At 31.5% G+C, this 57,671-nt stretch carries 49 protein-coding genes (2 of these 49 running past the window's edge); 31 read left to right on the top strand and 18 right to left on the bottom strand.

The genetic code is table 11. The annotated features are described in order from the left end of the window. Window positions 1–130: the final stretch of a DUF6359 domain-containing protein gene (locus tag EOV51_RS14540; RefSeq protein ID WP_164875326.1), read on the top strand. 1,283 nt of this gene lie to the left of the window's left edge; the window shows 130 of its 1,413 coding nt (coding positions 1,284–1,413); its start codon lies off the left edge, out of view; it ends in the stop codon at window positions 128–130. A 150-nt stretch (window positions 131–280) separates the two neighbouring features. Here the strand turns inward: EOV51_RS14540 and lipB are convergent, their stop codons facing one another. After that, a complete protein-coding gene (lipB, locus tag EOV51_RS14535; RefSeq protein WP_128153250.1) occupies window positions 281–991 on the bottom strand; it encodes a lipoyl(octanoyl) transferase LipB in 711 nt (236 codons plus the stop codon). 545 nt (window positions 992–1,536) lie between these two features. Here lipB and trxA point away from each other — a divergent pair. Beyond that, the gene (trxA, locus tag EOV51_RS14530) at window positions 1,537–1,860 is read left to right on the top strand and encodes a thioredoxin (protein ID WP_128153249.1); all 324 of its coding nucleotides are present in this window, start codon (window positions 1,537–1,539) and stop codon (window positions 1,858–1,860) included. A 171-nt stretch (window positions 1,861–2,031) separates the two neighbouring features. On the opposite strand, the gene typA is transcribed toward trxA, so the two are convergent. Beyond that, window positions 2,032–3,792, bottom strand: coding sequence for a translational GTPase TypA (gene typA, locus EOV51_RS14525; RefSeq protein ID WP_128153248.1), 1,761 nt, complete (start codon window positions 3,790–3,792; stop codon window positions 2,032–2,034). Between the two features lie 100 nt (window positions 3,793–3,892). Beyond that, window positions 3,893–4,315, bottom strand: a complete 423-nt coding sequence (locus tag EOV51_RS14520) for a hypothetical protein (RefSeq protein ID WP_128153247.1) — start codon at window positions 4,313–4,315, stop codon at window positions 3,893–3,895. 356 nt (window positions 4,316–4,671) lie between these two features. Here EOV51_RS14520 and EOV51_RS14515 point away from each other — a divergent pair, with 356 nt between their 5' ends. The 5 genes from EOV51_RS14515 (at window position 4,672) to EOV51_RS14495 (ending at window position 8,166) form a co-directional block, all read left to right on the top strand. After that, the gene (locus EOV51_RS14515; protein ID WP_128153246.1) at window positions 4,672–5,082 is read left to right on the top strand and encodes a hypothetical protein; all 411 of its coding nucleotides are present in this window, start codon (window positions 4,672–4,674) and stop codon (window positions 5,080–5,082) included. Window positions 5,083–5,251: 169 nt separating this feature from the next. Then, on the top strand, window positions 5,252–6,787 hold the full coding sequence (locus EOV51_RS14510) for a YifB family Mg chelatase-like AAA ATPase (protein ID WP_128153245.1): 1,536 nt from the start codon (window positions 5,252–5,254) through the stop codon (window positions 6,785–6,787). 57 nt (window positions 6,788–6,844) lie between these two features. Continuing rightward, window positions 6,845–7,333 carry a GNAT family N-acetyltransferase gene (locus tag EOV51_RS14505; protein ID WP_128153244.1) on the top strand — a complete coding sequence of 163 codons (489 nt, stop codon included), beginning with the start codon at window positions 6,845–6,847 and terminating at the stop codon, window positions 7,331–7,333. A 5-nt stretch (window positions 7,334–7,338) separates the two neighbouring features. Further along, a complete protein-coding gene (locus EOV51_RS14500) occupies window positions 7,339–7,839 on the top strand; it encodes an endonuclease V (protein WP_128153243.1) in 501 nt (166 codons plus the stop codon). Window positions 7,840–7,872: 33 nt separating this feature from the next. Further along, window positions 7,873–8,166 (top strand): Dabb family protein, encoded by a 294-nt coding sequence (locus EOV51_RS14495; RefSeq protein WP_128153242.1) that lies wholly within the window; start codon window positions 7,873–7,875, stop codon window positions 8,164–8,166. A gap of 47 nt (window positions 8,167–8,213) precedes the next feature. Here EOV51_RS14495 and EOV51_RS14490 read toward each other — a convergent pair whose 3' ends face one another. After that, complete coding sequence (locus EOV51_RS14490) at window positions 8,214–9,047, bottom strand: TerC family protein (RefSeq protein WP_128153241.1); 834 nt, start codon at window positions 9,045–9,047, stop codon at window positions 8,214–8,216. Between the two features lie 73 nt (window positions 9,048–9,120). On the opposite strand from EOV51_RS14490, the gene EOV51_RS14485 reads away from it, so the two are divergent. Then, window positions 9,121–10,002 (top strand): DMT family transporter, encoded by an 882-nt coding sequence (locus EOV51_RS14485; protein WP_128153240.1) that lies wholly within the window; start codon window positions 9,121–9,123, stop codon window positions 10,000–10,002. 54 nt (window positions 10,003–10,056) lie between these two features. Further along, complete coding sequence (locus EOV51_RS14480) at window positions 10,057–10,656, top strand: CDP-alcohol phosphatidyltransferase family protein (protein WP_128153239.1); 600 nt, start codon at window positions 10,057–10,059, stop codon at window positions 10,654–10,656. Here the strand turns inward: EOV51_RS14480 and EOV51_RS14475 are convergent. Beyond that, window positions 10,653–11,177 carry a methylated-DNA--[protein]-cysteine S-methyltransferase gene (locus EOV51_RS14475; RefSeq protein WP_128153238.1) on the bottom strand — a complete coding sequence of 175 codons (525 nt, stop codon included), beginning with the start codon at window positions 11,175–11,177 and terminating at the stop codon, window positions 10,653–10,655. The genes EOV51_RS14480 and EOV51_RS14475 overlap by 4 nt on opposite strands. Before the next feature lie 212 nt (window positions 11,178–11,389). Between EOV51_RS14475 and EOV51_RS14470 the strand changes: the two genes are divergently transcribed. Continuing rightward, window positions 11,390–12,379: an FUSC family protein gene (locus EOV51_RS14470; protein WP_164875325.1), complete on the top strand. Its 990-nt coding sequence runs from the start codon at window positions 11,390–11,392 to the stop codon at window positions 12,377–12,379. A gap of 409 nt (window positions 12,380–12,788) precedes the next feature. Here the strand turns inward: EOV51_RS14470 and EOV51_RS14465 are convergent, their stop codons facing one another. The 3 genes from EOV51_RS14465 to EOV51_RS14455 form a co-directional block, all read right to left on the bottom strand. After that, window positions 12,789–14,618 (bottom strand): hypothetical protein, encoded by a 1,830-nt coding sequence (locus EOV51_RS14465; RefSeq protein WP_128153236.1) that lies wholly within the window; start codon window positions 14,616–14,618, stop codon window positions 12,789–12,791. A gap of 343 nt (window positions 14,619–14,961) precedes the next feature. Then, the gene (locus EOV51_RS14460; RefSeq protein WP_128153235.1) at window positions 14,962–15,600 is read right to left on the bottom strand and encodes a hypothetical protein; all 639 of its coding nucleotides are present in this window, start codon (window positions 15,598–15,600) and stop codon (window positions 14,962–14,964) included. A 174-nt stretch (window positions 15,601–15,774) separates the two neighbouring features. Beyond that, window positions 15,775–16,110 (bottom strand): winged helix-turn-helix transcriptional regulator, encoded by a 336-nt coding sequence (locus EOV51_RS14455; protein WP_128153234.1) that lies wholly within the window; start codon window positions 16,108–16,110, stop codon window positions 15,775–15,777. Window positions 16,111–16,317: 207 nt separating this feature from the next. On the opposite strand from EOV51_RS14455, the gene EOV51_RS14450 reads away from it, so the two are divergent. The 3 genes from EOV51_RS14450 to EOV51_RS14440 all read left to right on the top strand — a co-directional run bounded on the left by EOV51_RS14450 (window position 16,318) and on the right by EOV51_RS14440 (window position 19,037). Continuing rightward, window positions 16,318–16,965 (top strand): NADPH-dependent F420 reductase, encoded by a 648-nt coding sequence (locus EOV51_RS14450; RefSeq protein WP_128153233.1) that lies wholly within the window; start codon window positions 16,318–16,320, stop codon window positions 16,963–16,965. A gap of 39 nt (window positions 16,966–17,004) precedes the next feature. After that, window positions 17,005–17,679 (top strand): hypothetical protein, encoded by a 675-nt coding sequence (locus EOV51_RS14445; RefSeq protein WP_228427646.1) that lies wholly within the window; start codon window positions 17,005–17,007, stop codon window positions 17,677–17,679. Between the two features lie 134 nt (window positions 17,680–17,813). Beyond that, complete coding sequence (locus tag EOV51_RS14440; protein ID WP_128153232.1) at window positions 17,814–19,037, top strand: hypothetical protein; 1,224 nt, start codon at window positions 17,814–17,816, stop codon at window positions 19,035–19,037. A gap of 214 nt (window positions 19,038–19,251) precedes the next feature. Here EOV51_RS14440 and dnaE read toward each other — a convergent pair whose 3' ends face one another. Next, complete coding sequence (dnaE, locus tag EOV51_RS14435; RefSeq protein ID WP_128153231.1) at window positions 19,252–23,622, bottom strand: DNA polymerase III subunit alpha; 4,371 nt, start codon at window positions 23,620–23,622, stop codon at window positions 19,252–19,254. Between the two features lie 292 nt (window positions 23,623–23,914). Between dnaE and EOV51_RS14430 the strand changes: the two genes are divergently transcribed. Beyond that, entirely contained in the window at window positions 23,915–25,318 is a 1,404-nt protein-coding gene (locus tag EOV51_RS14430) for a cation:dicarboxylate symporter family transporter (RefSeq protein WP_128153230.1), read from the top strand. A gap of 43 nt (window positions 25,319–25,361) precedes the next feature. On the opposite strand, the gene EOV51_RS14425 is transcribed toward EOV51_RS14430, so the two are convergent. From EOV51_RS14425 to glsA, 3 genes are read right to left on the bottom strand one after another with little or no spacing between them, the layout of a single operon-like run. After that, window positions 25,362–26,711, bottom strand: coding sequence for an ankyrin repeat domain-containing protein (locus tag EOV51_RS14425; protein WP_164875324.1), 1,350 nt, complete (start codon window positions 26,709–26,711; stop codon window positions 25,362–25,364). Between the two features lie 18 nt (window positions 26,712–26,729). Further along, window positions 26,730–28,352, bottom strand: coding sequence for an ankyrin repeat domain-containing protein (locus EOV51_RS14420; RefSeq protein WP_128153228.1), 1,623 nt, complete (start codon window positions 28,350–28,352; stop codon window positions 26,730–26,732). A gap of 44 nt (window positions 28,353–28,396) precedes the next feature. Further along, entirely contained in the window at window positions 28,397–29,413 is a 1,017-nt protein-coding gene (glsA, locus tag EOV51_RS14415) for a glutaminase A (protein WP_128153227.1), read from the bottom strand. A gap of 372 nt (window positions 29,414–29,785) precedes the next feature. On the opposite strand from glsA, the gene EOV51_RS14410 reads away from it, so the two are divergent. The 4 genes from EOV51_RS14410 to EOV51_RS14395 all read left to right on the top strand — a co-directional run bounded on the left by EOV51_RS14410 (window position 29,786) and on the right by EOV51_RS14395 (window position 36,851). Next, entirely contained in the window at window positions 29,786–30,076 is a 291-nt protein-coding gene (locus tag EOV51_RS14410; protein WP_128153226.1) for a hypothetical protein, read from the top strand. Window positions 30,077–30,322: 246 nt separating this feature from the next. Then, the gene (locus tag EOV51_RS14405) at window positions 30,323–31,642 is read left to right on the top strand and encodes an aspartate kinase (protein WP_128153225.1); all 1,320 of its coding nucleotides are present in this window, start codon (window positions 30,323–30,325) and stop codon (window positions 31,640–31,642) included. Window positions 31,643–32,171: 529 nt separating this feature from the next. Next, complete coding sequence (gene acs / locus EOV51_RS14400; protein ID WP_128153224.1) at window positions 32,172–35,960, top strand: acetate--CoA ligase; 3,789 nt, start codon at window positions 32,172–32,174, stop codon at window positions 35,958–35,960. Between the two features lie 135 nt (window positions 35,961–36,095). Continuing rightward, window positions 36,096–36,851 carry a tRNA(His) guanylyltransferase Thg1 family protein gene (locus EOV51_RS14395; protein WP_128153223.1) on the top strand — a complete coding sequence of 252 codons (756 nt, stop codon included), beginning with the start codon at window positions 36,096–36,098 and terminating at the stop codon, window positions 36,849–36,851. Between the two features lie 235 nt (window positions 36,852–37,086). Here the strand turns inward: EOV51_RS14395 and EOV51_RS14390 are convergent, their stop codons facing one another. Together EOV51_RS14390 and EOV51_RS14385 are read right to left on the bottom strand one after the other, a co-directional pair. Next, complete coding sequence (locus tag EOV51_RS14390; protein WP_128153222.1) at window positions 37,087–37,398, bottom strand: hypothetical protein; 312 nt, start codon at window positions 37,396–37,398, stop codon at window positions 37,087–37,089. An 86-nt stretch (window positions 37,399–37,484) separates the two neighbouring features. Beyond that, a complete protein-coding gene (locus tag EOV51_RS14385; protein WP_128153221.1) occupies window positions 37,485–37,796 on the bottom strand; it encodes a hypothetical protein in 312 nt (103 codons plus the stop codon). 341 nt (window positions 37,797–38,137) lie between these two features. On the opposite strand from EOV51_RS14385, the gene topA reads away from it, so the two are divergent. The 9 genes from topA to EOV51_RS14340 all read left to right on the top strand — a co-directional run bounded on the left by topA (window position 38,138) and on the right by EOV51_RS14340 (window position 49,200). Further along, window positions 38,138–40,498 (top strand): type I DNA topoisomerase, encoded by a 2,361-nt coding sequence (gene topA, locus EOV51_RS14380; RefSeq protein WP_128153220.1) that lies wholly within the window; start codon window positions 38,138–38,140, stop codon window positions 40,496–40,498. Continuing rightward, a complete protein-coding gene (locus tag EOV51_RS14375) occupies window positions 40,498–41,616 on the top strand; it encodes a formimidoylglutamase (RefSeq protein ID WP_128153219.1) in 1,119 nt (372 codons plus the stop codon). The genes topA and EOV51_RS14375 overlap by 1 nt, the downstream gene beginning before the upstream one ends. Before the next feature lie 118 nt (window positions 41,617–41,734). Further along, the gene (gene porK, locus EOV51_RS14370) at window positions 41,735–43,147 is read left to right on the top strand and encodes a T9SS ring complex lipoprotein PorK/GldK (protein ID WP_128153218.1); all 1,413 of its coding nucleotides are present in this window, start codon (window positions 41,735–41,737) and stop codon (window positions 43,145–43,147) included. 51 nt (window positions 43,148–43,198) lie between these two features. Continuing rightward, entirely contained in the window at window positions 43,199–43,882 is a 684-nt protein-coding gene (gene porL, locus EOV51_RS14365; protein ID WP_128153217.1) for a type IX secretion system motor protein PorL/GldL, read from the top strand. Window positions 43,883–43,922: 40 nt separating this feature from the next. Then, complete coding sequence (gene porM / locus EOV51_RS14360; RefSeq protein ID WP_128153216.1) at window positions 43,923–45,452, top strand: type IX secretion system motor protein PorM/GldM; 1,530 nt, start codon at window positions 43,923–43,925, stop codon at window positions 45,450–45,452. Window positions 45,453–45,476: 24 nt separating this feature from the next. After that, a complete protein-coding gene (porN, locus tag EOV51_RS14355) occupies window positions 45,477–46,415 on the top strand; it encodes a type IX secretion system ring subunit PorN/GldN (RefSeq protein WP_128153215.1) in 939 nt (312 codons plus the stop codon). A 129-nt stretch (window positions 46,416–46,544) separates the two neighbouring features. Next, complete coding sequence (locus EOV51_RS14350; protein ID WP_128153214.1) at window positions 46,545–47,585, top strand: NAD(P)/FAD-dependent oxidoreductase; 1,041 nt, start codon at window positions 46,545–46,547, stop codon at window positions 47,583–47,585. Between the two features lie 3 nt (window positions 47,586–47,588). Further along, window positions 47,589–48,251, top strand: coding sequence for a rhomboid family intramembrane serine protease (locus tag EOV51_RS14345; RefSeq protein WP_128153213.1), 663 nt, complete (start codon window positions 47,589–47,591; stop codon window positions 48,249–48,251). A 7-nt stretch (window positions 48,252–48,258) separates the two neighbouring features. Further along, window positions 48,259–49,200, top strand: a complete 942-nt coding sequence (locus tag EOV51_RS14340; protein ID WP_128153212.1) for a transglutaminase domain-containing protein — start codon at window positions 48,259–48,261, stop codon at window positions 49,198–49,200. 129 nt (window positions 49,201–49,329) lie between these two features. Here the strand turns inward: EOV51_RS14340 and EOV51_RS14335 are convergent, their stop codons facing one another. The 4 genes from EOV51_RS14335 to EOV51_RS14320 all read right to left on the bottom strand — a co-directional run bounded on the left by EOV51_RS14335 (window position 49,330) and on the right by EOV51_RS14320 (window position 54,859). Then, on the bottom strand, window positions 49,330–50,598 hold the full coding sequence (locus EOV51_RS14335; RefSeq protein WP_128153211.1) for a DUF2851 family protein: 1,269 nt from the start codon (window positions 50,596–50,598) through the stop codon (window positions 49,330–49,332). Between the two features lie 140 nt (window positions 50,599–50,738). Next, window positions 50,739–52,022 (bottom strand): citrate synthase, encoded by a 1,284-nt coding sequence (locus tag EOV51_RS14330; protein ID WP_128153210.1) that lies wholly within the window; start codon window positions 52,020–52,022, stop codon window positions 50,739–50,741. A gap of 372 nt (window positions 52,023–52,394) precedes the next feature. After that, window positions 52,395–53,687, bottom strand: coding sequence for a phosphopyruvate hydratase (gene eno, locus EOV51_RS14325; RefSeq protein ID WP_128153209.1), 1,293 nt, complete (start codon window positions 53,685–53,687; stop codon window positions 52,395–52,397). Window positions 53,688–53,803: 116 nt separating this feature from the next. Beyond that, complete coding sequence (locus EOV51_RS14320; RefSeq protein ID WP_164875323.1) at window positions 53,804–54,859, bottom strand: lactonase family protein; 1,056 nt, start codon at window positions 54,857–54,859, stop codon at window positions 53,804–53,806. Between the two features lie 182 nt (window positions 54,860–55,041). On the opposite strand from EOV51_RS14320, the gene EOV51_RS14315 reads away from it, so the two are divergent. The 4 genes in view from EOV51_RS14315 to EOV51_RS14300 are tightly spaced (at most 48 nt apart) and all read left to right on the top strand, a layout consistent with a single transcriptional unit that may run on beyond the window. Next, complete coding sequence (locus EOV51_RS14315; RefSeq protein ID WP_128153207.1) at window positions 55,042–55,830, top strand: glucose 1-dehydrogenase; 789 nt, start codon at window positions 55,042–55,044, stop codon at window positions 55,828–55,830. A 48-nt stretch (window positions 55,831–55,878) separates the two neighbouring features. After that, window positions 55,879–56,658 (top strand): SDR family NAD(P)-dependent oxidoreductase, encoded by a 780-nt coding sequence (locus EOV51_RS14310; protein WP_128153206.1) that lies wholly within the window; start codon window positions 55,879–55,881, stop codon window positions 56,656–56,658. 22 nt (window positions 56,659–56,680) lie between these two features. Then, window positions 56,681–57,565: a GRP family sugar transporter gene (locus EOV51_RS14305; protein ID WP_128153205.1), complete on the top strand. Its 885-nt coding sequence runs from the start codon at window positions 56,681–56,683 to the stop codon at window positions 57,563–57,565. A 10-nt stretch (window positions 57,566–57,575) separates the two neighbouring features. Continuing rightward, window positions 57,576–57,671: the beginning of an AGE family epimerase/isomerase gene (locus EOV51_RS14300; RefSeq protein WP_128153204.1), read on the top strand. The gene runs 1,164 nt beyond the window's last position; only the first 96 of its 1,260 coding nucleotides appear in the window; it begins with the start codon at window positions 57,576–57,578; its stop codon lies beyond the right edge, outside the window.

The following is a 57,671-nucleotide window of genomic DNA, read 5'->3' as shown; positions in this document are numbered from 1 at the left end:
TAAACTTGTAAAATCAGCCGAGTTAGCTGATAAGCAGCCTTTATATGTTGCTGATTTGAATCCTGGAATATATATTGTCCGAATACTAAATGACAGGAAAGTAAAAAGTATAAAAGTTGTGAAAAAATAGTTGTAATAAACATTATAATATTTATTTAAGAAGAGCTGTGAATATAAACAGCTCTTTTTATTAATATAAACATTCTTTTAATTGATTTTAAAAAAGAGCATAAAGAAGAAAATACCGAATATATAATGTAAATAATTATTTTAACTTTTTTTAAATCCATTCAATATCGAAAACTTCAGAAAATTTTTCTTTAATAACAGTTTTTACTTTATTAATGTCTTCTTTGTATCCCAATTCTTTTTCTATAGAGGTAACTGCCTTGTTTTTAATTCCACAAGGTACAATATGTGAAAAATAATGTAAGTCTGTATTCACGTTAAGTGCAAAGCCATGCATAGTAACCCATCTGCTGGCTTTTACTCCCATTGCGCAGATTTTTCTAGCATAAGGTTTGCCGGGGTCAATCCATACACCTGTTTCTCCGGAAGAACGTTCTCCTTTAATCCCGAAGTGTTCAACTGTTTTAATAATCGTTTCTTCCAGATATCTCATATACTTATGAATATCAGTAAAAAAATTTTCTAAATCCAGGATAGGGTATCCGACAATTTGTCCGGGACCATGATAAGTTATATCACCGCCACGGTTTGTTTTTATAAATTCTGCGTTAAGGTTACGTAAAAATTGCTCATCAATGAGAAGGTTAGAAAAATCGCCATTTTTCCCCAATGTATATATGTGTGAATGAGAAACAAAAAGAAAATAGTTAGGGGTAGTTAAGTGACTGATATTTTCCTTCTTTTTTTTTAATTTAATCTGAACAATTGAGTTTAATAATTCGTCTTGAATATTCCAGGCATCTGTATAAGGCATTTCATTCAAATCCCTGTAATGTACTTTTTTGTTTAGGATTTCATTCATGTGGCAAAAATACATATTTTTGGATTATATATAAACTATATTATTAAAATTAAATAAGTTATATCTATAATAGAATAGGTAAAAAAGATGTGAAAGTATTTATAATTGACTTGGAATCTTATAAATTTGTTAAAATAAATCAATAAAAAAGAAGTTAATTTTTCAGGTTAAATAAAAACCCTTTCAAAGAGATTCTTGAAAGGGCTTAATTAACACTAAAAAACTTTATTAAAGAACAACTAATTATTGATGCAAATATACATTAATTTTTGTAAAAAAAAAACAAAAATAAATATTTGTTAAAAAAATGTTGTTGAAAAGGTGTTGAAATATAATTGTTGTGCAATGTGGTTTGTTTTTTTTTAGTTTAAATTTTTAGTATTTAAGTTTGATTTATTCTAATTTTATATTAAATATTTCATGTTTTATGGTAAGGGTATAATCGTTAAAATAATAACTTAAAATATATATTGTAAAAGAATGAAAATTTTGATTTACATTTGTTCTTATATCACAAAAAAATATAATAAAATTATATAAATATTATGGCTTTAGAAATTAGTGATCAATCATTTAAAGATGAAGTGTTAAGCTCAAACGAGCCTGTTTTGGTGGATTTTTGGGCAGAATGGTGCGGACCTTGTAGAAACTTAACCCCAATAGTAGAAGAGTTGTCTGAAGAGTTTAAAGGGAAAGTAAAAGTTGCAAAAATAGATATTGATGCAAATCAGGAAGTTCCTGTAGAGTATGGGATCCGAAATATTCCTACTCTTCTATTCTTTAAGAATGGACAGGTAGTTGATAAAGTTGTTGGAGTTCAGCCTAAAGAAAAATTGGTTGAAAGAATGCAATCTTTATTAGCTAATTAATCAAGTATTAGTAAAATAATCTATAGAGCCGTCCTGTTTTTCAGGATGGTTTTTTTTGTTTACTATGGTTAAAATATAGTTTGGATTAGTTTACATAATACATGAAACATATATAGTATTTTAAAATATGAATAAATAAAAAAGCCCAGCTGATTAGCCGGGCTTTTTTATTTATGAATTAATTTTTCTCATACGTAAACTTTTAGGGGTTATCTCAAGATATTCATCATCCTTGATGTATTCCATGGATTCCTCTAAAGAAAAATCTATTTTCGGGAAAATTTTAGCAGCCTGGTCAGTACCTGACGCTCGTACATTCGTTAATTTTTTTCCTTTGATAAGATTTACATCCAAGTCATTATCTCTGGAATGTTCACCTACGATTTGTCCTTTATAAATTTGTTCTCCGGGCTCAACGAAAAATTTGCCGCGATCCTGAAGTCTGTCAATAGCGTAAGCAAGCGCCTGGCCTGTCTCAGATGAAACCAAAGAGCCGTTCTGCCGCTGAGGAATAATATCTTTCATCGGTTGAAAATCTTTGAAACGGTGATTGATGATAGCCTCTCCGGATGTAGCCGTTAAAATAAGGTTTCTTAAACCTATCAGGCCTCTTGATGAAATTTCAAATTCAAGATGTTGTAAGTCACCCTTTGGTTCCATAACTTTTAATTCACCTTTTCTTTGAGTTACCAGCTCAATAGCTTTTCCTGAAACTTCAGAAGGCACATCAATGACAAGATTTTCAAAAGGTTCATGTTTAGCACCATCAATTTCTTTAATAGTAACCATAGGACGTCCTACTTGCAATTCATAGCCCTCTCTTCTCATGGTCTCAATTAGAACAGATAAGTGTAGTATTCCACGTCCGAATACATTAAATTTATCCTCAGAATCGGTTTCATCAACTCTTAGAGCTAAATTTATTTCGGTTTCTTTCATTAAACGGTCACGAAGGTGTCTTGAAGTAACATATTTACCTTCTTTTCCAAAAAACGGAGAAGTATTAATGGTAAATAACATACTCATGGTAGGCTCATCAATAGATATTCTTGGAAGAGCTTCAGGTTCATTTAAATCGGCGATTGTATCCCCGATATCAAAACTATCCACACCTATAATAGCACATAAATCACCACTTCTTACAGATTCAACAGCTCTTCTTCCCAAACCTTCAAACACCTGTAATTCTTTGATTCTGATTTTTTTCATTTTATCATTATCCTGACAAAGCATATAATCTTTACCAGCAAATAAATCTCCACGGTATACACGGCCAATGGCTATTTTACCAACGAAGCTAGAAAAGTCCAAAGAAGTAATCTGCATTTGTGCAGTACCTTCAACATATGGAGCTTCCGGTATTAGCTCAATAATTTTATCAAGCAGGTAGTTAATGTTATCCGTTGGATTTTTGTAATCACCGGACATCCAACCTTGTTTAGATGAACCGTATACTGTTTGGAAGTCCAGCTGCTCTTCTGTAGCATCTAAATTAAACATTAGTTCAAAAACTTGATCGTGAACATGTTCCGGCTGGCAATTTTCCTTATCTACTTTATTAATAACCACAATAGGTTTAAGCCCTAATTCAATAGCTTTACTTAAAACAAAACGTGTTTGAGGCATAGGTCCTTCAAATGCATCAACCAAAAGAAGCACGCCGTCAGCCATTTTTAATACTCTTTCAACTTCTCCCCCGAAATCCGCGTGTCCCGGAGTGTCAATAATATTGATTTTTACTCCCTGATAGTTAACAGATACGTTTTTAGATAATATGGTAATACCACGTTCACGTTCAAGGTCGTTATTATCCAGAATTAAATCTCCTTCACTCTTTTCTACTACATGACAGGCCTGGATGATTTTGTCTACTAAGGTTGTTTTACCGTGATCGACATGGGCAATAATTGCGATATTTCTGATTGATTGCATAAAAATATTTAAATTCAGGTGCAAATGTAAGATTTTTATTATGAAACTAAAGAGTAAGGTGATTTAAATTAAATCTTTTAAGTCTTTGTTAAATATGTTTTTAAGGTTTATCAACGGCTACATTTCCATCTCCTTCTAGCAGCATCCATTGGTTTAGGTGGTTAAAAGTGTCGCTGCCGAATGGATAAGAAGTTAAATATACTTTGTAAATTCCCTTAGAAGGGATTCCTTTTTTCCATGAATAATAGCTTATAGAGAGAGAATCAGTAATAGGTATGTTCGTTTGGTTACGTAATACTTTATATATTTTGATTTTAGTCCATGAATATTTGCCTCCTGGTTCTTCGTATAGATATTCAGCTAAAACAATGGCTTTTGAATTTTTTAATTTAACGGAATCCTTATCTGTATAAATGTTTTTTGTTTTATTTATACTTTTTATGGGATCTGTTTTTTTAATCTGAGATTTGTTACACATTATACATAATGCAAAAAGTAACAGAATCGGTGAAAATTTCTTCATTTTCGATTTTATATAATTAATATTCAATTGCTTTTTGAAATGTCCATCCTCCATCCTTAAAGGTCTGAGTTAGTCCATTTCCTGCTTATAATAGTTTAATGTGCCCATTTATTTCCTCTAGTGTTGCTTTTCTGGGGTTGTATTTAATATTGAGAGATAATGTCTCCAAAATTAACTTTAATTTTCTGATATTTCATTTTTGTGTTTATAAGGTATAGTAAATGTATTTATAAATCGTAATTTTTATATTAAAATGTATTCTATATTTATTTAGTGATGCGATTTTTTGTATAGGTTTGTTGATTTGATATTCTAGGATTAAAACTTTTTTATTGTAATTTTACAAAAAAATAATTATGAGAATAATTTATACAGCCATAGTTTTCTGTTTTTTACTTTTGCCTGTCACTTGTACAGATAATAAGCAGAATTCTGTGAAAAATAACAATGATGATACAGAACAAGATAGTTTAGTTATTACAAATAAAGATGAAGTCTCAAAAGATATTAGTTTGGATCCTGTAACCAAATCTGTACCTAAATTTGAGGATGCGCAAGTCAATAAATTTGTTGATGCAACTAAAAAATATTTTGAAGAGGTAGCCCGAGCTAATAAAGAAGGTAATACAGATAAAATAATTGAATTGCAATTGCGTGCAAATGATATTGATGCAGAATTGCAAAAAGTAAAAAAAAGGCTAACAGTGCAGCAGCAAAAACAATTGGAAGATTGGTATATGATGTTAGTTACTGCAGCCTCAAAATAAATAGTAAACACATCTAATAGTTTTAAAAAGCTTTATATTATAATATAAAGCTTTTTTTATATAGAGTAATTAATTTATATATATGCATTAATTGTGTCTAGTAATATAACGTCTTATTTATTAAAATGACTTATATTTATTCTTTAAAAGGATAAATTGATAATTTGTTATGTTAATAAAAACCTATGGAAGTGCTGTCTATGGAGTCAATGCACAATTAATAACAGTTGAAGTTAATATAGATAAAGGAATCGGATATCAGTTAGTCGGCCTGCCAGACAATGCAATTAAAGAAAGTGCCCATAGAATTTCTGCAGCATTAAAAAATTGCGGATACAAAATGCCAGGGAAAAAAATAACGGTAAATATGGCTCCTGCCGATTTAAGAAAAGAAGGTTCAGCTTATGATTTGACGATAGCTATGGGAATTCTGGCAGCATCGGAACAAATTAAATGTGAGCATTTACAAGAGTATTTAATTATGGGAGAATTGTCTTTAGATGGTTCACTTCAACCTATAAAAGGAGTATTACCTATAGCCATTCAGGCCAGACAGGAAGGGTATAAAGGTTTTTTTCTTCCCAAACAAAATGCAAAAGAAGCAGCAATTGTAAATGAGCTTACTGTTTATGCCATTGAAAATATTAAAGAAGTAATAGATTTTTTTGATAAGGGAAAGGCTTTGACTCCATCATATGTCAATACACGAGAAGAATTTTTTAAGAGTTATACGAATCATCCTTACGACTTTTCAGAAGTAAAAGGGCAGGAAAATGTAAAAAGAGCTTTGGAAATAGCCGCTGCGGGCGGACATAATGTTTTGTTGATAGGTCCGCCGGGTAGTGGGAAGACTATGTTGGCAAAAAGGCTTCCATCTATTTTACCACCTTTAACTCTTTCAGAGGCTCTTGAAACAACCAAGATACATTCTGTAGCCGGAAAATTGGGTAATGAGTCATCATTGATGACTGTCAGGCCCTACAGAAATCCTCATCATACCATATCTGGAGCAGCATTAGTAGGAGGAGGAACCTATCCTCAGCCGGGAGAAATTTCTTTATCACATAATGGGGTTTTGTTTTTAGATGAACTGCCTGAGTTTAACCGACAGGTATTAGAAGTATTAAGACAGCCACTCGAAGATAGAATGGTTACTATTTCACGCACAAGATTTACAGTTACATATCCTTCCAGTTTTATGCTGATAGCCTCTATGAATCCTTCTCCATCAGGATATTTTCCTGATGATCCTAAAAATACCAGTTCAATTCAGGAAATGCAGAGGTATATGAATAAAATTTCAGGGCCATTACTGGATCGTTTTGATATTCATATTGAAGTTTCTCCGGTAGCTTTTGATGATTTATCTGAAAAGAGAAAGGGAGAAAGTAGTGAAGCCATAAGAAATAGAGTGATTAAAGCAAGGGAATTGCAAACGATTCGCTATAAATCAATAGAAGAAATTCATTACAATTCCCAGATAGGGCCTAAACAATTAGATGTTTTTTGCGGTTTGAACGAAGATTCAAAAAAATTATTAAAAAAAGCTATTGACAAGTTAGGGCTATCGGCTAGGGCCTACGATCGCATATTACGTGTAGGAAGAACTATAGCCGATTTAGATGAATCTGAGGAAATAGGCTCATATCACATTGCAGAAGCTATACAATATCGTAGCTTAGACAGAAATCATTGGGGCGTATAAGATATTAACAAGTATTTAGTATCTTTACTATGCTATTAATCTGGATAAACAAAATATATGATACGAAAAGTTCGTATGTCGGATGCTAAAAGAATAGCTGAGATATATAATTACTATATTGAAGAAACAATCATAACTTTTGAAGAAGAAAAAGTGAGTGAAAAGGATATAGTTTACAGAATTGAAAAAATTCTGAAAAAGAATTATCCCTATCTGATCTATGAAGAAAATAATGATGTTATAGGTTATGCTTATGTTAATAACTGGAGAGAACGTTCCGCTTATGACATAACATTAGAGACCAGCCTGTATTTAGATCATCATATTACAGGAAAGGGTAGGGGGAATTTGTTGTTGGAAGAACTGATTGAGGAGTCTAAAAAAATAAATGTTCATTCTCTCATTGGTGTCATTTCTTTACCTAATGAACCCAGCAGGAAAATTCACAAACGATTCGGATTTGAACTGGTAGGGAATTTCAGAGAATCAGGTAAAAAATTTAACCGTTTGATTGATGTTGAATTCTGGCAGCTTATCTTGAGATAATAAATATGGTTTTAGCTATAGATGTATATTATTTTGAAGATGCAACAGCCAAATCGGTAGGAGTATTATTTAATTGGGAAGATGAGCATCCTAGGGAAATTATTATTGAAAATGTTAAGGATGTTGAAGAGTATATTCCCGGGCAATTTTATAAAAGAGAGTTACCCTGTATAATTGCCATTTTGAACAAAGTGGATACAAAACAACTGGAAGCTATAATTGTGGATGGTCATATTTATGTAGATAATAATAAAGAATATGGGTTAGGAGGATACCTTTGGAAGCATTTAAACGGAGAAATTCCGGTGATAGGCGTAGCAAAAAAAGATTTTTTTGCCAATAAAGAAACTACTTTTGCATTAGTAAGGGGAGAGAGTAAAAATCCTTTATATATTTCTTCTGTAGGAATGGAAAGAGAAAAGGCTATAGAACTGATAAAAAATATGAAAGGAAAATTCCGTAATCCTACTATATTAAAAGAATTAGATCAGATAACTAAAAGATAAAAAAAAGAGTATTAAAAATTAAAATCAATTAAGATGATACAACATATTGTTATGTGGAAGCTTAAGGAAGCTGATAAAAAAGAAAATGCACAAAGAATTAAGAAAGATCTGGAAGCCTTGAAAGATGTGATTAGTGAATTGGAATTTATTCAGGTAAGTTTTAATATGGATATTGCGTCTCAAAATAATTTTGATGTAATTTTGAATTCCCAATTTAAAAGTTTTGAAGATCTGGATATCTATGCAAAGCACCCGGAGCATGTTAAGGTTGTAGAGTTTATAAAGTCAGTAGTAGAGCAGAGGGTTGCTATAGATTATGAAATATGATTACGAATAGGTAAAATAAAAAAGGAGGTTATAACCTCCTTTTTTTATTATTTTTTATTATTCACAATTTCTGAATCGTGTAAATGTACCGGTTTACTTTTTTTCTTCCCCATTTTTAAATTTATAAATTCAACAAAAAGAGAGAAAGCTATAGCAAAATACAAATAACCTTTGGGAATAGCGCCTACCTCGCTGTCAAATATTCTCAGATGAGAAAGATGAGAAGCTTCAGTAATCAGCATTACACCAATGAGTATAAGGAAAGAAAGCCCCAATATCTGTATGGTGGGATGATTATTTACAAATTTGCTGACTGGTTCTGCAAATATCAACATAACCATTACAGCGAAAACAACAGCTGTAACCATTATAGACATAGCTCCGGCATACCCGAATTCCTTGAAGCTGACTAATCCAATAGCTGTAAGTACACTATCAAAAGAAAAAACAATATCCAGGGCTACTATCTGAACAATAGCAGAGGTAAAATTACTTTTAGCTTTTGAACCAGAATTAGCTTCATCCTCACCTTCGAGCTTATGATGAATTTCAGTAACACTTTTGTACAATAAAAATAATCCTCCAACAAAAACTATGATACTTTGTCCCGAGATACTACCATCGATCCAGGAGATATCAAAAGTAAATATAGGTTTTGTCAATTTTAAAACAAGAGATATTCCAAATAGCAAGGCTATACGAAAAACCATGGCTAGTAAAAGTCCAACTCTTCGGGCTTTGGGTTGTTGTTCTTTAGGTAATTTGGAAGTAACAATAGAGAGAAAAACAATATTATCAATTCCAAGAACAATCTCAAGAAAAGCTAAAGTAATAAGCGCAATCCAAGCGCTGGGTTGTAAAAAAACTTCAATAAATTCCACTAATATAATTTTTTAACAAATGTAAATAAAAGCTCGTTATCTTTGTAATCGATTTTTAGCTAAATATTTGTTAATGAAAATACCTGCTTTAGCTCAATTACACCTTATCGTTTTCATGTGGGGATTTACAGGTGTAATGGGGAAATTAATTACTATAGGTGCCATTCCTTTGGTTTGGTGCAGATTATTAATAGCATCAATACTTTTGTTTGCTTATTTACGGTTTTTAACAAAAGAAAGCTTTTCAATTAATAGAAAGCTATTTCTTCAACTAATAGGTTGTGGAATTATTATAGGAACTCATTGGGTTTTATTTTATGGTTCAATTAAAATATCCAACATATCAATAGCTACATCAACACTGTCAACCGGAACTTTATTTGTGGCCCTTTTAGAACCTTTATTTTTTAAGAGAAAAATCAGAATATCTGAAATTCTTCTTTCTATTGTAATCGTAATATGCATAGTATTAATTTTTAATACCGAAATGTCCTATTGGAAAGGCATCATTATGGGAATTGCCTGTGCTTTTTTATCCGCCTTGTTTTCTACCATTAATGGAGTAATGTACCATAAGGGAAGTTCAACCATAATAACATTTTACGAAATGATAGGAGGTTTTCTGATTTTAACCCTGTTTATGTGCCTGAGTAATAGTTGGGATTCAGTTATTTCTATTCAGCCTATGGATACTTTATGGCTTTTAATTCTGGGAGGATTATTAACCAGCTTTCCACTGGTTATGACCATGAGGTTAATGAAACATATTACGCCCTTTACATTAATGTTATCAGTTAATCTGGAACCCGTTTATGCTATATTAATAGCTTTTATTGTTTGGAAAGATTCTGAAAGGATGAGCCCTACCTTTTATATTGCCACGGCAATTATGATATTGGCCATTTGTATTAACGAGTATTTAAAAACTAAAAACAAAAAAAAGACTATTGTTTAACATAGAATAGAAACGATTTTTACAATTGAAATCGGTTGGATAAATAATTTTAATATGCATCGTATTCCCATAACGCTTATTTTTTTCAGAATATTGTTAATACCCATTGTTATTTCCATGTCTTATTTGGGAGGTAATTCAATAAGAATATTTATCGTAATACTTATGTATTTAGGATTATTATCTGATATATTTGATGGAATTATTGCAAGGCGGTTAGGAATAGCTACTGAAAAGTTAAGAAGATTGGATAGTTTAGTAGATCTTTTTTTCTGGTTATCTATAGGAATATCATCATGGATAATCAGCCCGGAAATAATAAAAAATAACAGCGTACCAATTATTTTCCTGTTTATTTTGGAAATAATATGCTATTTAGTAAGTTTTCTTCGTTTTAAAAAAGAAGCAAGTACTCACTCTTATACTGCCAAATTGTGGGGATTAAGTTTAGTAGTAGCATTTACCTCGATTATAGGGTTTAATTACGGAGGATTTTTTATGGATAACTCAATTTTGATAGGATACATATCTTACGCAGACGTTATTTTAATACTTTTAATACTTCCTCATTGGGCCCACGACATACCTAGTTTTTATCACGCATATTTAGTCAGAAAAAACATTCCGTTTAAAAAAAATCATTGGTTTAATTAAAACAGGGAGGTCTGTAAGGTAGGACTTTCATGGGCTAACAGTTGTTTTTTTATAGGCAAACCTCCGGCATAACCTATCAGTTCCCGATTAGAACCTATAATTCTATGGCAGGGTATTATAATGGATATAGCATTTGCTCCGTTAGCAGAAGCTATAGCACGTATCCCCTTTTCATTTTTCATTTTTTTAGCAAGACCCAGGTAGGTTTCTGTTTTACCATATGCTACTTTGTTGAGTTCTTCCCAAACTGACTTTTGAAAATCGGTGCCACATAATAAAAGGGGGAGTTCAAAAGATGTTCTTTCTTTATTACTGTACTCTACGAGCTGTTGTATAGTTGCTTCTATAATTTGAGAACTATCTTCTTTATACTCAGCTTTCAAAAATTTTTTAATCCGTAAATCAATAGATTCCCGTCTTTTTCTATATCTCCAATCGCATAAACATAATTGATTATTAAAAGATCCTATAACTAGTTCTCCGAAAGTACTATTAAAATGTTGTATATTAATAATATTCATAAGTTCATATAAACATTTAAAGAAATGTAATAAGTAAAATTACCATTTATATAAATATTAATTGATTAAAAATGCAAAAAGATTTTCTTCTATTAGTATTTTTGTTTCTTATTAAAATATAACTGATTTTTCGATATGTTAAGATGATACTAAATTTCATTAATAAAATAAAGAAAGTCCTGACTTTAAGTGAAGAGACAAAAAAGGATCTTATGATAGCTTTATACTCTCTACCTGGAATTATCATTATTTATGCAGTTGGGCTTTATTTTGATTCTATAATATACACTAGTATTGCAGCAGGAGGTGCGGTTACAGCAGGATATGGAGCAAACAAAAAAATTCTGAAATACCCTTTAGCCCCTATGTTCATAGCAGTTATAGGTATGAGTATATGTGCCTGGATAGGTTCTCTTACAGGACATTTTTTTCCTTTATATATTTTAGGAAGTATGATGTTTGCAAGTTTGTGTGCCTTGGTTGCTTTAATAGATCAAAATGCGTGGTGGATAGTTATACAATGGGCGATAGCATTCTTCGTAGCCGGTTATTATGCCGGGGATATGCATGCAGCAACGCAAAGAGCTTTTTTTATATTAATCGGCGGTTTGTTTCAATGTTTGTGTATCATTTTTCTTTTACGTAAATTATCATTTCATAGAAATATAATGAAGCCTAAAAATATATTAAGAATTTTAAAAAACATACATCAAAATATAGACAAAAAAATACGATTCAGTGCGGCGGCGGTTTACGCATTTTTAACTGTTTTTTTATGCTTTGTTTTTATTTATCTTTTTAAAGTTGAATATTATTACTGGGCAACCATGACTGCTGTATTAATTTTAAAACCAGACTTTGTCAATACCTTTCAGCGTGTAAAAAACAGATTGATCGGGACATTTGCCGGAATTATGATTGCTACGGGTTTGGTCTTAATTGATTCTTCAAAATACGTAATGGCTGCTGAAATAATTATTTCGTTATATTTATGTTATGCCATGGCTAATCAGTCTTATGCAATATTAACAACTTTTATAACAATTTCAGCTGTTTTAATGTTTGCTATTAATGGGACTCCTGAGAAACTGGTAGCTGTAAACCGGATACTGGCAACAGCTATAGGGGGAATATCTGCATTATTGGTAATGACCCTAAGTCTTTTCTATATGAAGATTTCCGGAATAATTAATAAAAGTTAATTATATTATTCAATCTCCATAGTAAATATCTGTTTTAATTATTGAGAAACATGCATCTATGATAAATATTAAAAATACTTACATATTGCTGCATTAAATTTTTAAACCTTGAACCATGCGAGTTATCGTATAGATAGAAACTATTCTTTATTAATCGATTATAACTATACCTTGTATTTTTGTTTTCTAAGATAGATTGTATCGTTATTGGAAATTCAGAATGTGATTTTCAAATAAGAATTTATAATATTTTTATTACATATATCACAATATTTTCAAAAAACGGCAATTTTAATTTTCTTTTAATATTGTAAATAAGAACTTATCTAGTCTTTTATGATAGGTTAATAAAAACAAAATTCCATAAAAAAATTATGGAATTTTATATATGATTATTTTGTAGTAAAGATTAGCTTACCAATTGCTTTTGAAAAGAAAATTTAACGCTTTGTAATACTTTGTTAATTTCATTTTCAATGCTTTTAAGCTCAGATACAAACTCGCTTTTGCTTTCTTCTTTAGTTAAAATTGAATTTACTTTAGACTGATAATATTCCACTGCATTTTGCATATTCTGACAAAATACTTCGTAATAGTTAGCAATTTTCTTATCTGTATAATCAACAACTTCAGAAAACTGTTCTTTTAAATACTTGACATAAATGTGTAATTCTTTAATGAACATATGCGGTCTATATCCGGGTTTTAAAATATTTGTACGCCCGTAAATATGATCAACCATTTCTTTAAGTGAAACAATTTTGTCAAAATAAGCAATATTTGGTCCGGGACATATAGTAACACCCAGTATTTCTTTAGTAACGGGAGATAGATCATATTTGCGCAGAGCAGCATTACTTAAACCAGCACACAAACATTCTTTAGTAAGAACCGCTGCAATTTTTTTACGACGTTCTTCCTGAGTTATATCCATTTTACTTATTTGCTTGATTTTTTGTCGGATATAAGATACCGAAGCTGTACAAATAGGTCTTTTGGTAAATTCAGTATCCGATTTAAGAAGTTTTTCAGTACAAGGACTTCCTGGTTTTCCTCCTTCAGCCAGACTGTATTTTTCTTTTTCACCGGAAATATTTTTAAGATAATTAAATGGAACTCCCAAAGGAGAGTTTTTACTTAAATATATATCCTTTTCAGTGGAGCGGGATAATGCTTCCAATGTTTCATCGTCAATGCTTACAGCCTCTGGAACCAGTAGAAACGGACTACCCCATCCGGTAGCATCTACCTTATAATAATTATGTAACAGTTCATTCTCTTCATGGGTACCAATACCTCCCTGAACTGTAATTCTAACTTCCGGTGCTGTTTCCGGTACAAATTTTTCTTTTAAAGACAAAGCTTTGCTGTAAATGGAAAATAATTCTTCGGTAAGTGAAACTCGTTTCTCTTTAAATTCTTCCAGTATAGGCCCCAGCATGTACCCTTGGCTTGCAAATGCGTGTCCACCACAATTTAAACCTGATTCAATTCTGAATTCAGAAACCCATAATCCTTTTTTTGCAAGGTATTTACCCTGAATCATAGCTGATCGGTAATCACTGACTTTAATGATTATCTTTTTGGTGAAATTACCGTTTTTCATATCTGTGAATGCAGACAGGTTTTCAAGATAATTGAATAAACGGGGATTCATTCCTGCCGAAAATATGACAGATGAATTTTCCAGATTACTTTCAGAATATCCTTTTAAAGCTGTAATTGCATCTGAACCGTCCTCAACAACAGATCCGTCTCTCAAGTATTGATTATTGTCAACTTTTGTCATGATATTAACATCGATACTTCCTGCTTGAATTTGTTCTTTAAGTTCCTGCTGAAGTTTCTTTTTTTCATAACTGTCATGAATATCCTTCATTTTTTTATACAGTTTCTTCAAAAAATTATCTTCCGGTAGCATTTCAAAATAAAGAATTAAATCAGAACCAGGCTCAAAAGATGAGTTTTTCAATTTATCAATTTGATTTTGTACCATTTGGTTCAACAGATTTAAATAATCTGTAATACGTTTGGAACGGTAATCCGGATCCGATGTTTCTATAGGGTGGTAAGTATTATTATTTTTTTTATAATAATATTCCCTCATGCGTTCTATAAGATTGTCCTGAACAATAGATATGACAGAAGATATACCAAATCTGGCAACCTTTACCGGAGTATCTATTGTATATGAAATTCCCATAACCGGAATGTGAAATGTATGAAAATTTTTATTCATTTATATAAGCGTGTGTTGTGTTGATTAATTTAATAGTTGATAAAATTGCTAGATTTAAGTAGGTTTTGTTTGATTTAATATATAGCATTCCAAATTCCTTATTATACATCTTATTTGAGCTAGTAAGTAAGGAATTCATGATGAGATAAAATATTTAACTTTTATTATTGACTAAGTATTATTAACAGTGAAAAATTTAAATCTTTAAATAAAATTTAACTCAAAATTAATTCATATTTGCCTAATAGAATGTTAAACATAAGATAAAACTTATATTATTTGCAAAAAGTTTAATGTATATTAAATTTTTCACTAATCTTGAGTAGGTGGCTTTATATGCAAATTATTTATTTTGATAGCTATAAACACTTTCTGTTCCGTTTTTCAGGAAATCAACAACTGTTGAAGATTTTAAAGCGGGTACTTCATATTTTTTAGTTTCCTGAACCAGCAATTGCCCATCATGTGTAATACCTATTCTTTTATTGCTTATTACACAGCCATTTGAAATTTTAGATAGATCAATACAGTTTTTTTCTCGTGGAAAAACAAAAAATCCATTTTTATATTTTCCTGTAGCATTAAATGTTTTTACTGTTTGATTCCCTTTTTTTAACTCAAAGAAAACAGTATTTCCTTCAAATAAAACATTGACCCAGTCATTGTCATTCCAGTTACTGGTCAGTGAGTCTTTTTTAAACCCTCTGACATATCTTTCTATATCTTTTATATTCTTAATTGTTGGAATGTCACTTTGTAAAAATTTATAAATACCATGTTTATTTGAATTTCCGGTAAGAATTGTCGAACTTCCGTTTGAATCATATTCACGAGATGCAAAAATTTTATAGCCTCCGGAATATTGATGAGAATTTTGACTGGAAATTTTTTTTACATTTCCACTGGTAAAACTTTCAGTAAAGTTTGAAGCACAACTGGTTAATGTAAAAAGTAATACGGATAAAAATAATAGTTTGTTCATGAATAGATTTTTTAGTTAAAACGAAATTAAATAATTTAAATTGTATTTTTTTCAAAACAGTCGGTATCAGGTTATGGAGGTTCAAAGAAATGCCTTACATATTACTAAAATAGTATAAAAATTTCTTACGTAATATTTACAAATATTAAATCAGTTGCCTTAAGGATATTATTATTAACTGTTTACCTCATTAAAATGTGTTGAAGCCCAATCAATAAGCATTTGTATAGCAGGGAGTAAACTTTTACCGGTTTCGGTTAATGAATACTCAACTTTTGGAGGAATTTCCGGATAAGATTTTCTATTTACAAGATTATATTCTTCAAGATTCTTGAGCGTATGAGTCAGCATTTTTTGAGAAATATCAGGAATTTTTTTATTGATTTCCCCATACCGAAGTTTACTTTCTGAAGACAATACCGATAATACTAATAAAGACCATTTATCGCTAAACCGGCTTAATACATTTCTAACCGGGCAAGTCGGATATTCTAAATTCAGGGTTTTCATATTTTTTTTAACAAATATACAATAACTCTCTAATTGAAAGTAACATTCTTTTATTAAGGTATGAATAAAAGTTAAAAATTTGTTAAAATAAAATTTTTAAGTGTTTGATTATTAATAATTCTAACTATAGGTGTTCGTTAGTAACCTACTTGTATATAAATAGATTCAAGAGTAGTTTTGCTTCAGAAATCAATAAAAATAAAAAAAATGAAAATAGCAATTATCGGAACAGGAAATGTAGCTCAGGCATTAGTAAAAGGACTAATTTCTGAAAATTATGAAATTAAAATTGGTACTCGAAACGTTAATAAAGAAAACGGAAATATAGATATACTTAAAAACATTAATTCAAGTATAGATATAACAACGTATGATAACGCAGTAGAATTTGCAGATATTATTATTTTATCAGTTCCGGGAGCCAGTTTATTAGAAGTAATTGAAACCATAGGGATTTCTAAATTTAAAGAAAAAATACTTTGGGACATAACTAATGCATTGTCTGGTGAAGCTCCTGTAAATGGGGTAATAAAGCTTATTACTAATTCTGAGGAATCAATAGCTGAAAAAGTTCAGAAACAGCTTCCTTATACTTACGTTGTTAAAGCCATGAACACCGTAGGTGCTCATTTAATGTACAAACCCAAATTTAGTGAACAGGGAACCGTATTTATTTCAGGGAATGATGAAAACTCTAAAAAAATTATAGCAGAAATAGTAATAAAGTTTGGCTGGAATTTTTATAATTCTGGTAAAATAGAATCATCAAGAGCTTTAGAATATATGGGACAGTTCTATATTGCTCAGGGAATTTTTTCAGACAATTGGAACAGTACTTTCAAATACATACAATAATTAAATATAAAAGTTCAAATCATTTTAAAATTAAAACCAGTGAAAAGTATAAAATGTTATCTGATAAGTAGTTTGTTTTTAATAACATTCAATCTTTACTCACAAGTCACAGAAGAAAAAAATTATAAAATTACGGCTGTGAATACTTTTGTTTCGGAAGAAAATATGACAGATGAAAAAATAGTGAGAATTGTTAAAGATTCTAAAATAAAAGAAGTAGATGAAGCAACCTTTGGTCTTTTAAATGATGTCAATTTTAAAAATGGAACTATAGAGGTAAAGGTTTTGAGCAAGCTTTTGAATGATGCTCCTGAGTATTCAAGAGGATTTATTGGAATAGCTTTTAGAATAGCTAAGGATTATTCACAATTTGAATGCATTTATATTCGCCCCACCAATGGCAGAGCAGATGACCAGATACGCAGGAATCATAGCATACAATACTTTGCCTATCCGGATTACAAATATCAGCGTTTAAGAAATGAGTCTCCTGAAAAGTATGAATCGTATGCTGATATGGGGCTTAATGAATGGATTCAGTTGCAAATTGAAGTAAAAGGAGATAAAGCAAAATTATATATCAATAACCAGGAAGAACCTTCGCTTATTGTAAATGATTTGAAACTAGGTGATAAACAAAAAGGAGGCATTGGTTTTTTTGTGGATATTGGAACTGAAGGGTTTTTTAAAGATTGGAAAATATATGAAAATTAAATTAGTTATATAAAAATAATTATTTTAATATAATATTTGTTAATTTTTCACATATTCTAATTTTTTAACCTTTATTTTATTTTTTTTGTAATTTATTTTTATCTTATTTTAGCTGTAGTTAAATATGAGAAAATATGAAAAAAATTTATTTTGTTTTATTACTAGCTACAATTTTCGTTGCTTGTAATGAAGATTTCAACCAGACGGATTCAAATTTGGGAACCAGTAATAATATTAATTTATCTACCGATAAAAAAATGTTAGAAGAAGTAGCTGTACTACTTTCAAATTTAAATTTAGATTTAGAAGATTACAAAGAAATTCATCAATCAATATCCCAGTCATTAGAATATGGTTTAGATGAATGCTATTATTTTAGAGAAATATTAAATTTTAATCAAAATAATAAAATTATCAATACAACGAACTCTTCATTAAAACAAAAGCTTACTAATAGTTTGTCTTTATCAAGAAATAATATTTTAGATAAGCTTACTAATTCAAATATTCAGATATACTGGCCATATTCAGAAGACTGGGATCAAAAAACTATCCCTGTTATTACTTTCGCTGATGATAACAAAAATATACATACAGCATTTAAAAGTATTATACTACCCGAAGGAACTATAAAAACAGATACTTTATTTGTTGATGAGGAATATGCAAAAAGAAATCCTGTAATTGTAATTAATTTAAATACATTGCCTTACGAAGAAATACCTGATTTTTCTAATAATAAATTTATAAATAAAGATAACGTCTTATTTTCATCAAAAAAAGCAATAAATAAGATTAATACAAATTTATACGAAATTGAAAAAGTTGGTGATCCAATATATTCGATTAAAATAGGAAAATTTATGGCTAGCAAGCAATATGATGATTGGGCTAATGGAGGATCTGAATTTGTCATTCACATAGGTGCAGTAGATCAATTTAAAATAAATACTGTTGATGATTTAAGGAATGTGAATCCGAATATTAGTAGAGTAAGAATTACAAGAAGTAGAAAGGATATTTCCAAAAAGAGATGGACAGATGTTAATGCCGTTATGGTATCAGATTCACAACCTAATGATATAGATTTAGCATTTATGTTAGTTGAAGAAGATCAAGGATCTGGCAGATTTTGGGAAGCAAATTTAGGATTAGAATTGGCAGGTAAAAAATATAGAATTGATGCAAAGCTTCCTTTTAAGTCTGGAGATGATATGATTTATCAAGTTAAATATAGAAGAAATTTTATTTTTTCCACTCTAAATTATAATACTAAAAATAATACTTTTGTTGAGCATACTGCTGGAAATTGCTATTGGACATTAGAAGTAAATAAGGGTCAAATTATAAACTATTGATAATGTTAGGGCTGTTATGAATTATAATTCAAAAACAGCCCTTATATTATTGAAAATAAGTAAATGTTGAACTTTTTGTTATATATAAAATAAGTAAAAAATTATAGAAAAAAATAGTTCATTATAATTTTAAAAAATACAAATACTTTGAATTTTACTTTATATTGTACTATTAAATAATTTTTCTAAATAGTAGAATAGTTTGCATAAGAAATTAATTTAATCTGAAATCCAGGAAGAGTTCATCTTTAATCGTATCTAAAACTTCTTTGGTTATGTTTACACGTTTGTTCATAGAAGCGGTTTCTAAAAACAAATTATTTTTTTTATCAAGAATTTCAAAATGAATATCTTTCGAACCTGCGTTTTCATCACAAACTTTATTTAATGTAGCAAGCGTATTTTCATCTAAATCCTCTAGATTAATTTTAATAGTTAATTTCTTAGCATGTTTTCCTATTATATCACTTAATTCTTCAATAGAAATAACATTTATATAAACAAAGCCGTTATCACGAATAACGCCAACCATAATTTTTACTAAAACAAACAAGTTAGGAATCAAATATTTTTGAAGATCCAAATAATTTTTTTTAAGTTTTAAAGAAATAGTACCCGTCTTATCCTCTACATCAAAAAATGCAATTCTTGTTCTGCCATCATTAATATCTTTATGCTCAAAACGGCTGATCATTCCGGCAATATAAATTTCCTTATTAATATATTTTTCCTTATTTTCATTAACTTCAGATATATCCATGGGCTTTACCAAAGCAATTTCATATTTATAATTATCCATGGGATGAGCGGAAATATAGATTCCCACAACTTCTTTTTCCTTTCCAAGTTTATACATGGTACTCCATTCCTCAGTAGTTGGAATTAAAGGTTTCATAACATCAAAACCTCCGTCGCCCAAATCACCAAATAAAGAATTTTGAGCAGAATTTTTATTGTCCTGATAGGCGGTTCCATAGCGTACAAGTTTTTCTATAGTTGAAGAGCCGTTTTCCTCAGCAAAAAACTGGGCACGGTTAGAATTTCCTAATTCATCGAATGCTCCGGCCAGCACTAAATTTTCCAGTACTTTTTTATTTATGTTTTTTAAATCTGCCCTTTCAAAAAATTCAAATAAATTCGTATATTTTCCATTCGTTACTCTTTCTTTAACGATAGCCTCCACAGCATTTTCACCAATACCTTTAATTGCACCCATTCCAAAACGAATAGCTCCCTTTTCATTAACGGTGAATTCATAATCACTTTCATTCACATCAGGTCCCAGCACTTCAAGCCCCATATTTTTACATTCTTCCATAAAAAAAGTAAGAGTAGTCAGGTTATTCAAGTTATTACTTAGCAAGGCAGCCATAAATTCAGCCGGATAATGAGCTTTTAAATAAGCGGTCTGAAAAGCAATAAAGGCATAGCAGGTTGAATGGGATTTGTTGAAAGCATATTGAGCAAAAGCTTTCCAGTCTTCCCATATTTTCTTTAATTTTTCTTCAGGATGTCCTCGCTCAATAGCCCCGTCCAGAAAACGGGCTTCCATTTTATTTAAGACATCGATTTGTTTTTTACCCATAGCCTTACGAAGCACATCGGCATCACCTTTACTAAATCCGGCTAATTTTTGAGACAAGAGCATTACCTGTTCCTGATACACAGTTATACCATAAGTATCTGCCAGATATTCTTCCATATCAGGAAGATCATAGGTTATTTCCTCCTTACCATGCTTACGATTAATAAAGTTGGGAATATATTGGAGGGGGCCCGGCCTATACAAAGCATTCATGGCGATAAGATCCTCAAATTTATCGGGTTGCAAGGCTTTTAAATGCTTTTGCATCCCAGGCGATTCGTATTGGAATATACCGACAGTATTTCCGTTTTTAAAAATTTCATATGTTGTCTCATCATCCAGAGGGAAATCATCCGGATTGAGAGTTTGTCCTGTTCTTTTTCGTATGATTTCTATGGTATCTCCGATAATGGTTAAGGTTCTAAGCCCCAAAAAGTCCATTTTGAGCAGCCCCGCACTTTCTACCACCGAGTTATCGAATTGAGAAACCAATAGAGAGGAATCTTTGGCTACTGATACGGGTATAAGATTGGTTATATCTTCCGGAGTAATAATGACTCCACAGGCATGTACTCCCGTATTTCTTAAGCTTCCTTCCAATTGAAAGGCATTTTGAATTACTTTTCCCTCCAAATCATCTGATTTAAATTTTTGTTTAAGCTGTAATACCGGTTCGGCTTCTTCTTTACCGAAATCTTTTTGCAGATCGGCTTCAGTTCTGTTTTTAAGCTTAGTAAGATTAAGATTGGGAGGAAGATTTTTGGACAATCGATCCGTATCGCTTAATGGAAGTTCCAGCACTCTTCCAGCATCACGTATGGCAGACCTTCCTGCGAGCGTTCCGTAAGTAATTATTTGAGCTACCTGATTTTCACCATATTTATCTACAACCCATTGAATGATACGTTCACGACCTCTATCGTCAAAGTCGATATCAATATCAGGAAGCGATACCCGGTCAGGATTAAGAAACCTTTCAAAAAGTAAATCATATTTTATCGGATCTATATTAGTAATACCGATGCAGTAGGCAACAGCTGAACCTGCTGCAGAACCACGTCCGGGACCGACTGCTACTCCCATTTTACGAGCTTGTGAGGTAAAATCCTGCACGATAAGAAAATACCCGGGATACCCTGTTTTAGCAATAATTTCAAGTTCAAACTGCAATCTCTCTCGAGTTTCTTCAGGAAGGGTATCTCCATATCTTTTTTTAGCACCCACCCAGGTTAAATGAGCAAGGTATGCATTTTCACCGCGTTTTCCTCCATCAATATCATCTTGAGGATCTTTAAATTCATCAGGAATATCGAATTTGGGTAACAGCACTTCACGAGCCAGCTGATAAGGTTCAAATTTTTTTATAAAATCCTCAAAGTTTTCAATGGCTTCCGGAATGTCGGAAAATAACAAAGCCATCTCTTTTTGAGATTTGAAGTTGTATTCATTATTAGGTAATCCATATCGTTTTCCAAAACCTCTTCCTATAGGAGTCGATTGTTTTTCACCGTCTTTAATGCAAAGGAGAATGTCCTGAGTTTCTGCTTCTTCCTTATTAATATAAAAAGTATCGTTTTGGGCAAGAACCTTAACTCCGTACTTTTCCGCAAAGCGTAGTAAAACTTTATTTAAGTGTTCTTCTTCATCCAGGTGATGTCTTAGAAGTTCTACATAAAAATCTTCACCAAACAAATTATGCCAGTAAACAAATGCTTCTTCAGCTTGTTTTTCACCAACATTCAGAATAAGACTTGGTATTTCGGAAGATAAACCTCCTGTGGTAGCTATAAGGTTTTCTTTATATTGTTCAATCAGTTCTTTACCTATTCTCGGATATCCTGCATATAAGCCGACTTTATATCCGAAGGTGGAAAGTTTGGATAGATTTTTAAATCCTGCATGGTTTTTTGCTAGCAATATCTGAGAATATCTTCTATCCGGATTGTCTTTAGTAAATTTATTCTGAAGATAATTTTCTGAAATATAAAGTTCACATCCCACAATAGGAATAATTTCTTTTTTTACAGGTTCGTTAAGCTCACCGGCTTCCACTTTTTTATTATGTTCCTTAATAGAGCTGTTAACTTTTTTTATTTCATTTAGAAAAGCAAAAGCTCCCATTAAGTTACCGAAATCCGTCACTCCTAAAGCAGGCATCTTATACTCCAATGTTTTTTTAATTAAATCGGAATGCTTGCTGGTAGAGGTAAGAATTGAATATACCGAATGATTGTGAAAATGAAAAAAATGGGAAAAATCAATTTCATCAATTGATTTTTTAACTTGTGATTGCTTTTCTTTTAATTTTTGATTAAATTCATTAACCTGCTGTCTAACAATAATATCAAATGCTTTAAACGGAGAAGGATGGTTTTCGATAAAACGATTTAGCTCTTCTTCCGTAAAAAATAATTTTTTGGCAGATACCTGTCGTAGCCGAACCAATTCCCAAAATGCCTGGGCTGTGGCATTTACATCAGCTGCCGCATTATGGGCTTCATCAAAACCATAACCAAATAAACGTTCATAAAGTTCCGAAAGTTTAGGGTATTTAAAGCCTCCTCCAGGTCCTCCGGGAATAGCGCAATAGCTGGTTCCTTCCTGTGCTGTATCAATAAGATTTAATTCAGCTATGTTATTTTCTAATGATTTTCGATAGAATTCAGCTCCAACAATGGGTATATCAAAACTGATGTTTTGTCCGACTAAAATCGGATTTTCTGCCAATACCTGGTTAAATTGATCAAGTACAGTTTTAAGATCATGCCCTTCAGCTAATGCTTTTTCAGTACTTATACCGTGAATTTTTTGTGCATTAAAGGGGATGTCATAACCTTCCGGCTTTATTATAAAGTCATAGTTTTCTACTAAATCCCCATTTTCATCATGTAATTGCCAGGCAATTTGTACCATTCGGGGCCAGTTGTCAGAATCGGAAACAGGAGCATTGGCATTGGCCGGTAAACCTGTGGTTTCAGTGTCAAAAACTAAAAATTTCATATACTACAAAGTTAGTATATTTTAACTATTCTCAAATAATCAATTCATAAGTAATGGTTTAAGTTATTGTAAATGAGTATTTTAATTAAATTAAAAATATATTAAACTTACATTTATAACTAAAACTTATAGCCTGTTCGCATTACTTCTATAAAAGATAAAGTTTTAGGCTTAATTTTTGTTTTATAAAATGTTATTTACATGCTGAAACAGCGTGTAAATCATAGACTCTTTTTACATTAAATTGCCACTTAAGCAAATCAAGCATAAATTTTTAAGAGATAAATAAGATATGGATACTAAAATTTTCACAGGAAATTTTTTTGAAAATTATTTGAGTTTGACCCACTATCAGACGTTATTTGCTATTGCAGCATTGTTAATAAGTTTTTATATTATAAAAAAACTTCAGGATAAAAAAGTAAGCTTTTCATTACGAATGTTTGCCGGTTTAGGTATGGGCATAGTTCTGGGGTTAGGAATTCAGTGTTTAACGGGGTTTCAGAAAGAACCTTTAATATGGATGCAGGAAACAGCAACTTGGTATGGATTATTCGGAAGAATATTTATATCGTTCATACGTATGTTGGTAATACCGCTGGTATTTGTTTCAATTGTTAAAGTAATTATCGATTTTTCTGGTCAGAAGGATCTACCTAAAATAGCATTCAGAGGAATATTCTGGTTGCTTTTTACTACAGGAATAGCTTGTATAGTAGGTATTTTATTAGGAAATATTTTTTCATTAGGCTATACTCATAACACTTTGCCTATTGAGATGAAAGGAAGAGAAATGACAAATCTGGTAGATACCTTTGTAAATTTAGTACCTAGCAATATTGTATCAGCTATGAATACTGAAAATATTATTGGTCTGGTCATATTTTCTGCTTTAATTGGTTTAGGAGCGAATAGAATGGAGAAAAAAAATCCTGAAGCTATCGGTTTATTTAAAAAGTTAATAGAAGGACTTTATAAAATAGTTATGTCAGTAACCATGACTATTATAAAATATATGCCATATGCAGTCATTGCATTGCTTTCAAGGACAATTATATCTAATGGTATTCCTGCAATCATGGAAGTCTCCGGCTTTGTCTTATCTGTTTATATAGCAGCAATTCTTATGCTTTTGATACATGTTTTGTTAGTTTCTTTACATGGTATTTCACCATTGCTGTTTGTAAAAAAATCGGTGGAGGTGTGGTTGATGGGATTTACCAGTAGATCTTCAGTAGGAACTTTACCACTAACAATAGCTACTTTAACAGAACGTATGGGAGTAAGCAGTGGAACGGCTAACCTAATAGGTTCTTTAGGAAGTACGATGGGAATGAATGGGTGTGCAGGTTTCTTTCCTGCTTTGATAGCTATCATGGTAGCTCACATGATCGGTATACCTATGGATGCCCAGTTTTACATAATGCTTGTTATTGTAGTTGTTATAGGCTCCATTGGAGTGGCCGGTATTCCGGGAACAGCAACAATAGCAGCTACAATTGTACTTTCCGGTATGGGACTAGGTGAATATTTTCCTTTAATAGGAATGGTATTAGCCATAGATCCTATTATAGACATGCCTCGTACGATGGCTAATGTGTCCGGTTCTTTAACTTCTGCTGTCATAGTTGATAAAGAAACAGGAAATATGAATATGAATATATTTAACGATCCGGATGTCATTTTGAAAGACTAAATAAAAACTCTCTTTTAAAACTTAAAAGAGAGTTTTTAAAAATTTATAATTGATTTAGCAATTCTTTTTTCTTTAAATTAAATTCTTCCTCGGTTATAAGCTCTTCTTCAAAGAGTTCTTTTAATTCTTTTAGTTTAGTTTTAATATCTTCTTTTGATAAAGAATTTTGACTAGAAAAATTGGTCTGAATTTCAGCAGTTGATTTTAGATTCTCAGATTTTGAATCCATGCCGGTAGTACCTAAGATAATTGAAACAATTTCGTTATATCCTTTAATGTTAGCATAATCAATAGGTTTCTGTTCTCTTACATTGGATAGATTTGCGTTTGCACCATGATCAATCAATAGTTTAACTAAATCTTTCTTACCATTTGCAGCAGCATAATGTAATGGAGTATTTTCGGATTCGTCTTGAACATTTACATTTGCTCCGTTTTTAATTAAAAGTTCAGCCATATATAAATGTCCGTTTTTAACTGATATATGTAAAAGACTTTCTCCTCCGCTGGTGTAACTGCTGTTAAGGTGATAGAGGCTTTCAGAAGATATATCTTGAGCAGATTCAATAAAATCCAGATAACTTCCTAATATAATATCTCCCTGGGAAGGTGTTTGATAATTGACATCTAATCCTTTTTGAATAAAAAGCTGTACAATTTGTTTCTGATTATATGCACATGCGTAGTAGATAGGAGAAATACCTTCTGTATTTGTTTGAAAAATATCAGCATCCTTTTCTAAAAAATATTTAGTCAGCATAGCGTTATTAGTCATACAAGCCAGCAATAAAGGGCTAGTTCCGTTAGAATTCGGTGTATCAATAGATAATCCGTTTTCAACTAATTGTTTTATAATAGGTAAATTACCATCCTGCAAGGCTAAATGAAGTAGATTGTTTCCGTTTTTTGTGGTAACATGAATATCAGCCCCCTGTTCAATATAGTAATCCATTAAAGGTTTCTTTTTATAAAGTATTGATAACATCAAAGGCGTTTCTCCAAGATTGTTAACGCTTTCTATATCCATTCCTTTTGCAATAAACAACTCACATAGGGGCTTTTGACCATTTCTGGTAGAAATATGAAGTAGATTATTTCCCTGATAATCTTTAATTTCCATAGCAGCATTATGCTCTAGCAAAAGTTTAATCGTTTGGGTTTGATTTTGTAAAGCCGCAAAAAATAAGGGAGTTTCCCCATTATGGTCTTCATAATTGATATCTGCTCCCCTGTCAATAAGTTTCTTACAAATTTCAACAAAACCGTGATGAGCTGCATAATGCAGACTTGTCCGTCCCTGTTCATCCGTATAGTTTACATCAGAACCTTCTTGTTCAATAAGTAATTCTGCTATTTTGCGATTTCCTTGTTCGCAGGCTATAATAAAAGACATTGACATATACGTAGGTTTTTAATTTAATAATAATTTTACGGTTTTTTCTTTTAAATTATCAGTTACAGCCAAATCCAAGGCTGTTTTATCTTCATTATTACGAATAGAAGCATCAGCTCCTTTTTCTATAAGAAACTTGGCTTTTTTATAAACCTGAACAGCATCTTCAGCCTGAAAATTAATATTATAGCCACAAACCTGATGAAGTAACGTATTTCCATTATCATCGGTTTCATTAATATCTCCGTAAAAGTGATTCATAACAATTTCAAATACAGCAAAAGGTTTTTTTACAGCTTCTTTTAAAGGTGTAGTAGGTTCTCCGTAATACATGCAAGAAATGGAAAGATCAGCTCCCTGTTCCAGTAGTTTTTCAAGGCATTTTAGCTCAGTATTGCTGGAATATTCATCTAATTTTTTAATATAGTTGAATAAAAAAGAGGTTTCGTCTTTGTTTAAATCTTCAAAATCAGGTGTATCATATTCACATAAAAGATCATATAAATCTGGATTCATAAGGTCCATCAAAGCTACATAAAACAGAGAGTTTCCCTGTTTATTTTTATGTTGAGGATCTGCACCATTTTCAAGAAGTGTTTTAACAACTTCAGCATTGTTACTTAAAGCCAACTCTAATGGAGTTACACCGCCTTTATTTTTATGATTAGGATCTAATCCATGATTTAGTAAAAAAGATATATAGTTTTCTGGTAATAAATAATGTAAAAGAGAATTGTCTGAAGCATCATAAATTGAAACGGAGCATCCTTTTTGAATTAATAATTCCAGTGCGTCAATAGGTAAAGGCAACTTTTTAGTAATAGCCCATTTAAATAAAGAGGTTACATTCGTATTTTCATCAATATTTTTGATATGATCACAAAAACGATCTATAAATTGTATAATATCAGGTTCTGTTATCAGAATCAGGTCAGATTCATTTTTTGGAAAAGGTACTGGCTTAGGGAAAGAAAGTCCTTTAAATACAGTTTCAACAAAACTACCCTCTAGTTTATCAATTTCAGATAAGTCCATTTCCTCCAGATTGGCATTGATAATATCAAAAATAATTGAAAAATATTTTCCACGCGCCAGATCATTAACTAAATTCTGTTGATCGAACTTGCCTAATTCTTTGTATTCCTGAGGAGAATTTAAAATTTTGTTTTTAATAACTAAGTAATTTCCTTTCTGATGAGCTTCTTTAAGTGTGAGATCTTTTGTTAAATCTTCTACGGTTTGATTGTAATGGTTTGATATTTTGTTCCAGTTATCAGGAGTTAACCCGTATTTAGTCAAAACTTCATTTTGATTTTCATCATTCAGTTTCATAAATATTTCCTGAAAAGTATTAAAGTCAGGAATTGTTAATTCACTATTCAAATCAGCATTTGCATTTTGAACCGTTTCAGCAAATTTACCCTGTTTGGGGTTAGATAAATATCCGGCATATTGAATTGTTTTAGTAGGATCCTGTGTAATAATTGCACTAAGGTTTTGTGTCCATTCCGAATTAATATTTTCCCATGATTCAGAAGAAATTCCTAAAACAGTAAATACCTCTTCTTTAGACATTCCTGCTGAAATATTTCCACATGCACATGCCCAGTTTTCAAATGAGACACCATTAATTTCTTTCATAGTTATCGTTTAAATTAAATATAGGTTTTTAAGGATTATAAAATTTAGAAAATACTTAAATTTAATTCTTTGCTAAGTTTCTCCATGATGTAAACTCCAGGTGCAGAATTTCCTTGTTCATCTAAAGAAGGATTAAATGTACCAATTCCGTATTTTCCTGGAACTACAGCCATAATTCCTCCTCCAACACCGGATTTGGAAGGTAAACCAACTTTTCGGGAGTACTCTCCGCTGTAATCATACATTCCGCCGTTTAGCATAACAGAATTAATTAACTTGCTCATATCAGGGTTATAATAAGTTTTGTCCCCGTCAAAACGTGTACAGTTATGAGCAAAAAAATATCCAATTTTAGCTAAATCTTCTGCATCAACTTCAATAGAGCACTGTCTGAAGTAATTATTTAGACTTTCTTCATCTACAGCATCGAAAAGACCATAGTTTTTTAATAAATAAAACATTCCTCGGTTTCTGTTTCCGGTTTCTTTTTCAGAAAGATACACAGCCTGATTAATATTGATAGATTCATTTTTAGTTATATATCTTACCATTTTTAAGATTTTTTGGTAGGCTTCATCTCCTGTACCGCTAATTGATGATGTGGTAACTATTGCACCTGCATTCATCATAGGATTCAATGGCTTTTTTTTAGACTGAAGCTCAGAAAAGGAGTTGAAAGCAGCATCTGTTCCGTAATATCCCATTCTTTCAAAGATATACGATTCTCCTCTCTCTTTAGTAGCTATCATTAAAGCTACCACTTTGGAAATACTTTGCATGGTGAATTTACTTTTAGTATCACCTTTTGTATATAATTTTCCTGATTGATCCATAAAAGCAACACCTACTAGGTTTTTATTGGCTTTACTTAATTCCGGAATATAATCAGCAACCTGACCCTGAGGGATGAAAGCCTTGCTTTCTTGCCATACATTGGTCAATAGCAAATCTAGATTTTGTAAGGTTTTGCTGTTTTCATGGAAATGCTCTTTATGATTTTGTGAAGCACAAAAATTTGATAAAGAGATAGTAAACGCAATAAAATAAAATAATTTCCTCATAATTTTTATAATCTTTATTTAGGGCGATAAATTAATAAAAATATTTTAATCATACTATATAAAGTATGTTAAAACTGATAAAAAAATATAGGTTTACAATCAATATTGAAAAGAAACTAAAAAGAGAATGTGGTGAAACCATAGTTTCAGTATAAAAATAACTTATTTAAAGTTGCTATAATAGATACTGAAAGAATAATTTATTTACATTATAACAATAAAGTATTTATGTAATTGAATGTATAAATGTTATAGAGGTCATATGTTATAAAAAAAAGATCGAATATGAAAAATTGAAACAAAATATTATAGTAAGGCTTGATTTTTGTTTACAATTAATAAACAGAAAAACTTTAAAGAATATAAATAGTTATGGAAAACATAGTAGAAAGACTTCAGAAAGAAGCAGGATTAACAGAAGAACAAGCTTTAAAATCATTATCTATTGTAAAAGATTTTATGGATAAAGAAGGACTGGAAGTAGATTGGGAAAAATTTTTTAAAGGAAAATATAGCAGTTTTAAAGAGTCTATATCTTCGTTTTTTAGCAAAATATCTGATAAAGCCAGTGACTTTGGAGACAAGGTAGGCGATAAAGTTGAAGATATGACTACAGATGCTAAAAGAAAGATGCGCGATATTTCAAAAGGTAAAGAAGAATAACCTTTTAAATATATACATTTATTGAATTTTGAGGATGAATCTTACTATTAAGGTTCATCTTTTTTATATTAGGTAGGTCTTTTCCTATTTTACTACAAGCAATCAAATACAGATTAATAATAAATTTTTCTGTAAATTTTTAAATGATCTTTAATAAAATTCAAACATTTAATTTTTAATATAAATCAGGTGTAAATAAATACTAAAATATGTATTTTTGTCTAGGTTTTATTAAAAGGAGAAAAAATGTTAGTATTAAAATTTGGCGGTACAAGCGTAGGAAGTGCCGAACGTATAAAAAATCTGGCGGAGTTAACAAAAAGTCAGGATTCTAAAATAGTAGTACTTTCAGCAATGAGTGGAACAACTAACGCATTAGTTGAAATTTCAGCTTCGTTGTATGAAAAAAATACACAAAAAGCAAAAGAGTTAATAAAAGCTCTGGAAGACAAATATAAGAAAGAAATAAATGACTTATATAAAAATGAAACAATTTTAAAGAAGGGTCATGAAATGATTAATGAGTATTTTAATTACCTTCTTTCATTTACAGATCTTCCTCTTTTTACGTCAAAAGAAGAAAAAATTATTTTAGCTCAGGGCGAATTATTAAGTACAACCATGTTTCATTATTATTTAAGTGAGATAGGAGAAAAGTCTATTCTTCTGCCTGCGCTTGAATTTATGCGAATTAATAAAGACGGTGAGCCTGATATGGTGTATATAGAAGAGCAAATCAAGGAAGAACTAAACAAATATCCGGATATTGATTTTTTTATAACTCAAGGCTATATATGTAGAAATTCTCAGGGGGATATAGATAATTTGCAAAGAGGAGGAAGTGACTATACTGCTTGTATAATCGGGGCTGTAATAGATGCTAAAGAAATTCAGATCTGGACAGATATAGATGGTATGCATAATAATGATCCTCGTTTTGTAGACAAAACGCATCCTGTAGATGAACTAAGTTTTGATGAAGCAGCAGAACTTGCTTATTTCGGAGCTAAAATTTTACATCCTACCTGCATTCTTCCTGCTCAAAAAAGGGGAATACCCGTAGCATTAAAAAATACCATGCAGCCTGAGGCAAAAGGAACGTTGATAGGAGATATTGATACGCCGGAAGGAATTCGTGCAGTTGCTGCTAAAGATGGAATATATGCAATTACCATAAGAAGTGGAAGAATGTTGCTAGCTTATGGTTTTCTTAAAACAATATTTGAAATATTCGATAAATATAAAACTTCAATAGATATGATAACTACTTCTGAGGTAGCAGTATCGTTAACCATTGACAATCCGGCAAATCTGGACAATATAATGGCGGAGCTTACTGAAGTGGCTAACGTTGAAGTAGAAAAAGATCAGACTATTATTGCTATTGTCGGTAATATAGCTAAAAACGAATCCGGATATGGGGTAAAAATCTTGGATGCTTTTAAGGAGATTCCTTTACATATGATATCTTATGGAGGAAGTGAACATAATATATCAGTTGTAATTGATAGTAAATATAAAAAAGATGCATTACAAGCGCTTAATCAGAAATTATTTGGTTATTAAGTTGTAATTGTTTCAATAAAATACAAGGGATGCATTTTGTGTCCCTTTTTTTATACACATTAATCAGATTCTTCATTTTAATAAAATATTAAATTTATTCACTTATAAATTCTTTCCACTGTATAATGATTGAAAGAGTGAATAGTGTTAGAAAGGGATACTATAATGAATAAAAAATTAAATATTTTATGACTAAAATAATATATGATAGTTCTTGTGGGGATTGTAATTATTAATAAATAAACTATATAAATTAAAATATGAGGAAGAAACTGTGTTTTGTTAATCTTAATTAATAATTTTATAATTATTTCATAGTCTTAAAAAAACTGAATTTTATGATAAAAATCATATAAAACAGCATTAATACTAGTAAAAGCTATGATTTTTTAATTAAAATATCAAAATTAAAAAACAATATTTTTGATTAATTGCTAAAGGATTTCATGAATCGGATGTTTTATTCAAATTATTTTATATTTTTAGTAGTAATAAGAGAAAACCAAAAATGTATAAAATAAACTAAAACATGGAGACACAAGAAATGATTACAATTTCAGATTATTGGATGAAAGAAGCAGGTAAAATATCGTGGTTTACCTCCCCACAGAAATTTTACTCATATAAAGAAGGTAAATCAAATTGGTTTGAAGATGGTATTACAAATTTATCTTATCTCTGCATAGATAAGCATATCGAAGACGGATATGGAGAAAACACCGCTTTTATTTTCGACTCACCCGTTACGCAGACAAGAAGAGAATATACATACAGTCAAATCAAACAAAAAGTAGAAAAGTTAGCCGGAGGACTGAAACAATTAGGATTAAAAAAAGGGGATATAGTTTTATTATATATGCCTATGATTCCTCAGACGGTATTTTCAATCTTAGCATGCGCAAGGCTTGGAATCACTTTTTCAGTTGTTTACAGTGGTTATTCGGCAAGTGAACTGGCATTAAGGATTAATGATTGCAAGCCTAAACTAATTATTACAGCTACATCAAGTATTGACGTAGATAGGATAATATCTTACAAACCTATCATAGACAAAGCATTATCTAAATCAGACCACACTCCTCAAAATATATTGTTATATAATAGGAAATTAGGTTTTTTACATTCCAACAGTTCATTAGATATAGATTTTGATGAGTTATTAGAAAATTCGCAACCTGAAAGCTATGTAGAAATTCAGGCTGACTCGCCTGCTTATATTTTATATACATCCGGAGTAAAAGGAAAGGCCAGGGGGGCTGTTTATAATACCGGTGATTATGCTGTTTCCTTAAAAGATTTAATGGTGAATATTATTAAATGTAATCCAGACGAAGTTTTCTTTACCGCTTACGATAGAGGAGGCGGAATCAGCCATAGCTTTATGATTTTAGCCCCTATGATCAATAGAAATCCATCGATAATATATGAAGGAAGTTCAACAAGAACACCCGATCCGGGATCATACTGGAAACTAATACAGGAAAATAAAGTTAGCGTTTTATTAACGCCTCAAATTAATCTCAGAAAGATCATTGATGCAGATCCTAAGGGATTATTTATTGAAAAATACTCTTTACAGTCATTAAATCGCATTGTCCTTTCGGGTGATGATTCCGGAAAAGATGTTATTGATTGGATTCAAAGGAAAATTAATGTCGATCTGACTAGTCTTTGGTGGACAACTGAGGCAGCATGGCCGCTACTAGGTAAGGAAATAAAAAAAGGGACGAAAGATCAATATCCGGACTCAATAGGAAAATCTGTCAGAAGCTTTGATATGAAGGTAGTAAGTGGAGAAGGTCAGGAAGAAGATTCCGGTAAAATAGGTATAATCGCAGCTACCAAACCTTTGCCGCCCGGTTCTTATAGTTTTATCATGAATAATAAACCGGAAGATTTATTTGTTTCAGAAAAACTAGCTGATTATTATAATTCAGGTGCAGGAGGATACTGTGATGAAGAAGGTAATTTTTATACTACGGGAAATCTGGGGGATGTCATCAATGTTGCCGGACAAAGGTTATCTGTACTGGAAATCGAGAATATTATCAATGCTCATCCAAAAATTTCTGAAGTAGCAGTTATAGGAGTGAAAGATGCTATAAAAGGACAGGCTGTAGTAGCTGTACCTGTAATTAAAGCATTTGAACAAGCAGATCCGTTTCGTTTGACAGAGGAACTAAGAAGAATGGTTGTTGAAAAAATGGGAATTATTTCTGATTTAAAACAAGTGGTGTATGTTAAACGTTTACCTAAAACTAAATCAGGAAGCATTCTTCGTGATATAATCAGAAAGATAGCAGATGGAGAAGAATTTGTGATCCCAGAAGTTACTAAAAATCCTTCGGTTATCAATGAAATACAACAAGATTTTCAGCTGGAAAATGTTTCAAAATTTGCTTTAAAAGAGAAAACAATAGATGATTTGGTTGTTAAAAACCGAATAGACTACGAGCGAATTTACGATATAAGTTTAGATCAGCCCGAACAATTTTGGGCAGAAATAGCTCAGACATTCAGGTGGAAAAAAAGTTGGGATTCTGTTTTGGAATATAATTTTGAAAATGCAGATTTTAAATGGTTTAAAGGAGGAAAATTAAATATTACGGAAAATTGTCTGGACAGGCATCTTGAAAAAAATGGTGATAAAATAGCTGTCATATGGGAACCTAATGGACCAACGGAACCAAACAGAATTTTGACCTATAAACAATTACACGAAGAAGTTTGTAAATTTGCTAATGTCCTTAAAAGTAAAGGAGTTAGCAAAGGGGATAGAATTTGTATTTATTTACCTATGGTTCCCGAATTAGAAATAAGCCTCTTAGCCTGTGCTCGTATCGGCGCTATTCATTCAGTTGTTTTTGCTGGGTTTTCATCCTCAGCTTTAGCTGCCAGAATTAACGATTCGCAATGCAAACTACTCATAACCTGTGATGGAAATTACAGAGGAAATAAATACGTAGATTTAAAAGGAATCGCAAATGAAGCCTTAGAAAACACTTCCTCAATTGAAAGTGTAATAGTTCTGAACAGATCAAATAAACCGGTAATGATGGCACCTAATCGGGATCTTTGGTGGCATGACTTAATCAAAGATGCCAGCCCGGAATGTCCTGCAGAGGAGATGGATGCAGAAGATCCTTTATTTATTCTATATACATCAGGCTCTACAGGAAAGCCTAAAGGAATGGTACATACCTGCGGAGGATATATGGTTTATACAACCTATTCTTTTAAAAATGTATTTCAGATAGGCGATCCGGAAGATGTATATTTTTGTACCGCTGATATTGGATGGATTACCGGACATTCGTTTATCGTATATGCTCCTTTATGCTCAGGAGTAACTTCAATAATGTTTGAAGGCACACCTTCATATCCTGATTTTGGAAGGTTTTGGAACATAGTGGATAAATATAAAGTAACTCATTTTTATACAGCACCAACAGCAATACGATCATTAGAAGCTCAGCCTCTTCACTTTGTAGAAGATTATGATTTAAGCTCATTAAAAGTTTTAGGCTCAGTAGGAGAGCCGATCAACGAAGAAGCTTGGAATTGGTATAATGACAAAGTAGGCAAAGGAAACTGTCCAATAGCCGATACCTGGTGGCAGACGGAAACCGGAGGAATAATGATAGCGCCTCTGGCGGGTATAACCACCACAAAACCAACATTTGCTACGCAGCCGTTACCAGGAATTCAGCCGTGCTTACTGGACATTGAAGGCAAGGAACTGAAATCAATCAGCGGAGAAGGTAATCTATGTATTAAGTTTCCTTGGCCCGGAATGGCTCGAACTATCTATGGAGATCACCAAAGATATGCAGATACTTATTTTTCTGCTTACCAAGGAAAATATTTTACAGGTGATGGAGCTCTTAGAGATACTAATGGAAATTATAGAATTACAGGTCGTGTAGATGATGTGATAATTGTATCCGGCCATAACTTGGGAACAGCACCTATTGAAAATGTTATCAATGAGCATTATTTAATAACAGAGTCCGCAGTGGTTGGATTTCCTCATGATATCAAAGGAAATGCACTATATGCATTCGTAATAACATTCGAAAAACCCGAAAACGAAGAAGATGTCAGAAAAGAAATACAGGCAAGAATATCAAGAACTATTGGTCCGATAGCTAAATTGGATAAAATACAATTTGTTCCGGGTTTACCAAGAACGCGTTCGGGAAAAATTATGCGGAGAATATTAAGGAAAATAGCATCCAATGAACTTGATGCCCTAGGAGATACTTCAACCTTACTAAATCCTGAAGTCGTAGATCAGATTATAGAAAAACGTATATAATCAATATCAACTTATTTTAAAAAAAGCTGTTCATACGTATGAACAGCTTTTTTATTTTGGGAATTATAAAATAATTGTATTTATTTTGTTGCTATTTTTTATGAAATTTATGAATAAATTTAAATAAGGGAATAAATGAACTTCAAAAATTTAAATGCTAAGATGAAATGTTTTGAAACTCTTGCAGATCGTTCGGTAATTCCTCAAATGTATATTATAGCTCGTTTAGATGGAAGAGGTTTTACCAAATTAACCAAAGAAAAATATTCATTTGAAACGCCGTTTGATGAAAAATTTTCCGAAATGATGGTAGAGACAGTCAAACATGTACTTAAGAGTGGAATTAAAATTTTATACGGATACACACAAAGTGACGAAATTTCCTTGTTGTTTGATATCAATGAAAATTCTTTTTCAAGAAAAAGAAGTAAATATATTTCCATTTTAGCGGGAGAGGTAAGTGCTGCATTTTCAATGTTGATAGGAGAAGCAGTAGTGTTTGATTGTCGATTATCTGAGTTACCTAATAAAGAACTTGTCTACGACTATTTTCAGTGGAGAATGGACGATGCGTATAAAAATTCATTAAATGGACATGTATATTGGAATTTAAGAAAACAGGGATATTCCAAAAATGAAGTGACTGAAAAAATGTTAAATATGAATGTAGCGAAGAAAAATGAACTATTGTTTAGCAACGGTTTAAATTTTAATGATTTGCCCAAATGGCAAAAAAGAGGAATAGGTGTCTATTGGGAGGAAATAAAAAAAGAAGGAATAAATGAAATTAACAATCAAAAAATGATAGGTAAGAAGAAAAATCTGATCGTAAATAAAGAATTACCATTAAAGGAAGAATATAAATTGTTTATTAGAAAAATAAGTTCTTGATATTAAAATTAATGCAATTATGAAAGAGAATTCTCATTATGTTTTAGTTTAGATAAATATTTGTGTGACTGTATTTAGCTTAAGTTTACCTATAATAGTGTTTATATGAGTCCTAGCTGAAAAAAAACGGAGTTACGATTTTTTATTGATATAAATTATTGAAAATTAATTATATAAATTTAAATTATTGCTTTTCGTAGCCTTTTAGATACTTAACAAAAACCTTATCAACCAATTACTTTAATGAATCAGCAATCTTTATCAATTGTGGAGGACGATACTCATGAGCAAAACTATAAACTTTATGGTCTTCAGAATTGTATACTATTTTATCTCCGTCACCATAAAGCCAAAACTCTCCTAATATGAGAAGATTTAACTGCTCTTTGTTGAGAGGCGCAAGTTCATCAAAATGGATCGAAATGCCCTCAAATTGAAATTTTGAAATTGTTGAAAAAAATTCGATAATGTCTTCAGAAAAAATAATTGCCAGTGAATTTTCCTTTTCTTTAATTTCGTTATAACTTTTGCCTTTACTTATAAACAAATCTTGATGATAATTTTGGGTTATCAGCTTAAATAAAATTGGATAAACAGATTGCAAATATTGAAATCTCTCTTTAGTTGTTTTTTTTAAGTTTCTGGTTTTCTTTTGTTTAGATGTGACAAAATTTTCAAATTCTTTTTCCCAATCTTTTTATAATTATCAGATAAATCAATAGTAATTTTTATAGATTTTAGCCATTCATAAGCAGTAATTTGTGATAAGTAAGTGTTTCTTATCTCACTAAAACTATCTTTTGGTTTCATTTTTAAAAAACGTAATCTTCCGCATATACCTTCAATTGAGTCTTTATATTTTTCAAACCATTGTAACCAATCTATTGGAGATAGCTCACCTTTTACAAGCTGAACTAATTTTTCTATAACCTGTCCTTTTGTCATTTATTTAAACCCTTAATTTATCGTTTAAATTATAAATCTACATAATAAGACTATAGATAAAATTTTAATATACGGAATAAGTTTTTAATAAATAAAATAAATATCTATAAAAAACAGTAAAAAAAGAAAAAATGAAAGTTTGAGAATTTACAAATCAAAGAATTAAAGTAAAAAAAACAATGAATAAATAATAATTAAGATTTTATTAAGATGATAAGCAATTGACTACATTAATATGAATATTAATGTATTACATAGAGCTAAAATTATAAAGTAAATAAATAAAAAATAAAACTTAAAACTATATATTGATAAAAAATTTCTAATTTCGCGAAAAATTTCTGAGTATGAATCTGGTAATTGTGGAGTCGCCGGCTAAGGCAAAAACAATAAAAAAATTTTTGGGGAATGATTTTGAAGTGGAATCAAGTTATGGTCATATAACAGATTTAGCTAAAAAAGATATGGGGATTGATATGAAAACGTTAGAACCCATATATCAGGTCTCTCCGGATAAAAAGGAAATTGTAAAAAAGTTAAAATCATTAGCAAAAAAAGCCGATACAGTTTGGTTAGCCTCCGATGAAGACCGTGAAGGAGAAGCAATTTCCTGGCATTTATATAATGAATTAAACTTAAGTCCTGAGAAAACAAAAAGAATTGTTTTCCATGAAATTACAAAAAATGCAATTCAGAAAGCGATACAAAATCCAAGAGATATAGATGTTAACCTGGTAAATGCTCAGCAGGCTCGTCGTGTACTCGACAGAATAGTAGGTTTTGAAATGTCGCCAATCTTATGGTCAAAAGTAAAAGCAGGGCTATCTGCAGGTAGAGTTCAGTCGGTTGCAGTAAGGCTTATATGCGAGAGAGAAAAACAAATTTTAGATTTCGTTCCTGTGGCTTCTTATAAAATTGAGGCTAACTTTTACAATAAAACTCAGAATATTTTAAAAAGTAAATTAAATGTTGATTTTGAAAAATATGAAGAAGCCTTAGGTTTTATACAAAAAGTAAAAGACAAAACGTTTTCAGTTTCCAATGTTGAAACTAGACCAGGAAAAAGAACACCTTCAGCACCTTTTACAACTTCCACATTGCAACAGGAAGCTTCAAGGTTAGGTTTTTCTGTAAGCAGGACCATGAGAATCGCTCAACAATTATATGAATCCGGGCATATTACCTATATGAGAACAGATAGTGTGAATTTATCTGAAGAAGCACTTAATGCAGCAGTTCATGTAGTTACAGAAGAGTTTGGAAAAGAATATCTACAAACACGACAATACACAACCAAAAATAAATCAGCTCAGGAAGCTCACGAAGCAATTCGTCCAACCAATCTGGCTGTCAAAGAAGCAGGTGGAGACGATGCACAAAAAAAATTGTATCATCTGATTTGGAGAAGGACATTAGCATCTCAAATGTCAGATGCAAAACTGGAAAGAACCATTATTGATATTACTACACCTGATGTTAAAGAAAAATTTACATCTAGGGGAGAAGTAATTGTTTTTGATGGATTTTTAAAACTTTATCAGATACAGAATGACGAAGATAGCGAAGACGAGGACAGTGGATTACTACCTAAAGTAGAAAATGGGGAAATACTTCAGTTAGATAGAATGACCGGAGAAGAAAAATTCAGCAGGCCAGCTGCAAGATACAATGAAGCATCTTTAGTTAGAAAATTAGAAGAGTTAGGAATAGGCCGTCCATCAACATACGCGCCAACCATCTCAACCATACAAAAAAGACAATATGTTGAAGTTGGTGATTTGGAACCCAAGCAAAGAGAGGTTAGAAAAATTATTCTTAACAATCAAAAAATTACAGAAAGCGTAGAAGTTGAAAACTATGGAGCAGACAGAAGAAAGTTGCTTCCTACGGATATAGGCTTGGTTGTAAACGGCTTTTTAACAGATCATTTTCCTAATATATTAGATTATGGATTTACAGCTAAAGTCGAAGAAGATTTTGATAGTATTGCAGGTGGAAATGAAAATTGGAAAGAAATGCTGGGAGATTTTTATAAAGATTTTCATCCCCATGTAGAAGAAGTTAAAGAAACAGCCGATCGTGCTACAGGAGAAAGATTATTAGGGACAGATCCTGAAAGCGGTAAAAATATATATGCCAGAATTGGTAGATTTGGACCTATGGTCCAGATAGGTGAATCTGAAGATGAAGAAAAGCCTAAATTTGCCGGATTAATGAAAGGACAGCAAATTAGTACCATAACGCTCGAAGAAGCATTAAAACTATTTGAGTTACCTAGGTATTTAGGTGATTATGAAGAAAAAAAAGTAGAAGTAAATACAGGAAGATTCGGGCCTTATGTTAAACACGATGGTAAATTTGTTTCCTTAAAACCCAAAGAAGGAGATGAAATTTCTACTATAACTTTAGAAAGAGCTGTTGATTTAATTGAAGCGAAAAGAGAATCAGATCGAAACAAGTTTATAAAATCTTTCGAAACAGAAGAGCCTGTGATAGAAATATTAAATGGTCGTTGGGGACCTTATATTAAACAAGGTAAAGAAAACTTTAAGATTCCTAAAGATACAGAAGCAGCTCAATTGTCATTAGAGCAGGTTTTAAAAATTATTGCAGAATCTGGAAGTAAGCCAAAAACTAAGGCGAAAACTAAAGCACCTGCAAAAGCGAAAGCACAAACAAAAACTAAAGCAAAGAAAAAGTAGTGGGAGCCTTGCAGGATTTTTTACATCCCGTTGATGAATCAATATTGTATTCTCATCCTGATTCCGTTGGAGCCAGAATAAAATTTTATTGGCAGAATGAAATAAAGGCAAATAGTGTAGTTCTTATCGGCTGCTCAGATTTAAGAGGGGCAGGTCACGCGAAAGAGTTTTCAAACATTCGCTTGATTCGGGAAGAGTTCTATAGATTAGTTTGGAACGATTGGGATTTTGATTTATATGATTTAGGAGATATCATACCGGGGAATGAAGTTGAAAACACATATTTTGCTTTACAAAAAGTATTGGAAGAGTTACTAAAAATGGGGGTATTTCCTATTGTTTTGGGAGGAAGTATGAGCCTAAATTATTCTGTGTACAGAGCATTATCAGTAAGAGATACGCCACTTAACTATACAGCAGTGGATACTCGCATAGATATGGGAAACATGAAGGAGCAATTATCTGATAAAAATTATCTTTCAAGAATGATAATAGACGAGCCTAACTTACTTTTCAATTTTACAAACGTAGGATATCAAAGTTATTTTGTCCCCAATTCAACATTAAAAGCTTTTAACAGTCTGGATTTCGAGGGAGTTAGATTAGGTCAAATTACAGAAAACCCGAAAAATTCAGAGCCTGTATTCAGAAGTTCTGACTTTGTTGGTATTAATTTAAATTCTATCGAATCATACGACGGAACCTTATCAACAGAAAGTACAGCTAATGGATTCACAAACAGAGAAATTTGTGCATTAACCCGCTACATTGGATTATCCAAACAAGTAAAAATTGCAGGTATTTATAATTTTTTAGGATACTCGCACAATAAAATGAATGAAAAGTTAGTTTCTCAACTGTTATGGTATCTCATAGAAGGAAGAAACCAACAACCCTATTATGAAAATGAAGAATATATAAAATACATAGTTTTACATGAAGACAAAGAATTGATTTTTCTAAAAGATAAATATGTGGAAAAATGGTGGTTAACAGTAAGTTTAGATGCAGATGATGTTCCCGTATTTTTAGTTCCTTGTACAAAAAAAGATTATGAAGATGCATTGAACGGTAATATACCTGAAAAATATTGGAAAACATTTAAACGCTTTTTATAAAAAAGTTAATAAAAACATAATATTATAGGTAATATCTACGTTTATAAAAAACAAAATTTTTAAGTAAACTAAAAAAATAGTAGTTTTACACTTTTTTAAAAGAAACACTTTGGTTATAATGAGAAAAGTATTATTACTCTTATTGACAGCAACAACGATAATTTCTTGTAATTCGTCAAAGAAAGGAAAAGCAGGGAAACCAGGCGTTCAGGGAGAAATTGTAGTCACGCAAAAGAGCCAGCAATGGAACAATAAAAGGCCGTATGGTATGGTTCCTATTCCTGGTGGAGCATTTGTTTTGGGACAATCCGATATGGACTTTACTGGAACAGACACAAAAGCACCTTTAACTACGGTTACTGTTTCATCTTTTTACATGGATGACACAGAAGTTACCAATTCCGAATACAGAATATTTGTGAATTATGTTAGAGATTCAATCGTTCGTTCCTTATTGGCTCAAAGAGCTGGAGATGAAGGAGCTGATGATGGTATCGGCCGTTATGCATATTTAAACCAGAAATCTGACGATGAACAGTCTGCATATCAGCAAATGTTATCAGAAAGAGGAGGAAGAGAAGGTTACGATGAATCCAAAAAATTAGATTGGTCTGTACCTCTTGAATGGAATACTTCAAGATATCCTGATGTTTCCTATGCAGAAGTTATGGAGTCTCTATACTATCCGCCTGAAGAAAGATTCAATAACGAAAGAGTTCTGGATCCAAGAAAATTAGTTTATCAATTTACATGGATAGATCAGTTGGAAGCAGTTAAGAAAAAAGGAAGAGGTGAAGATTTTATCAGAAGAGAAGCAACTCCTATTTATCCTGATACTACAGTGTGGTTAAGAGATTTTAACTACTCTTTTAATGAGCCTCTTTTCGAACAATACTTCTGGCATAAAGCTTATTCTAAATATCCGGTTGTTGGAGTGACTTGGGATCAGGCAAGAGCGTTTTGTGCTTACAGTACCAAATCTAAAAACGACTTTAACCAAAGTAGAAAAAAGAAATTAGAAAAAGTTTTCCCTTATCGTTTACCTTCAGAAGTTGAGTGGGAATATGCAGCAAGAGGAGGTTTGGAAAATGCTCCTTATCCATGGGGAGGACCTTATCTTATTGATGACAGAGGGTGTTACTTAGCAAACTTTAAACCTAAGCGGGGAGATTATATGGAAAGTGAAAAAGGATATTTGTATACAGCTCCGGTTAAATCATTTCATAAAAACGGATTTGGTTTATATGACATGGCAGGAAACGTATCCGAATGGACAGTTTCAGCATATAATAATAGTTCTTACGTAATCTCATCAACCTTAAATCCTTATTTAGGAAATAGAATTGAAGATCCTAGAAAAGTTATTAAAGGAGGATCCTGGAAAGATATAGGATATATGCTTATGGTAAGCGAAAGAGATTGGGAACACAAAGATTCAGCAAGAAGTTATATCGGTTTCCGAAGAGTTCAGACTATTCCCGAAGGAGCTAAAGGTAAATTTCCTAAATCAGCAAAATATCAAACTAAATAATATACTTTAAATTTCATACGACAATCATAGATTATTTCAAAAATTAAAAAAATGGCAGCAAAATCAAATTCAAAAGATAGAATCCTTAATATGGTTTATTCCTTAGGAGCAGCAGTAGTTATCTTAGGAGCATTGTTTAAAATTAATCACTTAAATTTATTAGGAATAGACGGAAGTATTATCTTAGGTGCAGGTCTTATCGTAGAAGCATTTATATTTGTAGTATTTGCTTTTGATACACCTGCAGGTGAATATGACTGGGAAAAAGTATATCCTGAATTAGCTGATGGAAAAGCAGTAGAAAGAAAGCAAAGAGTTGTGGAAACACCACAAGCGATAAAAGAAGCAGAAGTTTCTTTATCTTCAAAGCTTGATCAAATGCTATCTCAGGCTAAGTTAGATGTAAATATGTTGGATAAATTAAGAGGAGGAATTGAGAATTTTGGTTCCGCAGTAGAAGGTATTAATAAAACAGTAGAGGCTAATATTGCTACAGAAAAATACAAAGAGCAGTTATTTATAGCATCATCTCATATGGAAAACTTAAATGCTTTATATCAGTTACAGTTAGACAATGGGAAAAAATATACTGAAGCAAATCAAAAGTATATTGATGATTTATCTAAGGCAGGTCAAAACTCAGAAGCTTTCCAACAACAATTAGCTGAATTGACAACTAATCTAAATAATTTAAATAAAGTATATGGTGGTATGCTCAATGCCATGAAATCTTAATAATTTTTAATAATTTATAATTAAAAAGTTAAATAAGTAAATGGCAGCAGGAAAACAGACACCACGTCAAAAGATGATAAACCTAATGTATTTAGTGTTTATCGCTATGTTGGCTATGAATGTAGATAGGGAAGTTTTAAGATCCTTTGAAGGGGTTAACGAATCTTTGCAATTATCTACTAATCTAGCTAGTAAAAATAACCAGACTTTTTACGATCAAATCGAAAAGAAAAAACAAGACGGTAATGCAGGATATGTAGAAATATCAGCAAAAGCTCAGGAGATAAAAAGACAAGCGGACGAAGCTTTTTCAGCAATTGAAAAAGTAAAATCACAACTAAAAACAGATGCGGGTTATACAACTCCGCAACCTGATGTTGAAACCGATTATAAATCATTACAAAATACTGACGTAGTAAATAAAGTGTTTTTTATTTCAGACAATAAACCAACACCAGAAGTAGCTACTATGATCAGTAAAGTCCAAGGTTTTACAAAATTTATTCTTCAGGGAGCTTCTTCCGGAGCTAAAGACAGAATCAACCAGTTATTTGATTTTTCAGGAAAAGGAAAGAAATCATGGCTAGTAGAGCAATTCTATGATCAACCGATGATTTCTGCATTGACTAATCTTACTCGTTTAGAAGCAAATATTAGAACAGAAGAAGGAAATATTGTCAGAGACTTATTATCTAATAAGTTGCAGGATGAAATTGAATTAAAAGCCTTTGTTCCTATAGTTGCGTCTCCTAAATATGTTAAATCTGGAGAAAGATTTGATGTAGTAGTAGGATTTGGTGCGTACGATACATCCTTGAAAGGATCTATAACTTTAAATGGACAAAATGTAGCACTAAACGGTGGAAAAGCTGTAGTAGGAATGACAGCGGGTGGAGCAGGAGTACATACATTATCCGGGTCTATTACTTATATAACTCCTGATGGAAAAAGCAAAATTGAAAACTTCAATGAGAAATATGAAGTAGTAGCTGAAACCATGAAAACAACGGATGGAAGTGCCGTAGTAATGGCTGATAAAATGAATGTTGTTTACCGTGGGGTTGATAACCCGTTAAGTGCAGCAGTGAATGGTATAGAACCTTCTTCTCTGTCATTACAAGCATCTTCAGGAAGTCTTTCAAGAGCTGGAAGCGGTTGGTCATACAGACCAGGAGCAGGTACGTCAGTTACCTTTACAGTTTCAGGGAAAACTTCAAGTGGAAAAGCTATAAGTAAACAATATAACTATAGAATCAAGAATGTGCCAAAAGCACAAGGTGAAGTACGTGGCTCAAATGTTGTTAATGTTAGTGCCGGAGCGTTAGCTGCACAAACAATTTCTGCAAATATTCCAGACTTCGAATTTCCGGTATCTATATCCGTTACAGGATTTAGCGTAAAAGTTTCAGGACAGCCTACTGTTACTGTTTCGGGAAATAAATTGTCTGCTGCAGGAGGTGTTTTATCTAAAGCAAGATCTGGAGATCAGGTATTGATATTTAATATTAAAGCAACAGTATCAGGAGTATCACAATCTTCAGTTTCACCAGTTGTAATTAACGTATTATAAAATTTGAATATTACTTTGTAAAACATGAAATATCTAATAATTTGTATAACAGCCTTAATTAGCACAGGTTCATTTGCTCAAAATATTTTGAACGCAAAATCACCTGAAGAATTAAGAGAAATGAGAACGGAAAGGTACGATATAGTGAACGGTTCTGATACTATATCAACCCAACCAACTGTATTGCCTTATGGATACATTGAAGATAAGGATATTCTGTGGTCGAAAGTAGTATGGGAAATAATTGATTTAAATGAAAAGTTAAATCAACCTTATTATTATTCGCATGATGATGTGACAGCCACTTATGTATCTCTATACGATGCATTATTCAATGGAATAAATTCCGGACAGATTACAGAAGTGTACGATGATGACAATTTTACAATGAAAGTTGCCCCGGAAAATCTAAAAAACAAAATTCAGGCAGTAAAAGAGTCTGCTTGGCTACAGGATATTAGAGCTTCCGGTGTAGAACCAACACAAGAAGAAATTGCAGCCGGAATGGATTATTTCAAAACGGATACGCGTTCTGTAAAGTTAATTAAAATTAAAGGAATGTGGTATATAGATAAAAGGTTAGGACAAATGAAATACAGACTTTTAGGAATTGCTCCTATGGGACCAGATCCTCAAGTGTTAGGTTCATTGGCAGAAGCCTCTTTACTAGGATATCAGGGAGATAATGAAATGATAGATTTATTTTGGATCTTCTATCCAGGAGCCCGTGAAGTATTGTCTAGTTATACACTGTTTAATCCTAAAAATGGATCTTCCTCCATTACTTATGATGATGTGCTTAATGCCAGAAGATTTAGTTCTATCATTTATAAATCACAATCTGAATATGGAGATGGAGAAATATCCAATTATATTCCAAGAGATGCATCAGCTCAATTAGAAGAAAGTAATAGAATTAAAAACGAAATTCTGCAGAAAGAAAATAATATGTGGAATTATTAAAAAATACTTTTATATTTCAAAAGTCTCGAATCTTTAGATTCGGGACTTTTTTTTATCTTTGTCTTTACAAAGATTAGCTTTTTTAGTCTTTAGTATTAATTTTTTTAGCTTCTTAGATTTTCACCATTTATGATTGATTACCTCATTGTAGGACAGGGACTCGCAGGAACCTGTTTAGCAAATAAACTTGAAAAAGAAAACAAATCTTTTAAAATCATTGATATTGTCTCAAATTCGGCATCTTTTGTTTCTTCAGGAATGTTTAATCCGGTAGTTTTAAAAAGATTCACACCCGTATGGAATGCTCAGAAAGAAATTGATGTTTTATTAAAAGAGTTTAAAAACTTTGAATCACTACTAAACGTAAAACTGGTTTACGAATCCGATTTATATAGAATTTTCGCCAATGAAGATGAAGTTAAGACCTGGATAAAAAAATCATCTAAAAATGAAAATCTAATTCCTTTTTTAGATCCCAATGTTCATCAATCGGTTAATCCATATATTAAAGCCGATTATGGTATGGGAAGAGTCAAGCATTCAGGGAAAATATTTGTTAGAGAATTACTTAGAGAGTATAGGAAATATCTTATTACCAAACATAATCTTATCGATGATGTTTTTGATTTTAATACTCTGAATATTTTAGAAAACTCAATTGAATACAAGGGGGTTGAAGCTGCTAAAGTTGTTTTTTGTGACGGGTATGCATTAAAAGCCAATCCTTATTTCAGTTATTTACCTATGGAGGGAGTTAAAGGAGAAACTATGGTTATTCATGCCAACGGCTTAGATTTAAAAGACATTGTAAAATCTAAAGTTTTTGTTATGCCTATGGAAAATGATTATTATTATGTAGGTGCAACTTATTATTATAGAGAAGTAGATGATATAGTTTCGGAAGAAGGACAAAACGAACTAATTAATGGATTAAATAAGTTTTTAAATTATGATTATAGAATAGTAAAAAAATTTGCCGGAATAAGACCAACGGTAATTGACAGAAGACCGTTATTAGGAAGACATCCAAAACTTAAAAATATTTTCATATTCAATGGTCTTGGCAGCCGTGGAGTTATGTTAGCTCCAACTATGGCAGGAGAATTGTATGAATACATGGAAAATATAAGCGAGCTTCAAGCAGAAGTAGATATAAATAGATTTAATTAATAAATGGGAGAAATAAATATTATTGTAATTGGTGTAATTGTAATTACTGCCTTAACTAGTTATAAAGGTTTTAATGATCAGGTATTTTTTGATAGATATAAATTTAATATAGGAGCAATATTGAGGGGTAAGCAATGGGATAGATTGTTAACTTCTGCTTTCTTGCATGGGGATTTGATGCATTTGATATTTAATATGTATACCTTCTATTTTTTTTCAACTTTTTTGCTTTATTACGGTGTTGCATTTTTTTTCATAACCTATTTGGGATCAATTTTAGGTGGTAATCTATTGTCATTATGGATGCATAAAAAAAATCCGTATTATAGTGCAATAGGTGCCTCAGGAGGTGTATCCGGAATTTTATTTGCATCAATCATATTGAATTCACAAATATCAATAGGTATATTTCCATTACCTTTAAACATACCTGGTTGGGTATTTGGTATTATTTACTTAGGGTATTCCGTATATGGAATGAAAGCACAATTAGGAAATGTTGGGCATGACGCGCATTTGGGAGGAGCTATAATGGGCATAGTAGCAGCCTTAGGTTTCATTGTTATGTTTCCTGATTATCCATTTATTTCTTTTAAACCGATGTATCTTTTATTCATGTTAATACCTTTATCAGTATTAGCTTATTTTGTTTATAAAGAAAAATAGATTAGATATGAATAATGAAAAGAATTCAGGAGATAAAAATTATACCAAAAATGATTGGCAAAAGCTCTGGACTATTTTAGAAAAACTGATTGTTTATGGAGCAATCTTATGCATTTCATTACCAATATTTATTATTGTTCATCGAAATTTACCCAACGTAAATTGGAAATTTAATTTAGATCGAATAATTATTTTCGCATTAATTGTTTTCATTTTATGGTTTTTTGTAAAATTTGTCAGAAAAATATTTTTTGTCTTTTGTTTATGCATTATTGGCCTATTATCTGTTGGCAGTTTAACCAATAAATATGGATTTGCTTCACTTGCGCTCGATTATCAAGCTATGATACATTCTATGAAAGATAGTAACAAACCACAAAAAATATTGATCAATAAAGTTGCATTTAATTCTTCAGATGCTCTTATATTAAAAGCAATGGACTTTACAAATCCTGAAGTAAGAACCTTTGCTTTAGAAGCAATTAATAAGCATTTTAAAGAATATCAGAGCGATAGTAGATATAGAACCACAATTCAATGTCTTGCTATATTTAAAGAAATAAACTCTCGTTGGACTTATGTTAACGATCCTGTAGGGCAAGAATATTATGCAAAAGCCAGTGAATCAATCAAAACCTTATCAGGAGATTGCGACGATCATTCCATATTAATGGCTTCATGCATTAGAGCTGTCGGAGGTCTACCTCGGTTAGTATATACAGTAGGACACATTTACCCCGAATTGTATATAGGAGATGAAAGTGATTTAGAGTCTATTAATTTTCTTATCAAACATAAACTATTTGATAAAGAAAGTAAAGGAAGAAGTTTATACTATCATATCGATCAGGATGGTAAAATATGGCTTAACTTAGATTATACAGCTCATTATCCAGGAGGCCCATTTTACAACAATAAAGTTTTAGGTGTAATTGATGTTGAAAATTAAGGAAATCCTCAATTTTATATCATATTTTTGTCCTAATTTTGTATTGAAATTAGCAAAGGACTTAATTTACACTAAATATATCTTTATAAATTTTATTATTTACATAGTAAAAGTAATATTCTTTTTTTTCTACTTTAGAATATTATAACCAATATCACATTTTAGACATTTTTTATTTAGACACTGATTTTTGTATAAATGTAGAAAAGCCTGAGTTTCAAGAGCTGAATTAAATGATATGCCCAAATTCTCAAACTTTTGTATAACTGTATTTTTTTCAGGAGATAATTCCTCCATAATTGAGATTATTTCGTCATCCATGCATTTTCCTATACTTTTAGAATATGCGAACTTAATGGGGAGAAAAGCATTCAAGATAATTAATTCTTTTTGAGATGATGAAAGCTTTTTTATTTGATTATGAGATGAAATTTTATCAAAAACATAATGATTATTCCAATAGGAAGAAGCTTGAACATCATCAAGAATGTAGATATAGTGTTGCAATGTCTTAGCTCCGATAACATAAGAAAATAAATTTTGATACTGAGTTAAAATACATGAAAGCTGTGATAGACGTATAGTAGGAAAATTGGCAGGTCTCAGCTTAGAAAATTTTAAATTTATAGTTGTTTTGGTGAGTCTGTACTTTACTTGTAAAAATTTAAACTGTTCTTTTAATATTTCAGCATATTCATCCTCATACATATCAAGATTAAAGCAAAGCCCGAACAATAAAGACTCTAAATGAGTAAGGTTTGAAAACTGTTTACGAAGAATTTTATAATCAGTTTCCATAAATATTTGTTCAAATGCTTCCGCATTGATTTTAAGACCAAATGAATAAGCTAAAACAGAAGCGAGAACAGCTTCCCAATCGTTATTTTTTAAAATAAGGAGCTGTGATATTTTTTTCTGTTTTTCTTCCAGTTTACAAAAGAACTGTTTTTCCGTAAAACCAATAGAAAGCTTTGGTAATAAATTGGTAAATAATTTTTCACAGGGAATAAAACTATATGCTTTCTTTTCCAGGTGAGTATAATTGTCGATCAAGCTAGCAGCAATATAATTTTTTAATTCTAAAGTAGGTATTTTTTTTAGCTTTAATGATAATATTTCCTGATCATCTTCATAAACGATATGAAGTACAATGTTGTCATAGTTCGGATTCAAATCATGCTTATGCTTAATCCAATCAGATGATTTTACATGTATTTCTACGTTTCCTGCCCACTCAGTTCCGTTAATAATAACCTTAGCAAAGTTAAAATCCGGTCCTGAATCAGGATTTAAGGTTCCACAATGGATGATTTCAAGTTTTTCACCTGAAGTGGTTCGTAAATCAAATAACTCAAACTTTTTATACATCCATACATAATGTAAAAAACTTTCGTTCATTTTATTCTAATAGTAGTTAAGCTATGAAATTATATATTCTAATAAAAGATAAATTTACAAAAAATAAAAGCTTTAATCCTAAGATTAAAGCTTTTTTAATACATTAAATGTTGGTATATGGGTATATAATGTAAAAAGTATTATCTATCGTTTATATGAACATAATCTCTTTGAGGATTCCCTACATAGATTTGTCTCGGTCTGTTGATAGGTTCTCCGCTCATTCTCATTTCTTTCCATTGAGCTATCCACCCAGGAAGCCTGCCTAAAGCAAACATTACTGTAAACATTTCTGTAGGAATACCTAAAACCCTGTAAATGATACCGCTGTAAAAATCAACATTAGGGTATAATTTTTTCTCTATGAAGTAAGGATCATTGAGAGCTACCTCTTCCAGTTTTTTAGCAATTTCAAGAGTTTCATCCTGAATGCCTAATTTTTCAAATAAATCATCAGCCACTTTTTTAATAACTTTCGCACGAGGATCAAAGTTTCTGTAAACTCTGTGACCAAATCCCATTAATCTGAAATCATCATCCTTGGATTTAGCCTTATCAATCCATTTCTGAAGGTCACCACCATCTTTTTGAATCATTTCAAGCATTTCTATTACAGCCTGATTTGCACCACCGTGTAAAGGACCCCAGAGAGCAGATACACCCGCTGATATAGAAGCAAATAATCCGGTATGTGCAGATCCAACCATTCGTACTGTAGAAGCAGAACAGTTTTGTTCATGATCTGCGTGAAGAATTAATAATTTATCAATGGCATTCACAACAACTTCATCCACTTCAAGTTCTTCGGTTGGTTTTCGGAACATCATCTGATAAAAATTATGAGGATAATCCAAGCTATTATTTGAATAATTTAAAGGTAGACCTAATTTTAGACGATAAGTCCAGGCACATAAAACAGGGAATTTAGCCAGAAGCATAGTATAAGCATTATATAAATCTTTTTCCGATTTTACATTTACAGCATGAGGATTAAATGCGGTTAAAGCACTGGTTAATGTTGATAATACACCCATAGGGTGAGCTGAACGAGGAAAGCTTTTTAAAATTTGCTTCATTTCCTCACTCACCAGACTGTTTTGTTTAATATCTGCCTCGAATTGTGAAAGCTGCTCTTTTCTCGGAAGTTCTCCTTCTAACAACAAATACATAACCTCAGTAAAAGTAGATTTTTCAGCAATCTGTTCAATAGGATATCCACGGTAATATAATTGTCCTAGATCCCCATCCAGATAAGTGATTTTACTTTTGGTAGCTCCGGTATTTTTATAACCTATATCTAAAGTAATAAGACCTGTTTCATCCCTTAACTTATTAATATTAATACCTTTATCTCCAATTACACTGTCTACTATCGGATATTCATACTCCTTACCATTATACTGTATTTTTACTGTGTCAGACATATCTTGATTATTATTTTATGTTGGTTTTAATTTATTTTATAGACTGAAATATATGAAATAAAAATTACTAACAAAAAAAAAATATATAAAAAAAAAATCAAGTCATTTATTAAACTATAAGTGTTTGTATATTGATAAGTTAATGTGTTTTTATCTTTATTATTATTGTGTATATAGTTTATATTTTTTGAAAAAAAACAGAAAATATAATTTTTACACCCATTTAAAAAATTGAATTAGATTAATAAAATTCAAGAAAATATGATAAAAATCACAATTTAAAAGTTGCATAGCATTCAAAAATTCAAATAAAAAAAACAGGGTTTAATTCAAATTAAACCCTGTTTTTTTATAGAATACTTTTTTAAAAAGTTATCTTTTAATTTTAAAAGCATGGAATTGAGGATATACTGCAACCTCACCCAAGCTTTCTTCAATTCTTAATAACTGATTGTATTTAGCCATACGATCAGATCTTGAAGCAGAACCTGTTTTAATTTGTCCACAGTTTAATGCGACAGCAAGATCCGCTATGGTGTTGTCCTCAGTTTCTCCTGAACGGTGTGACATTACAGCAGTATAACCAGCGTTTTGAGCCATTTGTACTGCATCTATAGTCTCTGTAAGGGTACCTATTTGGTTTACTTTGATAAGAATTGAGTTTCCTACACCTTGTTTGATACCGTCACTTAGTTTTTTTACATTAGTAACAAATAAATCATCACCAACTAATTGAACTTTATCTCCAATTTTATCAGTTAGAATCTTCCATCCAGCCCAGTCGTTTTCATCCATACCATCTTCAATAGATATAATTGGATATTTACCTGCTAGTTCAGCTAGATATTCAGCTTGTTCTTCACTGGTTCTTACTTTACCACCCTGACCTTCAAAAATAGAATAATCATACTTACCATCTTTACAGAATTCAGATGAAGCACAGTCTAATGCAAGCATAACATCCTGCCCCGGAGTATACCCTGCCTTTTTTATCGCATCTAAAACTGTATCTAATGCATCTTCGATATTTTTAAAGTTTGGAGCAAAACCACCTTCATCACCAACAGCAGTGCTAAGACCTCTGTCATGTAAAACTTTTTTAAGAGAGTGGAAAATTTCTGTTCCCATTCTGATTGCAGTAGAGTAGCTGTCAGCTACTACAGGCATAATCATAAATTCCTGAAAAGCAATTGGTGCATCAGAGTGAGCTCCTGCATTAATGATGTTCATCATAGGAACAGGAAGAACTTTTCCGTTAACACCACCCACATATCTGTATAAAGGTAATCCTAATTCTTTTGCAGCAGCCTGAGCAACAGCTAAAGAAACACCTAAGATAGCATTAGCTCCTAATTTACCTTTGTTAGGAGTTCCATCTAAATCTATCATTGCTTTATCTATTAAAGCTTGTTCAAAAACATCAACACCAACTAATTCAGGTGCTATCAATTCATTAACGTTTTGAACTGCTTTTAATACTCCTTTACCTAAATATTCTTTTCCTCCATCTCTCAACTCTACAGCTTCATATTCACCAGTAGAAGCTCCAGATGGAACAGCAGCTCTTCCTAAAGTTCCATACTCAGTGATTACATCCACTTCTACAGTTGGATTTCCTCTGGAATCCAAAATTTGTCTTGCATGAATTTGTGCTATTAGACTCATAATTAAAAATATTTTTGTTTGTTAAAAAATCTAAGCAAAATTACTTAATTATTGCCAGAACAAAGGTATGTCTTACCGATTTTTTAAAGGATTTAACCTAATATTAATCATAAAAACTAACAGATAGAAATAAACTTCAGGCATACAGGCATGTCAATGATTATATCTTCTTGATTATCACTAAGTAATCCGGTTTCCAGATCTATAGAAAATGTCTGAATGGTATTGCTGTCCTGATTAGCTACCAATAAAAATTTACCATTAGGAGAAATAATAAAATTTCGTGGATGTATATCAGTTCTTTCATAATCGATGCGGGTAATTTTGCCATCATTTTCATTAATTTTAAAAATGGAGATTCCATCTTTTTTTAAACGATTGGAAGCATAAAGAAATTTCCCATTCGGGTGAATATGAATATCAGCACTTCCTTCTGCTTTAAATTTATCCGAAATAGTAGTTTGTATTTCCACTAAATTCCCATTACTGTATTCAAAAACAGTTACCGTACCACCTAGTTCATTAATCAAATATGCGTATTTCTGATTAGGGTGGAAAGTTAAATGTCGAGGGCCGGATCCGGCAGTAACCTCAACATATGGAGGAGTACCGAAGGAAAGGAAACTTCCTTCATGATCATAATCAACATCAAATTTGTAAATTCTGTCGCTTCCTAAATCAGTAGCAAACAAATGATTATAGTCAGGTGAAAATACAACACAATGCAAGTGAGACTGATTTTGCCTAACATCGTGAACACTACTACCGGAAAAGTTAATTTGTTGAATAATGGGAAGAAGACTGCCGTCCATATCTGTTTTAAATACCGAAATACTCCCACCGATATAATTAGCTGTAACGACATATCTATCCTTTTTACCGATATTGATGTAACACGGTGCAGCCCCAAATACCTGCTGAGAGTTTTGTAAAACTATTTTCCCTTCTTTTTTATCAAAAGTAAAAGCGTTAACTGTAGAATTTTCATTGTCTTCATTTTCGCTTACAGAGTATATGTGGTTTTCCTGATGGTTTACCACAAGGTAAGAGGGGTTGTTGATAGCAACACTGCTTGAATAGCTGGATGTTCCAGTTTCAGGATTAAATTTATAGACATACATACCGTTGCTACCTCCTTGGGTATAAGTTCCAATAATTAAGAATAGTTCCATAATCATTTTTGGTTTAATTGTTGATTTAAATAATAGACAGAAAAAGCAACAGAAGTTGAGTTTTCTAGTGTGATTTAATTTCACGTAAAATTATTCAATTGTTTGGTATAAAAAAAAAATAAAATTATTTTTTATACCTTTGAATTATAAATAACATTAATAAATTTTAATAAAGACATACTATGTATAAAGACTTAAAAGGTAAGGTCGCTGTTATAACAGGATCCTCTACAGGCTTGGGTAAAGCCATAGCTCAAAGATTCGGTAAAGAGGGGATTAGCGTAATTGTTAATTATTTTTCCGATAAAAAAGATGCAGAAGACTTAGTAAAAGAAATTGAAAAAACCGGAGGAAAGGCTATTGCTGTACAAGGAGATGTGGGTAAAGAAGAGGATATAAAAAAGCTAAGTAAAGTAGCTATTGATATTTTTGGAGATTTAGACATATGGATCAATAATGCAGGGCATCAGAAAAAAATTCCAACTCATGAAATGACTCTTAACGAATGGAATTCAGTTATCAGTACTAACTTAACCGGTGTGTTTTTAGGTTCCAGAGAAGCTATAAGATATTTCTTAGAAAAAAATAAAAAAGGAATTATTATCAATATGTCCAGTGTACATGAAAGAATTCCAAAACCTCATTTTGTTCATTACTCAGCCAGTAAAGGAGGGGTTAAAATGTTAACCGAAACTTTAGCGTTGGAATATGCGCAAAAAGGAATCAGGATCAATTGTATTGCCCCGGGAGCCATTTATACACCTATAAATGCTGACTTTAAAGATCCGAAAATAGTTGAAGAAGTAGAAGAAACTATTCCTCTTGGATATGTTGGAAAACCAGAAGATATTTCCAATGTAGCTGTATGGCTGTGTTCTTCTCAGGCAGAATATATAACAGGAACATCCATCTTTGCAGATGGAGGAATGAAACTATATCCTTCATTTGAGATAAAAGACGAAGCAATGTAAAATTATAAAACTCTAAAATACTTAAAAAAAACTTTAAAAAATTTATTTATGGGACAATTAAATAACAAAACCGCACTTATTACCGGTTCAAGCTCCGGTATTGGTAAAGCTATGGCCACCAAATTTGCTCAGGAAGGAGCTAACGTAATTATAACATATCATTCAGGGAAAGAGAGAGCAGAACAGTTAGAAAAAGAATTGTCAAGTTTGAATGTAAAAGTTAAAGCATATCAGGTAGATGTTTCTGATTTAGAGCAAATAAAAAGTTTTTTTGCTTTAGTTGAAAAAGACTTTAATGACATTGATATTTTAGTGAATAATGCAGGAGTAAACGGACAAAATATTAATGTAGAAGATATGGATATTGAAACTTGGGATAATACTATAAAAACTGATTTATATGGTCCGTTTTATTGCATTAAAGAATTTCTACAACTTAAAAAGAAGCATGATTCTTACCAGAATTCAAGAATAATAAATGTTACTTCCATTCACGAATATATATGTAAGCCAGGAAATGCAGATTATAATGCTTCTAAAGCAGGTATGAGAAATCTTTCTCAAACATTAGCTATTGAGCTGGCACCAAAAGGTTTAACCGTGAATAATATTGCTCCGGGTATGATTTTGACCCCTATGAACAAGAAAGTAATGGATGATAAAGATGTTTTGAAAGAAAAAGAAAACATAATTCCCATGAAAAGAGGAGGTTCTCCTGAAGAAGTAGCAAATGTAGCTTTATTTTTAGCTTCTCAGGCAAGTTCATACGTTACCGGTTCAACGTATACCGTAGACGGAGCTTTATCAATATTAGGACAAGACGCTTAAAACTTTATAAAAAGAATAACTAATGAGTATAATTGATTTTTTAATAGCCTGTATTCCCATCTTATCCTGGGGTATGGTACCGGTTATTTCTACTTTAATAGGAGGTAAGGCTATAGAACAATCTTTCGGAATTGCAATAGGAAGTTTTATCTTTGCAATTGTTGTTTATGCAATAAGGAAACCGGAGTTAAATCCTCACATTATTTGGATAGGACTAGCCTCAGGACTTTTCTGGGCGCTAGGTTCTGTTTGCCAGTATAAAGGACTTAAGTATTTAGGTGTTTCCAAATCCATGCCCATTTCAAATGGAACACAGATAATTGGAACCTCTTTATTAGGTGTTTTTTTAGGAGATTGGGCAACAAGTAATTCTAAAATATTCGGTTTTATAGCTCTTGCTATGATAATTATAGGTATTGTATTTACATCTTATAAACAACCGGAAGAAGGAAAAAAAGGTGAAAAGATACAATGGGGGAGAGGTATAGCAGTTAATCTTCTTTCTACGTTAGGATTTACCCTTTATGTTGGGATTTTAAAATACTTTGGAATTGATGGTTGGTCAAGTCTTTTACCTCAATCAGTAGGTCAGATTATTGGAGTTACCTTAATAGCATTTTTATTTTTTAAGATCAATCCATATAATTTTACCGCAATGAAAAATAGCATCGTAGGAGTGGTATGGGCTATTGGTAATCTGGCAATTTTAGTCTCACAAATGAAATTAGGTTTATCGGTAGCTTATCCTGTAGGACAAGCTTCTATAATAGTTTCAGTTATTGCCGGTGTATATATTAATAAAGAGAAAAAAACAAGAAAAGAATGGATTTCAGCCATTATAGGAATGTCTATCATTGTACTGGGATTATTCTTCATTTACTTATCAGGTGTATACGATAAATCTTAAAAATAAAAGTATGAAAAACTATAAAGAGCACGATATAGAATCTAGTTGGGTAAAATCGAAAGATCACCAACAATACTTGCATCAGCAAGGAAACGAGTTGTTAAAA

The sequence above is a fragment of the Apibacter raozihei genome, assembly GCF_004014855.1.
GTDB classification, from domain to species: Bacteria; Bacteroidota; Bacteroidia; order Flavobacteriales; family Weeksellaceae; genus Apibacter; species Apibacter raozihei.
This window is presented reverse-complemented; position numbering and strand designations above follow the sequence as displayed.

Coding starts and splice junctions, on each gene's coding strand:
- EOV51_RS14510 (WP_128153245.1), top strand. CDS start 5,252: ATGTTAATAAAAACCTATGGAAGTGCTGTCTATGGAGTCAATGCACAA.
- dnaE (WP_128153231.1), bottom strand. CDS start 23,622: ATGAAATTTTTAGTTTTTGACACTGAAACCACAGGTTTACCGGCCAAT.
- EOV51_RS14350 (WP_128153214.1), top strand. CDS start 46,545: ATGATTGATTACCTCATTGTAGGACAGGGACTCGCAGGAACCTGTTTA.
- EOV51_RS14330 (WP_128153210.1), bottom strand. CDS start 52,022: ATGTCTGACACAGTAAAAATACAGTATAATGGTAAGGAGTATGAATAT.
- EOV51_RS14320 (WP_164875323.1), bottom strand. CDS start 54,859: ATGGAACTATTCTTAATTATTGGAACTTATACCCAAGGAGGTAGCAAC.
- trxA (WP_128153249.1), top strand. CDS start 1,537: ATGGCTTTAGAAATTAGTGATCAATCATTTAAAGATGAAGTGTTAAGC.
- EOV51_RS14340 (WP_128153212.1), top strand. CDS start 48,259: ATGAATAATGAAAAGAATTCAGGAGATAAAAATTATACCAAAAATGAT.
- eno (WP_128153209.1), bottom strand. CDS start 53,687: ATGAGTCTAATAGCACAAATTCATGCAAGACAAATTTTGGATTCCAGA.
- EOV51_RS14515 (WP_128153246.1), top strand. CDS start 4,672: ATGAGAATAATTTATACAGCCATAGTTTTCTGTTTTTTACTTTTGCCT.
- EOV51_RS14460 (WP_128153235.1), bottom strand. CDS start 15,600: ATGAACAAACTATTATTTTTATCCGTATTACTTTTTACATTAACCAGT.
- EOV51_RS14455 (WP_128153234.1), bottom strand. CDS start 16,110: ATGAAAACCCTGAATTTAGAATATCCGACTTGCCCGGTTAGAAATGTA.
- EOV51_RS14305 (WP_128153205.1), top strand. CDS start 56,681: ATGAGTATAATTGATTTTTTAATAGCCTGTATTCCCATCTTATCCTGG.
- EOV51_RS14495 (WP_128153242.1), top strand. CDS start 7,873: ATGATACAACATATTGTTATGTGGAAGCTTAAGGAAGCTGATAAAAAA.
- glsA (WP_128153227.1), bottom strand. CDS start 29,413: ATGAGGAAATTATTTTATTTTATTGCGTTTACTATCTCTTTATCAAAT.
- EOV51_RS14430 (WP_128153230.1), top strand. CDS start 23,915: ATGGATACTAAAATTTTCACAGGAAATTTTTTTGAAAATTATTTGAGT.
- EOV51_RS14335 (WP_128153211.1), bottom strand. CDS start 50,598: ATGAACGAAAGTTTTTTACATTATGTATGGATGTATAAAAAGTTTGAG.
- EOV51_RS14450 (WP_128153233.1), top strand. CDS start 16,318: ATGAAAATAGCAATTATCGGAACAGGAAATGTAGCTCAGGCATTAGTA.
- EOV51_RS14410 (WP_128153226.1), top strand. CDS start 29,786: ATGGAAAACATAGTAGAAAGACTTCAGAAAGAAGCAGGATTAACAGAA.
- EOV51_RS14475 (WP_128153238.1), bottom strand. CDS start 11,177: ATGAATATTATTAATATACAACATTTTAATAGTACTTTCGGAGAACTA.
- typA (WP_128153248.1), bottom strand. CDS start 3,792: ATGCAATCAATCAGAAATATCGCAATTATTGCCCATGTCGATCACGGT.
- EOV51_RS14310 (WP_128153206.1), top strand. CDS start 55,879: ATGGGACAATTAAATAACAAAACCGCACTTATTACCGGTTCAAGCTCC.
- EOV51_RS14465 (WP_128153236.1), bottom strand. CDS start 14,618: ATGAATAAAAATTTTCATACATTTCACATTCCGGTTATGGGAATTTCA.
- EOV51_RS14315 (WP_128153207.1), top strand. CDS start 55,042: ATGTATAAAGACTTAAAAGGTAAGGTCGCTGTTATAACAGGATCCTCT.
- EOV51_RS14470 (WP_164875325.1), top strand. CDS start 11,390: ATGATAGCTTTATACTCTCTACCTGGAATTATCATTATTTATGCAGTT.
- EOV51_RS14485 (WP_128153240.1), top strand. CDS start 9,121: ATGAAAATACCTGCTTTAGCTCAATTACACCTTATCGTTTTCATGTGG.
- EOV51_RS14425 (WP_164875324.1), bottom strand. CDS start 26,711: ATGTCTTTTATTATAGCCTGCGAACAAGGAAATCGCAAAATAGCAGAA.
- EOV51_RS14420 (WP_128153228.1), bottom strand. CDS start 28,352: ATGAAAGAAATTAATGGTGTCTCATTTGAAAACTGGGCATGTGCATGT.
- EOV51_RS14405 (WP_128153225.1), top strand. CDS start 30,323: ATGTTAGTATTAAAATTTGGCGGTACAAGCGTAGGAAGTGCCGAACGT.
- porM (WP_128153216.1), top strand. CDS start 43,923: ATGGCAGCAGGAAAACAGACACCACGTCAAAAGATGATAAACCTAATG.
- EOV51_RS14440 (WP_128153232.1), top strand. CDS start 17,814: ATGAAAAAAATTTATTTTGTTTTATTACTAGCTACAATTTTCGTTGCT.
- porN (WP_128153215.1), top strand. CDS start 45,477: ATGAAATATCTAATAATTTGTATAACAGCCTTAATTAGCACAGGTTCA.
- EOV51_RS14480 (WP_128153239.1), top strand. CDS start 10,057: ATGCATCGTATTCCCATAACGCTTATTTTTTTCAGAATATTGTTAATA.
- lipB (WP_128153250.1), bottom strand. CDS start 991: ATGAATGAAATCCTAAACAAAAAAGTACATTACAGGGATTTGAATGAA.
- EOV51_RS14345 (WP_128153213.1), top strand. CDS start 47,589: ATGGGAGAAATAAATATTATTGTAATTGGTGTAATTGTAATTACTGCC.
- EOV51_RS14385 (WP_128153221.1), bottom strand. CDS start 37,796: ATGACAAAAGGACAGGTTATAGAAAAATTAGTTCAGCTTGTAAAAGGT.
- acs (WP_128153224.1), top strand. CDS start 32,172: ATGGAGACACAAGAAATGATTACAATTTCAGATTATTGGATGAAAGAA.
- porK (WP_128153218.1), top strand. CDS start 41,735: ATGAGAAAAGTATTATTACTCTTATTGACAGCAACAACGATAATTTCT.
- EOV51_RS14500 (WP_128153243.1), top strand. CDS start 7,339: ATGGTTTTAGCTATAGATGTATATTATTTTGAAGATGCAACAGCCAAA.
- EOV51_RS14505 (WP_128153244.1), top strand. CDS start 6,845: ATGATACGAAAAGTTCGTATGTCGGATGCTAAAAGAATAGCTGAGATA.
- porL (WP_128153217.1), top strand. CDS start 43,199: ATGGCAGCAAAATCAAATTCAAAAGATAGAATCCTTAATATGGTTTAT.
- EOV51_RS14520 (WP_128153247.1), bottom strand. CDS start 4,315: ATGAAGAAATTTTCACCGATTCTGTTACTTTTTGCATTATGTATAATG.
- EOV51_RS14395 (WP_128153223.1), top strand. CDS start 36,096: ATGAACTTCAAAAATTTAAATGCTAAGATGAAATGTTTTGAAACTCTT.